The sequence below is a fragment of the Georgenia sp. X1117 genome (assembly GCF_057784635.1).
On the sequence record NZ_CM173492.1, the window covers coordinates 685,689 to 741,961 of the forward strand.

The window sequence follows — 56,273 nt, forward strand, 5'->3', positions numbered from 1 at the left end:
CGTCGGCGAAGGCGGCGGCCGGGTCGGACAGCACCCCGTAGGAGTGCACGAAGTAGAACCGCTCGTCCTCGACGCCGGCGAAGAGCCGGGAGCCCGCGCCGGGCCGCACGCCGGCCCAGCCCATGTGGGGCACCACCTCGGCGGGTAGGCGGGTGACCTCGCCGGGCCACTGGCCCAGGCCCTCGCTGTGGACGCCGTGCTCCGTGCCGGACTCGAACATCACCTGCAGGCCGACGCAGATGCCGAGCACGGGGCGGCCGCCCGCCAGGCGCCGGTCGACCAGGCGCGGCGCGTCGACGGCGCGCAGCTGGTCCATGACGGCGGCGAAGGCGCCGACGCCGGGGACCACCAGTCCGTCGGCGGCCTCGACGTGGGCGGGGTCGGCCGTGAGCTCGACGTCGGCCCCGGCGCGCTCGAGGGCCCGCACCGCGGAGCGGACGTTGCCGGAGCCGTAGTCCAGGACGACGACGGTGGGGCGGGCGCCGCTCATCCCTCGCCCCGTCCGAACATGCGCCGCCGGCGGCCGCGGCCGGTCGCGTCCGAGGCGCGGATCGCGCCGGGGATCTCGTCGGGCGCGCGGCGGCCCAGGACGATGTCCTCCACGACGTCGTCGGCGTTGGCCAGCAGCAGCCCGGGCGGGACCTCGTCACCGGGCTCCCCGGCGGTCCACTCCCGGGCGACGACGTGGCCGGCCAGCCCGGTCTCGACCCCGGTGTCCACGCCGAGGTCGGCCAGGACGAGGACGACGCCCCGCCGGGTGATGGTCGACATGGCGGTCGCCAGCTCCTCGCCGGCGGTCTCCTTGGGGGCCGGGGTCCGGGCCACGGCGTCGGCCGCGGTGACCTCCCCGGCGGGGGTGGCGGCGTCCGGTGCGGCGTCGTCGCGTGCGGTGTTGTCGTCGGGAGCGCCCGCGGTACCGGCGACGGCCGTACCCGCCGCCCCGCCCGGGGCGGCCGCGTCGTCCTGGCCGGAGTCGGAGGAGGGGGCCTCGCCGAAGAGCTCGGCGATGTCCCAGTCGGTGTGCTCGACGCGGGCCGGCAGCGGCCGGGTGACGACCACGCCCGAACGGGCGGGCACGGCGACGGCGTCGGTCATGCCGAGCTGCCGGCACGCGCCGGCGACGACGTCGGGCCGGGCGAACGGCGTGAGCACGATCGCCAGCCGGTCGGGGGCGCCGGGCAGGCTCACAGCGCGCCCTTCGTCGAGGGCACGCCGGTCACCCGGGGGTCGATCGTCACCGCCTCGCGCAGCGCGCGGGCGAACGCCTTGAACTGGGCCTCGACGACGTGGTGCGGGTCGCGGCCGGCGAGCACGCGCACGTGCAGGCAGATCGCGGCGTGGTGCGCGATCGACTCGAAGACGTGGCGGGTGAGCGAGCCGGTGAAGTGCCCGCCGATGAGGTGCAGCGCCTGCCCCTCGGACTCGCCGGTGTGCACGCAGTAGGGCCGGCCCGAGACGTCGACGACGACGTGGGCGAGCGCCTCGTCCAGCGGGACGGTCGCGTCGGCGAACCGCGTGAGTCCCTCCTTGTCACCGAGCGCCTGGCGCAGGGCCTGGCCGAGGCTGATGGCGACGTCCTCGACGGTGTGGTGGACGTCGATCTCGATGTCGCCGGTCGCGCGCACGGTGAGGTCGATGCCCGAGTGCTTGCCCAGCGCGGTGAGCATGTGGTCGTAGAACGGCACCGAGGTGGAGATCTCCGTGCGCCCTGTCCCGTCGAGGTCGACCTCGACGAGGACCTGCGACTCCGACGTGGTCCGCTCGACGCGTCCCGTCCTGCTCATGACAGCACCTCTTCCAACGCCGCCCGGAAGCGGACGTTCTCCTCGGGCGTGCCGACCGACACGCGCAACATTCCGGCCGGGCCGACCTCACGGATGAGGACGCCCCGCTGCACAAGAGAATCCCACACGGCGTGGGCGTCCTCGAAGCGGCCGAACATGACGAAGTTCGCGTCGGACTCGGCGACCTCGAGGCCGACCGAGCGCAGGTGCTCCACGAGGGCGTCGCGCTCGTCGCGCAGGAGCTTGACCTGCCCCATGAGGGAGTCGCGGTGCGCGAGCGCCGCCAGGGCCGCCGCCTGGGTGACCGCGGAGAGATGGTAGGGCAGGCGCACGACCCGCAGGTGGTCGACGAGCCCGGGCGCGGCGGCGAGGTAGCCCAGGCGCAGGCCGGCCATGCCGAAGGCCTTGGACATCGTGCGCGCCACGGCCAGATGGGGGTGGTCCGCCAGCAGGGCCAGCGCGGACGGCGTCCCCTCGCGGCGGAACTCGCCGTAGGCCTCGTCGACGACGACGACGCTCGCCGTCGGGGTGCCGTCCTCGTCCGCGGGACCGGTGGTGCGGGCGTGGTCGAGCAGCGCCGCCAGGTCGGCCGGGTCGAGCGCCGTGCCGGTGGGGTTGTTCGGGCTGGCCAGGACGAGGACCGCGGGGCGGTGCTCGCTCATCGCGGCGGTCGTGGCGGGCAGGTCGAGGGTGAAGTCCGCGCGGCGGGGCACCGTGACGAAGGCGGTCTGGGTGTCGCGCGCGTACTCGGGGTACATGGAGTAGCTGGGGGTGGCGGTCAGCATCGTGCGGCCCGCTCCCCCGTAGGTCTGCAGCACGTGCAGCAGCACCTCGTTGGAACCGTTGCCGGCCCAGACCTGCTCGGCGCCGACCTCGGTGCCGGACTCCAGCGTGAGGTAGGCGGCTAGCTCGGCGCGCAGCTCGGGGAAGTCACGGTCGGGGTAGCGGTTGAGCCCGGTCGCCGCGGCGGCCACCGCCCGGGCGATGTCCTCGGTGACCTCGGGGGCCGGGGCGAAGGGGTTCTCGTTGACGTTGAGGACCACGGGCACGTCGATGCGCGGGGCGCCGTAGGGACTCAGTCCGGCGAGGTCCGCGCGCAGCGGGAGCCGGGTGGTGCGGGGTTCGGTGCTCACCGGACGATCCTAGGAAGGACACCGTCCACGAGGGAACGGGTCTCACCGCGACCGGGCCGTCGGGTGGCCCGGGCCACGACGGCGGGCATGGGGTGGTGCGGGCCACGTCCAGAACATGACGTGGCACAAACTTTGCCTCATCGCGGTGTCCGGTCTCACGAATCAGACACCCGTGCACACCTGAGAATCCGCTGGGGACGCGGTTAGCCTGGCTGCGTGGAGCACATCTGGCACCTGGCGCGCGCGGCGGACGTCGCCGACGCCCGCGAGACCGGGATGTACCGGATCTCGACGAAGGACGCGACGCTGGAGTCGGTCGGCTTCGTGCACGCCTCCTACCCCGACCAGCTGGCCGAGGTGGCCACCGCGATCTACGCCGACGACCCGGCCGACCTCGTCGTGCTCGTCCTCGATCCGCACGTGCTGCGCTCCTCGGGCGTCGTCGTGCGCGAGGAGACCGATCCCTCCACGCCGGACGGTGCGGCCTTCCCCCACATCTACGGGCCGATCCCGATGGACGCCGTCGTGGCGGTGCGGCCGGCCTCCTTCGACGAGGGCCGCTTCGTCGTCGGCTCGCCCGCCTGACGTAGCCGGCGCAGTTCCTCGGCCTGCACGGCCGGGCGCTCCCGCCCGACCGACCCCGCTCCCCCCGGCCCGGCCCCACTGCGCGCCTGGCGGCCGTGATGCACAGGTCCGCCCGCGCCCGAGCCGTCCACAGCCGCGCCGACCCGCGGCGGCCGGTGTCCGCGGCCGGACGTAGCGTGGTCTTATGACGACGGAGCCGGCCACCACCACCCCCGCCGACCTGCGTGATCGTGCCGAGGCGGTGCTGCGGGCGCTCGTCGGTCACGAGGACGCGGCGCTGCGCGAGGACCAGTGGACGGCGATCGAGGCCCTCGTCGGCGGGTCACGGCGGGTGCTGGTCGTCCAGCGGACCGGCTGGGGGAAGTCGGCGGTGTACTTCGTGGCCACCGCGCTGCGGCGCGCGGCCGGCGGTGGGCCGACCGTCATCGTCTCGCCCCTGCTGGCGCTCATGCGCGACCAGATCGCCGCCGCCTCCCGGGCCGGGATCCGGGCGGTGACGGTCAACTCCACCAACGTCGGTGACTGGGAGGACGTGCACGCCGCGATCGCCCGCGGCGAGGTCGACGTCCTGCTGGTCAGCCCCGAGCGGCTCAACAACCCCTCCTTCCGGGACGAGGTCCTGCCCCGGCTGGCGGCCGACGCCGGCCTGGTGGTGGTCGACGAGGCGCACTGCATCTCGGACTGGGGGCACGACTTCCGGCCCGACTACCGGCGCATCCGCACGCTGCTGGCCGAGCTCCCCGCCGGGGTGCCGGTGCTGGCCACGACGGCCACCGCGAACGCGCGGGTCACCGCCGACGTCGCCGAGCAGCTCGGCGGCGCGGGCGAGGTGCTCGTGCTGCGCGGCAGCCTCGACCGCCCCGCGCTGCACCTGGGGGTCGTCACGCTGCCCGACGACGCGGCCCGGGTGGCCTGGCTCGACCAGCAGCTCCCCCGGTGGTCCGGGTCGGGGATCATCTACACCCTCACCGTCTCGGCCGCGCACGCCGTCGCCGAGCAGCTGCGCGCCGCGGGCCACGAGGTGCGGGCCTACACCGGCCGCACCGAGCCCGCCGAGCGGGTCGAGCTCGAGGAGGACCTGCGCGAGAACCGGGTCCGGGCGCTGGTGGCGACCTCGGCGCTGGGCATGGGGTTCGACAAGCCGGACCTCGCCTTCGTCGTCCACCTCGGCTCCCCGTCCTCGCCGGTGGCCTACTACCAGCAGGTCGGCCGGGCCGGCCGCGCCGTCGACCGGGCCGACGTCGTCCTGCTGCCGGGCAGGGAGGACCGGGCGATCTGGGAGTACTTCGCCTCCCTGGCCTTCCCGCCCGAGCAGACGGTGCGGGAGGTGCTCGACGTGCTGGCCGAGCAGGGCGTGCGCTCGACGCCGGCGCTGGAGACCGCGGTCGACCTGCGGCGCTCCCGGCTGGAGACCATGCTCAAGGTCCTCGACGTCGACGGGGCGGTGCGCCGGGTGCGCGGCGGCTGGGAGGCCACGGGCCGTCCCTGGACCTACGACGCCGAGCGGTACGGGCGCGTGGAGGAGGCCCGCCGCAGCGAGGCCGAGGCGATGATCGCCTACGCCGCCCTGACCGCCCCGGCCTGCCGGATGGCCGTCCTGCGCGCGCACCTCGACGACCCCGAGCTCGAGGACGGCTGGCGGTGCGGGCGCTGCGACCTCTGCGGCGGCACGGACCTCACGGCCGCCGTCGACGAGGCCGCCGCCGACCGCGCGCGGGAGGGGCTGCGCCGCCCGGGCGTCGAGGTCGAGGCCCGGCGGCAGTGGCCGACCGGGATGGCCCGGCTGGGCCTGGACCTGTCCGGGAAGATCCCCGAGGGTGAGCGGGCCGAGCCGGGGATCGCCGTCGGGCGGCTCGACGGGGTGGGCCTGTCGGACCTGCTGCGCGGGGCACTGGGCCCCCGGGCCGCCGACGGCCCGCTGGGCGAGGAGCTCGCCGGCGCGCTCGCGCAGACCCTGCGGGCCTGGTCGGTCGGCGCCCCGCCGGTCGAGGGGATCGTCGCCGTCGACTCGGCCACGCGGCCGCAGCTCGTGCGCGACCTGGCCGTGCGCGTCTCCCAGGTGCTCGGTGTGCCGGTCGTCGGCGCGATCGTGCCCGCCGAGGGCAGCGCACCCTCCCGGCACGACATCAACTCCGCCAGCCGGCTGGCCGCGGTGGCGGGCCGGCTCGTATCGGGGCTCTCCGAGGCCGCGCTGGCCGGGCTGCCCGGGCGGCGGGTCCTGCTCGTCGACGACCTCACCGACTCCGGGTGGACGCTCACCGTCGCGGCCCGCCTCCTGCGGCAGGCCGGCGCCGAGGCGGTCGTCCCCCTCGTTCTCGGGGTGCGGTAGCTCGTCCTCGGGGGTGCCGCACCGGCCATGCTCCTGGCGGAGGGCCGCCCGAGCGAGGGTGGGCCCCTCCGTGCCATCTGGCTCAGGCGGGATCGACGGGTGCCACCCGCAGCAGGTTCCCGTCGGGGTCCTGGGCGACGAAGGTGCGGCCGAAGACGTCGTCGTGGGGATCCTGGACGATGGTGACGCCCAGGGCGCGCCAGCGCCGGTGCTGCTGCTCGATCTCCTCGGGGCCGCCCGGGAGGTTGAGGCAGACCTCGCTGGTGCGCTGCGTGGCGGCGGCGACGGAATCGGCCCTCCCGGACCACAGCGCCAGACCCACGTCGGGCGCGACCTCGAACTCCACGAACCGTGGGCTGGTGAAGCGCGGGGACATCTCGAACAGCTCAGAGTAGAACGCGGTCGAGGCGGAGACGTCGGTGACGTAGACGATGAACAGGTTGGGTGCAGGCATGCGGGCTCCTCCTCGGACGGTCGGACTCGTCACCTCATCCGAGCAGACAGGGGTGACATCTGCCGTCACGTTGTCCCGGAGGAGCGAGACCACGAGGTCCACCCGGCCGATGGCGATGCTGAGGTTCCGCCAGACCCACCGGCGGACGACCGGCACGGAGCCGGCCCGCGCTCAGCGGGTGGGGAAGCGGCGCACCGTGACGGCGTCGGCGTGGGCCGGCAGGTCCTCCGCCTCGGCGAGGGCCCGCAGGTAGGGGGCCTCGGCGGCCAGGGCGTCCTTCGAGTACTCGATGAGCTGGACCGGGCGCAGGTAGGCCATCACGGACAGGCCGGCGGCGAAGCGGGCCGTCCCACCGGTGGGCAGGACGTGGTTGGAACCGGCGAGGTAGTCCCCCAGCGGGACCGGGGAGTAGGCGCCGACGAAGATCGCGCCGGCGTTGCGGACCCGCCCGGCCACCTCGGCGGCGTCGGCGGTCTGGATCTCCAGGTGCTCTGCGGCGTAGGCGTCCGCGACGGCGATCGCGGCGTCGAGGTCGTCGACGAGAACGGTCGCGGACTGCGGGCCGCCCAGCGCGGTGGCCACCCGCTCGGCGTGCCGCGTCGTGGCGGCGAGGTTCGTCAGGTGGGTGTCGACGGCGTCGGCGAGCTCAGGGTCCGTGGTGATGAGGACACTCGCGGCGGACGGGTCGTGCTCGGCCTGGCTGAGCAGGTCGGCGGCCACGTGCAGCGGGTCGGCGCTGCCGTCGGCGACGACGGCGATCTCCGTGGTCCCGGCCTCGGCGTCGATCCCGACGACGCCGCGCACGAGGCGCTTGGCCGCGGCCACGTAGACGTTGCCGGGTCCGGTGACGACGTCGACAGGCTCGGCGAGGATCTCGCGGTCGTCGGTGCCCTCCTCCCCCGCGGCGCCGTACGCCAGCAGGGCCACGGCCTGCGCGCCGCCGGCGGCGTAGACCTCGGTGACGCCGAGCAGCCCGCAGGCGGCGAGGATCGTCGGGTGCGGCAGTCCGTCGTGCTCGGGCTGCGGCGGGGAGGCGACGACGAGCTCCTCGACGCCCGCGGCCTGTGCGGCGACGACGTTCATCACCACGCTGGACGGATAGACCGCCAGCCCGCCCGGGGCGTAGAGCCCGACGCGGCGCACGGGCACCCAGCGCTGGCGGACCTGACCGCCCGGGGTGATCTCGGTGGTGACCTCGGGCGGGACCTGCGCAGCGTGGCCGGCCCGCAGGTGCTCGGCGGCCCGGGCCAGCGCGTCGCGCACCGCGGGCTCGAGCCCCGCCAGGGCGGCGTCGATCGCCTCCTGGGGCACGCGCAGGTGCCTCGGGCGCACGCCGTCGAACCGTTCGGCGGCGTCCCGCACGGCCACCGCGCCGCGCTCGCGGACGTCGGCCAGGACCGGGGCGACCGCGTCGGCGGCCGATCCGACGTCAAGCGCCGCCCGCGGCAGCGTGGCGGCCAGCTCGGCGCGGCCGAGGGTGCGTCCCCGAAGGTCGATCCGTCGCAGCATGGGGACAGCCTAGGTCGCGCTCGCCGCGGGCGGCGCGACGGCCCGGCGATGGACCTGGCACGATGCGCCCATGCCCGCCATGCCCCTCGACGTGCCCGTCCGCCTGCCCGTCCGGCTCGGCCAGCTGCTCCAGCTCGCCGGCGTCGTCGACACCGGAGCGGACGCCCGGGCCGTGTTGGCCGCCGGCGACGTCCTGGTCGACGGGCAGGCCGAGGACCGTCGCGGCCGCCAGCTCCACGGCGGGGAGCTCGTCGAGATCCGCTCCCCCGGCGGCGTCGAGCAGCTGCGGGTCGTCGCCGGGGACTGACGGCCCCGCTCACTCGACGGGCAGGTGCTCCGCGAGCGCGACCGCCGTCATCAGCCGCTCGACCGCGCGCAGCGACCGACCGGCCTCGGGCCCCGGCTGCGGTACGCCGATCTCGGCCGCCAGGCCGTCGAGGAGGCCGAGCCAGCCCGCCGCCGCCGACCGCACCTGGGCCTCCTCGGCTGCCGAGTAGGTCAGCGTGAGCGTCGTCGGTCCGCCTGGTGCCCGGGCGCCCGAGGCAACGGCGAGCTCGACGGTCAGGTCCGCGGGCCCCTCGTCGGGGCCGTGCCAGGTGGTGCGCACCCGGGAGCCGGGATCGACCTCGTGCACGAGCACCTCGCTCACGCGGCCGCCGTGGTCGACCCGCACCGGGCCGGGACGCTCGAGCCCGGCGTCGGCGGTACCGAGCCACGCGGGCAGGTGCGCCTGCGCCGTCAGGGCGGACCAGACCTCCTCGCGCGCGACGGGCCAGGTGCGCGACTGGGTGAGCACCAGCGAGTCGCCCTCGCGGCGCAGACGTCCCAGCTCCGCGGGGTCCAGCGCGCCCGGGCCGGCAGCACCGGCAGCGCGGCCGGCACCGGCCTGCCGCCCTGCGGACTCGGCCGCCGCATCGGCGGCCTGACCGGCAGCACCGGATCCGCCCGCGGGCGTGGTCACTGGGCGGTCACCTGGCCCAGGCAGCCCGGTCCGAGCAGCGCCTTGAGGTCCCCGTACAGGGCCGGCGTCGCCGAGACCCGGAACCGGTCCGAGAGCGAGAGCACGGTGTGCACGGCCGCGTTCTCCACCACGACCCGCACCTCGGTGAGTCCCGGGTGCTCGCCCAGCACCGCGCCGAGCCGCTCGACCATCGCCGGGTGGATCCGGTTCTCGGCCAGGTAGATCGTCAGCGGCCCCGCGGCGTCCTGCAGGGAGGGCACCGTCATCGAGTCGGCCACCACCTGCACCTGCTCGTCGCGCACCGAGGCCCGCCCCTTGATCGCCACGATCGTGTCCTCGGCCAGCACGTGCGAGACGCCGACGTAGGACTGCGGGAAGAACATCACCTCCACCTCGCCGGTGAGGTCCTCCACGGTGGCGATCGCCCAGGGGTTGCCCTGCTTGGTCAGCTTGCGCTGGACGTTGGTGATGAGTCCGGCGATCGTCACGCGCCGCCCGTCCACGGGGTTGTCCTCGGAGTGGGCGAGCAGGTCGGCCACGTCGGTGTCGGAGTGCTGGCCAAGCGAGCCCTCGAGGCCGGCGAGCGGGTGGTCGGAGACGTACATGCCCAGCATGTGCCGCTCGAAGGCCAGCTTCTCGCGCTTGTCCCACTCGGGCAGGTCGGGGATCTCGATGTCGAAGCTCGCCTCGTCCCCGCCGACCGCGGCGAACAGGTCGAACTGCCCCACGGCCTCGTTGCGCTTGACGTCCACGACCGCGTCGACGGCCTCCTCGTGGCGGGCGACGAGCGCGCGCCGGGAGTGCCCCAGGGTGTCGAAGGCGCCGGCCTTGATGAGCGACTCGATGGTGCGCTTGTTGCACACCACCGCCGGCACCTTGTCGAGGAAGTCCTGGAAGCTCGTGAAGGGCCCCTTCTCCTCGCGCGCGGCGATGATCCCCTTGACCACGTTCGCCCCGACGTTGCGGATGGCACCGAGCCCGACCTTGATCTCCTCCCCGACGGGGGTGAAGTCCGCCGCGGAGGTGTTGACGTCGGGCGCCTGCACGGTGATGTTCATGTGCCGGCACTCGGACAGGTACAGCCCCAGGCGGTCCTTGTTCTCCTGGGAGTTGGTCAGCAGCGCCGCCATGTACTCCACCGGGAAGTGCGCCTTGAGGTAGGCGGTCCAGTAGGACACGAGCCCGTAGGCGGCGGAGTGGGCCTTGTTGAACGCGTAGTCGGAGAACGGCAGCAGGACGTCCCACAGGGCCGTGACGGCGCCGGCGGAGAACCCGCGCTCGAGCATGCCGGCCTCGAAGGTGACGAACTGCTTGTCCAGCTCGGCCTTCTTCTTCTTGCCCATCGCGCGGCGCAGCAGGTCGGCCTGCCCGAGCGTGTACCCGGCGACCTTCTGCGCGATGGCCATCACCTGCTCCTGGTAGACGATGAGGCCGTAGGTGGTGCCGAGGATGTCCTCCAGCGGCTCGGCGAGCTCGGGGTGGATCGGCGTCGACTCCTGCATGCCGTTCTTGCGCAGCGCGTAGTTCGTGTGCGAGTTCGCGCCCATCGGGCCGGGCCGGTAGAGGGCACCGACCGCGGAGATGTCCTCGAAGTTGTCCGGCTTCATCTGCCGCAGCAGGGTGCGCATGCCGCCGCCGTCGAGCTGGAAGACGCCCAGGCTGTCCCCGCGGGCGAGTAGCTGATACGTCTTCTCGTCGTCGAGGCCGAGGTGCTCGAGATCGACCGGCTCCTTGTCGTTGCGCTCGATGTTGGTCATCGCGTCGTCGAGCACGGTGAGGTTGCGCAGGCCGAGGAAGTCCATCTTCAGCAGGCCCAGGCCCTCGCAGGTCGGGTAGTCGAACTGCGTGAGGATGAACCCGTCGCGCGGGTGGCGCATGACGGGGATGACGTCGGTCAGCGGGGCGCTGGACATGATGACCGCGCAGGCGTGCACGCCCCACTGCCGGGTCATCCCCTCCAGTCCGGTGGCCATCTCGTAGACCCGCTTGGACTCCGGGTCGGAGCCGACCAGTGCCCGGAACTCGCCGGCCTCGGCGTACCGCTTGGCCTGCGGGTCCTGGATGTCCTTGAGCGGGATGTCCTTGGCCATCACCGCGGGCGGCATCGCCTTGGTCAGCTTCTCCCCCATCGCGAAGGGGTAGCCGAGCACGCGGGCGGAGTCCTTGAGCGCCTGCTTGGACTTGATGACGCCGTAGGTGACGACCTGGGCGACCTTCTCGTCGCCGTACTTCTCGACGACGTAGTCGATGACCTCGCCGCGACGGCGCTCGTCGAAGTCGACGTCGAAGTCGGGCATCGAGACGCGGTCCGGGTTGAGGAACCGCTCGAAGATCAGCCCGTGCACGAGCGGGTCGAGGTCGGTGATGCGCAGCGCGTAGGCCACCATCGAGCCGGCGCCGGAGCCGCGCCCGGGGCCGACGCGGATGCCGTTGGACTTGGCCCAGTTGATGAAGTCGGCGACGACGAGGAAGTAGCCGGGGAAGCCCATCTGGGTGATGACGCCGACCTCGTACTCGGCCTGCTTGCGCACGTGGTCCGGCACGCCGCCCGGGTAGCGGTAGAGCAGGCCGCGCTCGACCTCCTTGACGAACCACGAGTGCTCGTCCTCGCCGGCGGGCACGTCGAAGCGGGGCATGAAGTTCGCGCCGTCGGCGGCGGTGTGGAACTGCACGTCGCACTGCTCGGCGATGAGCAGGGTGTTGCGCACGGCGTCGGGGTGGTCGGCGAACAGGTCCCACATGTCCTTCGAGGAACGCAGGTGGTAGCCGGTGCCGTCGAACTTGAACCGGTCCGGGTCGTCGAGGGTCGAGCCGGAGTTGAGGCAGAGCATGGCCTCCTGGACGGTCTTCTGCTCCGCGGTGACGTAGTGCGAGTCGTTCGTGGCCAGCAGGGGCGCGTCGATCCGCTTCGCGAGCTCGAAGAGCTGCGGCATCGTCTTCTTCTCGAACGAGTTGCCGTGGTCCATGAGCTCGACGTAGAAGTTCTCCTTGCCGAAGATCTCCTGCAGCTCGCCGGCCGCCCGCACCGCCTCATCGGTCTGACCCAGGCGCAGCCGGGTCTGCACCTCGCCGGAGGGGCAGCCGGTCGACGCGATCATCCCCGGCGCGTAGCGCTGGAGCAGCTCGCGGTCCATCCGCGGCCACTTGCCCATCTGGCCGTCCAGCGAGGCGTGCGAGGCCATCCGGAAGAGGTTGTGCATCCCCTCGGTGGTGCGGGCCAGCATGGTCAGGTGCGTGTAGGCGCCCGAGGCCGAGACGTCGTCGCTCTTCTGCCATTCCTCGCCCCAGCGCACGCGGGTCTTCTTGTCGTGGCGGGAGGTGCCCGGCGTCACGTAGGCCTCGACGCCGATGATCGGCTTGATGCCCTTGGCCTTCGCCGCCCGGTAGAGCTCGAAGGCGCCGAAGACGTAGCCGTGGTCGGTGATCGCGACCGCGCTCTGCCCTTGTCGCTCGACCTCGTCGACCAGGGCGGAGATCTTCGCCGCGCCGTCGAGCATGGAGTAGTCGGTGTGGACGTGCAGGTGCGCGAAATCCTTCGCAGCGGGGGTGGGCATGCTCCGATCGTAGGTTCGACCGCCGACGTCGGGGGAAGTGGCCCGTGTGGGGCGCACGACCCGCGGCGTGTCCGGGTGTGTCGAGCCGCGTGTGTCGCGAGCGGGTGCCGGGAACGCGGGACGAGGCGGGCGGCGCCAGGTCAGGAGCGTGCGGTCAGCGGTGCTCGGTCAGGGGCCCGGTCAGCCGTGCTCGGCCGGCAGGGTCAGGCTCATGTCCCGGTGCCAGATGCCGGCGTCGAGGTAGCGGCGCTCGTCGGTGGTCGCGTAGCCGAGCCCGCGGTAGAAGCCCAGGGCCTGCTCCTGGGCCTCGATGTCGATGCGCACCGCCCCGTCGGCGGCGTGCTCGCGTCGCGCCACCTCGTGCAGGGCCGCCATGACGGCGCGGCCGGCGCCCGTCCCGCGGGCCTCGGCCCGCACGGCGACCCGGCCGATGCGCACCACGCCGGGCCCCTCGGGCAGCAGGCGTGCCGTGGCGACGGCCCGCTCCGCGTCGGCCGGCCCCGTCAGGGCGATGACGTGCACGGTGGTCCCGGCGGTGTCGAGGTCGTCGACCTCCTCCTCGAGCGGGACGTGCTGCTCCTCGACGAAGACCTCCGTGCGGATCCGCCAGCAGGCCTCCAGCTCGGCGCGGCCGGTGACCCGGCGGACGCGCACGGCGGTCATCGGCCGGCCTCGCGCAGGGTCTCCAGCGCCGCGGCGAGGTCCTCGGGGTAGGGCGAGGTCACCTCGACCCGTTCCTGGGTCACGGGGTGGGTGAAGCCGAGCCCGACGGCGTGCAGCCACTGCCGGGTCAGGCCCACCCGCTCGGCCAGGCGCGGGTCGGCGCCGTAGGTCGTGTCGCCCACGCAGGGGTGGGCGAGCGCGGAGGTGTGCACCCGGATCTGGTGGGTGCGCCCCGTCTCGAGGTGGATCTCCAGCAGCGAGGCGCCGGGCATCGACTCCAGGGTCTCGTAGTGGGTGACAGCCTCCTTGCCGCCGGTCACCACCGCCATCCGCCAGCTGTGCCGGGGGTCGCGGCCCACGGGCGCCTCGATCGTGCCCGTGCTGGGGTCCATCTGCCCCTGGACGAGCGCGTGGTAGGTCTTGTCGACGGTGCGTTCCTTGAACGCCCGCTTGAGCACGGTGTAGGCCCGCTCGGACTTGGCCACGACCATGAGCCCCGAGGTGCCGACGTCGAGCCGGTGCACGACGCCCTGCCGCTCGGGCGCCCCCGAGGTCGACACGCGCCGGCCCGAGGCGGCCAGGGCACCGACGACCGTCGGGCCGTCCCAGCCCGGGGACGGGTGGGCGGCGACGCCGACGGGCTTGTCCACCACGACGATGTCGTCGTCCTCGAGGGCGATGGCCATGCCCTCGACGGCGGTCGGCGCCGGGGGCCCGGCCGGTCGCTCGGGCTCGGGCAGGGTGACCTCGAGCCAGGCCCCGGCGACGAGGCGGTCGGACTTGCCCACGGCCGCGCCGTCGAGCAGGACGTCGCCGGCCTCGGCGAGCTCGGCGGCACGCGTGCGCGACAGGCCCAGCAGGCGTGCCAGGGCGGCGTCGACGCGCTCACCGGCCAGCCCGTCCGGCACCGGCAGGGAGCGGACCTCAGGCACCGGCACCGTCCGCGGACTCGGCGCGGGCGGCCGCCTCCGCGGCCTCGCGCCGACGACGCAGCTCGCGCCGGGTGATCCGCTCCCCCGGTGCCGCGTCGACGGTCGGGATCTCGCCGGTGCCGGCGGAGGCGGCGGTGGGCGTCGAGGAGGCGGTGGCCGTGGGGCCGGAGGTCGTGGAGGCGGGGTCGGCGGCCGCGGGGCCGGCGGTCGTGGAGGCGGAGGTTCCGCCGGCGGACGCAGGAGCGCCCGATGGCGAGCCGTCGCCCCGGTCCTGGCGGCGGTCTCGGCCGGCCAGTACGGCGGCCGTGGCGGACATGGGCTCCTCGGCGGGGTCGCCACCCCGGGCCTGCGTCTCGCTCGTGGCCCCGTCGGTCCCGGCCGATGCGGTGCTGCCGGCGGCGGGCTCGGCCGTCGCGGCGGAGCCTGCGCCGCCCGTCGAACCGACCGTGGTGGCGTCGGCGGTCGAGGCGGTGGAGGTGCCGCCGGCGCCCGCGGGTGTGGTGGCCGGGCCGGCGGCCGGGCGTGCAGCGGTCGCTCCGGCAGTGGCTGCTCCGGCAGACGTCGCTCCGGTGCCGGTCGACCCGCCGAGCCGGCGGTCCCACCACGCCTCGGGGTCCTCGTCGTCGGCCGTGTCGGTCGCGCGTGCGGCGACGAGCCAGTCCGGGTCGTCGTCCTGCGCGGCGTCGTCGGTGCTCATCGCCTCATCGGCGGACCCGGACCCGTCGGCGCCCGCGTCCTCGTCGCCCTCATCCTCGTCCTTCTGGTCGCTCAGACGGGTGCCGTCGATCTCCCGGCCCGTCAGCGCGAGGACGCAGATGAGCAGGGCGGCCACGACGATCCCGATGTCGGCCACGTTGCCGATGAACCAGTCGTAGTACGCGATGAAGTCGACGACGTGCCCCTGGAACACGCTCGGGTCGCGGAAGAGACGGTCGAAGAGGTTGCCGACGGCGCCGCCGAGCAGCAGGCCGAGGGCCACCGCCCACGGCACGGACCGCAGGCGCCGCGCGTAGCGCAGGATGACCACGATCACCACGACCATGATGATCGTGAACAGCCAGGTGGTCCCGGTGCCGATCGAGAAGGCCGCGCCGGGGTTGAACCACAGCTGCCAGCCCAGGAGGTCCCCGAGGACCGGGACGCGGACGCCCTCCTCGAGGGTCGCCAGCGCGACCTCCTTGGTCACCTGGTCGACGACGGCGACGGCGGCCGCCAGCCCCAGGAGAAGGGCCAGCAGCCGCCGTGACGCGCCGGGCGTGGCGGACGTCATGTGAGGGTCAGATCCCGCTCTCGCGGTTGCCGGTGCCGCCCTCGACCGTGCTGAGCAGCTGGTTGAGGTAGCTCTTCAGGCGGGTGCGGTAGTCGCGCTCGAAGGTGCGCAGCTCGTCGATCTTGCGCTCCAGGAGCGAACGCTCCTGCTCGAGCTGGGAGAGCGTGCGGTTGGACTGCGCCTCGGCCTCGCTGACGATCCGCTCGGACTCGGACTGGGCCTCGCTGACGAGCCGCGACGCCTCGGCCTGACCGTCGGCCACGTACTCGTCGTGCACGCGCTGGGCCATCGCCAGCATGCCGGCGGCGCTGTCCGGGGTCGAGGTGGCGGCGGTCTGCGGGGCGGGCTCGGCGGTGGCCTGCGGCTGCGCGGGCGCCACCGCGCCGTAGGGCTGGGCCGCGGGGGCCTGCGCCTGCGTCTCGTGCACGGAGCGGCGGTTGGGCGCGGCGGGGACGACGGGGGTCTCCGCGGTGTCGTGGGCGGCCGGCTCCTCGGCCGCCTCCTCCACGGACTCGTCCTCGGCCGTGGCGGTGGCCGCAGCGGCCGGGGCCGCGTCGGCGGAGCCGTCGGACAGCTCGGCGACCCGGGCCTCGGAGGCCTCGAGGCGCGCCTTGAGCTCCTCGTTCTCCGCGTAGACGGCGCGGAGGGTGTCCACGACCTCGTCGAGGAAGTCGTCAACCTCGTCCTGGTTGTAGCCCTCGCGGAACTTGGTCGCCTCAAACTTCTTGTTGAGGACGTCGTCGGCGCTGAGCAGTGCCATCTCGTCTCACCTCGATATCGGTCGGTCGTGGCTGGACGCCACGCGCGTCCTCGCCCTAGGTTACGCAGATCCTGGGGAAAGCTCGGAGATTCTCGCCTCCGCCGCCGCGAGCCGTGTCCTCAGCTCCTCGTTCTCGGCCCGCAGGGTGCGCGTCGTGTCGTCCCCGGCGTGGGCGGCCCGCAGCGACTCCACCACGACGTCGAGGAAGTGGTCGACCTCGTCCTGGTCGTAGCCCGCACGGAACCTGGTCTCCGTGAACGTCTTGTTGAGGACGTCGTCGGCACTGAGCAGCCGCATCGTGTCTCTCCTCGAGATCGGTCGGACGTGGGGAGGACGCCGGGTGCGTCCACGGACACGCTACCCAGGCGACCCGCGCTCAGGTCAGCGCGACGTACAGCAGGGGTACCACGTACCCACGCACGAGCTGGACCCCGAGGAACAGGATGAGGAAGCCGAGGTCGAGCGAGACCTGCCCCAGCCGCAGCGGAGGCACGAACCGGCGGATGAACCGCAGCGGCGGATCCGTGACCGCGTAGACCATGTTGGCCAGCACGAGGATCGCGCCGGTCGGACGCCAGGTGCGCGAGAAGACCTGGACGAGGTCGATGACCACCCGCGCCAGGAGCACGAGCAGGTAGAGCCACAGCAGCAGGCTGACGGCCTCGAGGACGAATCGCACCTCAGGCGCGGGCGAAGTCGAAACCGGAGCGCGGCGGCTCCTCCTCGGCGTGCGTCACGGCGACGCTGCGGGGCGCGAGGATGAAGGCACCGGGCGAGACCTTCTCGAGCACACCGCCCAGGGCCATGGCGAGGCCGGCGGAGAAGTCGATGAGCCTGCGGGCGTCGGCCTCCGAGATGCCCTCCATGTTGAGGATCACCGGGGTGCCGGAGCGGTAGGCGTCGCCCACGGCGGGCGCGTCGTTGTAGCTCGTGGGGCGCATGGTGACGATGCGGGAGAGCTCGACGTCCACGGTGGGCTCCTGGCGGGGGTGGAGGCGGGTGATGTGGGTGACCTCGGCGTGGCGCTCGCGCGGCTCGGCCTGCTCCCGGGAGTCCTCCGCGTCACGGCGGTCGTCGTAGGAGCGGCGCTCGTCACGCCTGGACTCCGGTGCCGGGTCGTCGTAGGCGCCCTCGCCCTCGTACAGGTCGTCCTGCGGCTCGGCGAAGGAGAGGTACTCCATGAACTTGCGCATGGTGCCGGGCATGGGGGCTGCTCCTCGGTCGTGACGGGCGGCGGGAAGGTCGCTCCCGCCACGTCCAGAACGCTAACCGCTGGACCCAGCCACCGGGGGTAGGACGCGCCGGGCTCGGCGCGGCGGCAGCGTGACGACACCGGCGCTCCGGCCGGTGCGGGGCTCGCCGCCGTGGGTCGCGCGGCGGTAGGAGAACAGGTCCGCCGACTCGTAGGTGCACGCCGGGTCGGCGCGGACCGCGGCCACCCCCGCCGAGCGGAGCCGGTCGACGACGGCGGCGGCGACGTCGAGCCCGGGCGTCCCGGCCCGGGTGGTCGCGCGCGCGGCGGGGTGGGCGGCGAGCACTTCGTCCTGCATCGCGGCCGGCACCTCGTAGCAGCGTCCGCAGATCGAGGGCCCCAGGTGGGCGTGGAGCGAGCCGGGAGCCACGCCGGCACCGGCGAACGCGGCCAGCGCCGAGTCGACGACGCCACCCAGCAGGCCCGCCCGGCCGACGTGCACGGCGGCCGCCGCCCGGCCCTCGGCGTCGGCCAGGAGCAGCGGGACGCAGTCGGCGACCATGACGCCCACAGCGACCGCCCGGTCGGGCAGCCGGGTGGCCAGCAGGACGTCGGCCTCGCCGCGCTCACCGCCGGGCTCGGTGCCGACGTGGGCGACCTCGGTGCCGTGCACCTGGGTCATCCAGGTCACCTCGGCGCCGGCGAGCTCGTCGACGCGCTCCCGGTTGGTCGCGACGCGGGCGGGGTCGTCGCCGACGTGCGGGCCGAGGTTGAGCCCGCCACCGACGGCCGCGGCCCACGGCGCGCGCGAGGCGCCGCCGTGGGCCGTGGTGAAGATGCCGTGCGCCGCCGGGCCGAGGTCGGCGGCGCGGACAGGGACAGACACCGAGGGACTACTTGAGGAAGTCGGGGATGTCGAGGTCGTCGTCCCGAGTGTCGGAGTCCGGGAAGACGCGCGGCACCCGGTTGCCCTCCCCCGCGCCGTACTGCGGGCCGGGCTGCTGCGGTCCGGGCCGCTGGGGTCCGGTCGGCGCGGGCCGACCCTGGGCGACGGGACGCTCCTCCTGGCGGGCCTGCTCGGGCTGCTCCTGGGAGCCGACCGGGTAGAGCTGGGGACCACCCTGGTCCGGGACGGCGACCGGGGTGGGGCGCTGCTCGCTCGGGGAGGGCTCGAAGGACTGCCGGGCGGGCTGCTGCTGCTCGCGGGCGGCCTCGACCGGCGCGGCGGCCGGTCGGCTCGGGGCCATCGGGCGGCGGTTGACGGTGGACTGGGCGCCCGCCGGGCCCTCGCCCTCGTCGAACCCGGCGGCGATGACGGTCACGCGGACCTCGTCGCCCAGGGCGTCGTCGATGACCGTGCCGAAGATGACGTTGGCCTCGGGGTGCGCGGCCTCCTGCACGAGACGAGCCGCCTCGTGGATCTCGAACAGGCCGAGGTCGGAGCCACCCTGGATGGAGAACAGCACGCCGTGCGCGCCGTCGATCGAGGCCTCGAGCAGCGGCGAGGAGATCGCGGCCTCCGCGGCCTCGACCGCCCGTTCGTCGCCGCGGGCGGAGCCGATGCCCATGAGCGCCGAGCCCGCCCCCTGCATGACGGACTTGACGTCCGCGAAGTCGAGGTTGATGAGGCCCGGGGTCGTGATGAGGTCGGTGATGCCCTGGACACCGGAGAGCAGGACCTCGTCGGCGGCGTGGAAGGCGTCGAGCACGGAGACGTTCTTGTCCGAGATCGACAGCAGCCGGTCGTTGGGGATGACGATGAGGGTGTCGACCTCGTTGCGCAGGGCGTCGATGCCGGTCTCGGCCTGCACCCCGCGGCGGCGGCCCTCGAAGCCGAACGGCCGGGTGACCACACCGATGGTCAGGGCGCCCAGCGAGCGGGCGATGCGGGCCACGACGGGCGCACCGCCGGTGCCGGTGCCGCCGCCCTCGCCGGCGGTGACGAAGACCATGTCGGCCCCGCGCAGGACCTCCTCGATCTCCGCCTCGTGGTCCTCGGCGGCCTTCTTGCCCACCTCCGGGTCCGCGCCGGCGCCGAGCCCACGGGTGAACTCGCGGCCGACGTCGAGCTTGACGTCGGCGTCCGACATGAGCAGGGCCTGGGCGTCGGTGTTGATCGCGATGAACTCCACGCCCTTGAGCCCGACGTCGATCATCCGGTTGACGGCGTTGACGCCACCGCCGCCGATGCCGACGACCTTGATGACCGCCAGGTAGTTCTGCGGTGCTGCCACGTGAGTTCCCCTCGTCGTCGCTCAACCTTCAACCTCGACTTGAAGGTGAGACTTCTGTCCTTGTCTGGCGCGAGGAAGGTAGTCGTCGTGCCTCGCTTCGTGGGGAGCGACGCGCCACGGACATGACATCCGTGTCGTTCGTCGGCCGCCCGTTCCCCGTGGGCGGGACCGGTCGGGCTCAGCCGGTCGTCGGACGGGTGGGCACCGAGACGTCGTACCGGTCGGAGGGGGCCTGCTCGAGGAGCACGAGGAGGAGCTCGGACTTCAGCGCGGAGTCCTCGGCGCTGCCCCAGAGCACCTCGGCGCCGTCGGTGAGCGTGAGGGTGATGGTCCCCGGCTCGGAGGCCTGGGCCTGCTGGACCTGGGTGCGCAGCTCGGCGGGCATCTCGCCCAGGGCCGCCAGGAGGGACTCCAGCCCGCGGGAGGCGGCCTGCTCACCGTCGGGGATGACGACCTGCGGCAGGGTCCCGTCGGGTTCCTCGACGTCGGCGACCTCGGCACCGGTCTCGTCCAGGAGGACCCAGCCGTCGCCGGTCTCCGTGACGGCCACCGGCACGCGCGGGGTCACCTCGACGACGAGGCCCCGCGGCCAGGAGCGTTCGACGCGGGCGTCGGCGACGCCGGGCAGCGCGCTCACCGCCTCGTCGACCGCACCGGTGTCCACCCGGGCCAGCGGGGTGCCCACCTGCGGGTCGGCGGCGGCCCGCACCTCGGCGAGGTCGACGTGGTCCGACTCCGCCGTCGCGCCCACCTCGACCTCCTCCAGCGCGGTGAGCGGGGAGAGCAGCAGCGCCCAGGCCGCCGCGCCGACCACGGCCAGCACCCCGAGCGCGATGAGCACGCGGCGCCAGGTCAGCCGGCGCTGGGCGACGGCCTTCTCCTGGCGGCGCTCGGTCAGCGAGGCGGTCGGCCGGACCGGGCCGCGGCGCCGGCCGCGCTCGTGCACCGGCGGCGGCCCGGAGGAGGCGGGCGTGACCGCCGCGGAGGTCCCGGAGCCCGAGGGCTTCGCGGACGAGGACGTCGAGGGCGACGTCTTCGAGCCCGAGGGCTTCGCCGACGAGGGCTTCGCGGCGACGGTCGTCGAGCGTGTCGCTTCCTTCGCGGTCGCCGATCCCTTCGACGACGAGCCGGACCGCGACGTCGTGCCGGAGCCGGACCGCGTGCCGCTCCCCCGCCCGGTGCGCGACGCGGACCCGCCCGTCCGGCCGGAGCCGGCGTCGGACGGGCGGGCGCTCGGGCGGCGGGGCGGCTCGCCCCGACGCGGCGGCCGGGGCGCCCTCACGTGCGGCCCAGCAGGTCGAGGATCACCGGGCCCAGCGCGGTGACGTCCCCCGCCCCCATCGTCAGCACGAGGTCGCCGGGGCGGGCGGCCTCGGCGATCGCGGCGGCGGCAGCCATGCGGTCGGGCACGAAGCGGCCGGTGGCCGTGCGGGAGGCGATGAGCCCTCCGTCCACGCCGGGCTCGGGGTCCTCGCGGGCGGCGAAGACGTCGGTGACCACGGCCAGGTCGGCGGCGTCCAGCGCCTCGGCGAAACGGTCGGCGAAGGCCCGGGTGCGGGAGAACAGGTGGGGCTGGAACAGGACGAGGACCCGCCCGTCCCCGGCCGCCACGCGGGCGGCGGCCAGCGTCGCCGCGACCTCGGTGGGGTGGTGGGCGTAGTCGTCGACGACCCGCACCCCGCCGGCGGTGCCCCGCTCCTCGAAGCGGCGCCCGGTGCCGCGGAACTCCCCCAGCGCCCGCGCGAGGACCGGCAGGTCGACGCCGAGCTCGAGCCCGGCGGCCACGCAGGCCGCCGCGTTGCGCAGGTTGTGCTCGCCGGGGACCGCGAGCACGAGGTCGACCGCCGCGCCGTCGACGAGCACCCCGCCCCGCGCGCCGTCGGGGGCCGGGTCGTGGATCTCGAGGGCGACGTGCCCCTCGACCCCGGCCGGCGCGGCGGTGGTGCCGTAGGTGACCACGCGGGTGCCGCGCTCGGCAGCGGTGGCGGCCAGGCGTCGGGCGCCGTCGTCGTCGGCGCAGGCCACGAGCAGACCGCCGGGCCGGATGCGGGCGGCGAACTCATCGAAGGCCGCGTGGAAGGCCTCGGCGGTGCCCCAGTGATCGATGTGGTCGACCTCGATGTTGGTCACCACGGACACGCGCGGGGAGTAGTTGAGGAAGGAGCCGTCGGACTCGTCGGCCTCGGCGACGAGGGCGCGCCCCTGCCCCAGGTGGGCGCCGGTGCCGACACCGACCACGGAGCCGCCGATGGCGTAGGAGGGGTCGAGGCCGGCCCCGCGCAGGGCGACGGCGAGCATGGCCGAGGTGGTCGTCTTGCCGTGCGCTCCGGCCACCGCGACGAGGTCGAGGTCGGCGGCGACCAGGGCGAGGGCCTCGCTGCGGTGCAGCACGGTCAGGCCGGTGGCCCGGGCGTGCGCGAGCTCGGGGTTGCTCTCCCGCACGGCGGTCGAGACGACGAGGGTGGCGCCGGCGGGGACGTGGGCGGGGTCGTGGCCGACGTGGACCTCGGCGCCGGCCTCGGCCAGCGCGGCCAGGGTGGCGGAGTCCGCGGCGTCGGAGCCGCTCACCCGCGCGCCGCGGGCGAGGAGCAGGTGGGCGACGACGGACATGCCCGCGCCCCCGATCCCCACGAGGTGGAAGCGGGTGTGCTCAGCCACGGGCCACGCTCGTCACCAGCTCGGCGAGCGGGCCGGCGCCGTCACCGGGGCCGGAGTCGGCGGCCGCGGCGCCCATGGCCGCCAGCCGGTCGGGGTCGGTGAGCAGGGGCAGCACGGTCTCGCGCACGGACGTGGCGGTGAGGTCCTCGTCGGCCACGAGCACGCCACCGCCGGCCGCGACGACGTCGGCGGCGTTGAGCCGCTGCTCGCCGTTGCCGTGCGGGAGCGGCACGTACACGGCCGGCAGGCCCAGGGCGGACATCTCGGCCACGGTCCCGGCGCCGGAGCGGCACACGACGAGGTCGGCGCAGGCCAGGGCCTGCTCCATCCCGGACAGGTAGTCCAGGACGTGGTAGTCCGCCCGGCCGGCGACGGCGGCGCGCACCGGCGCGTCCTTGTCCCGGCCGGTCAGGTGCAGCACCTGGGTGTGCCCGGCCAGGTCGCCCGCCGCGGCGGGCAGGACCTCGTTGAGACGCCGGGCACCCAGCGAGCCGCCGGTGACGAGCAGGATCGGGCGCTCGGGGTCCAGGCCGAGGGCGTGGGCGCCCACGGTGCGGGCGGCGGCCCGCTGTCCGGCGTCGGCGCGCTCCGCGACCAGGGTGGCGACGGCGGCGCGCAGCGGCAGGCCGGTGACCTCGGTGCGCCCGCGGCGGGCGGCCAGCGGGGTGGAGGCGAAGGTGAGGGCGACCGCCGCGGCGGTGCGGGCGCCGACCTTGTTGGCCAGGCCGGGCCGGGCGTTCTGCTCGTGGACCACCACGGGCACGCCCGCGGACCGCGCGGCGAGGTAGGCGGGGGTGGCCACGTAGCCGCCGAAGCCGACGACGACCTCGGCGCTCGTGGCCTCGATCGCCTCGCGTGCGGCGCGCACCGCGGAGCGGAGGTTGCCCGGCAGGCGCAGGAGGTCCACCGAGGGGCGGCGCGGCAGCGGGACGCGCGGGACCGGGTGCAGGTCGAGCCCGGCCTCCGGCACGAGCCGGGCCTCGAGGCCGTCGGTGGTGCCCAGGGCCGAGGCGTGGGCCGCGCCGTCGGCGGTGAGCGCGGCGGCGGTGGCGAGCATGGGGTTGACGTGGCCGGCCGTCCCGCCGCCGGCCAGCAGCACGCGCAGCGGCTCAGCCACGCCGCGCCCCGCGCCCCGGGGCCGTCACCGCCCCCGTGCGGCGCGCGCTGCGCCCGCGCACCCGCAGGGCCTCGCGGGCACCGGGCTCGGTGCGGGCGAAGGACAGCAGGACGCCGATGCCCAGCAGGGTGGCGATGAGCGCGGACCCGCCGGCGGAGACCAGCGGCAGCGGCACGCCGAGGACGGGCAGCAGGCCGATGACGACGAGCATGTTGACGATGGCCTGGCCGAAGATCCACGCCCCCAGGCCGGCGGCGGCGATCTGCACGAACGGGTCCCGGTGACGCCGGACCACCCGGTAGATGCCGGCGGCGAGGACCGCGAACAGGGCGAGCACGACGAGCGTGCCGATGAGCCCGAGCTCCTCGCCGATGATGGCGAAGATGAAGTCGTTGTGCGCCTCGGGCAGGTACTCCCACTTCTCGCGGGAGGCCCCCAGGCCCACCCCGGAGATGCCGCCCGAGCCCAGGGCCCACAGCCCGTGCAGAGGCTGCAGGCCGGCACCGAGCGGGTCGGCGTCGGTGAGCCCGAAGAACTGGCCCACGCGGGCGCGTCGGGAGGCCGAGGACATGACGAGGAAGGCGGCCAGGCCCACGCCGACCACGCCCACGAGCGCGAACCAGCGCAGGCGCAGGCCCGCGACGTAGTAGGCGCCGGCGACGAGGACGACCATGATCGCGGCGGTGCCCATGTCGTGGCCGGCCAGCACGAGGGCGATGGCCGCGCCGGCGCCGATGACGCCGGGGATCGCGGCGTGCAGCAGAGAGTCCATCACCCGCACCTTGCGGGCCAGCACCGCGCCGAGCCAGATCGCCAGGGCGAGCTTGAGGAACTCCGCGGGCTGGATGACCTGGCCGGTGCCGGGGACGACGATCCAGTTGAGGTTGCCGCCCTGGCCGCGGGCGAAGCCGGTGAAGATCAGGCTCTGCAGCGCCAGCCCGGCCACGAGCAGCACCCAGGCGATCTTCCGGTAGAAGCCGGGCGGGACGAGGGAGGCCACCAGCGCCCCGGCGACGCCGACGACGAGGAAGAGCAGCTGGCCGACCCACTCCTGGTAGGGCGAGCCGGTGTCGGAGATGGCGGTGACGGTGGAGGCGGACAGGCGCATGACGGCACCGAAGGCCACGAGCAGCGCCGAGGAGGCGGCGATGAGGTAGAAGCTGAGCGCGGGGTTCTCCTCGCGCCGCTCGGCGGGGCGGGCGCTGGTGACGCTGCGCCTCGAGGCGGTCGCGGTCATCGGTCCTCCCCCGCTCCCGGCAGGGCGCGCGCCGCCTCGGCGAAGGCCTCGCCACGGTGGAGGTAGGAACGGAACTGGTCCATGGATGCGCTCGCCGGGGCGAGCAGCACGGTCTGTCCTGGGCGGGCGACCTCGGCGGCCAGCCCGACGGCGCGTTCCATCACCGACTCATCGTCGTCCGGGAGGACCTCGACCAGCGGGACCTCGGGTGCGTGTCGCGCGAGGGCGTCGAGGATCGGCTCGCGGTCCCGACCGATGACGACGACGTGGGCGAGCCGGTGGGCGTTCTCGGCGACGAGCTCGTCGAAGCGGGCCCCCTTGGCCAGGCCACCGGCGATCCACACCACCGAGCGCTCGGGGTGGGCGGCCAGGGCGGCGCCGGCGGCGTGGGCGTTGGTCGCCTTGGAGTCGTCGACCCAGCGCACCCCGGCCCGGGTGGCGACCAGGGTCGACCGGTGGTCGCCGGCGCGGTAGCCGCGCAGGGCGTCGCGCACGTGGACGGGCTCGGCGCCGGCGGCCCGCGCCAGGGTGGCGGCGGCGAGCGCGTCGAGGACGAGGTGGTCGGGGACGTCGTCGGCGGTGGCGCCGATGCCGACGAGGTGGGCGAGGTCGGCGACCTCACCGAGCTCGACAGCGCTGCTGTGCCGGCCGGCGTGCACGCGTTCGGCGAGGACCCCCTCGACGACGCCGACCTGGAAGACCGCGGGCACCCCGAGGGTGAGCCCGACGGCGCGCGCCCCCTCGGCGACGTCGGCCTCCTCGACCATCGTGCGGGTGGCGGGGTCGGCCTCGTTGTAGACGCACAGCCCGGTCACCGAGCGGTAGACCCGGGCCTTGTCGTCGCGGTAGGCCGCCAGGGAGCCGTGCCAGTCGAGGTGGTCGGGGGCGAGGTTGAGGCAGACCGCGGCCAGCGGGGCCAGCGAGCGGGTCGAGTGGAGCTGGAAGCTGGACAGCTCGGCGGGCAGGACGTCGGGGACGGCCTGGGAGGTGACGACCTCGACCGGCGGGGTGCCGATGTTGCCGACGGCGGGGGCCACCTTGCCGGCGGCGGTGAGGATCGCCTCGGTCATCGTCACGGTGGTGGTCTTGCCGTTGGTGCCGGTCACCGCCAGCCAGGGTGCGTAGGTGCCGTCGGGGCGCGGGCGCTGGAGCCACCAGGCGAGCTCGATCTCGCTCCACACCGGGATCCCGGACGCGGCGGCCCTCACGAGCAGGGGCGAGGTCGCGGGGATGCCGGGGGCGACGACGAGCAGGTCGGGCGCGGCGGTCAGGGTGACCTCGGCGAGCGCCTCGGGGTCGGGGCCCGCGGCGAGCTCGGCGGCGGGGACCTCCTCGCGCGCCCGCTCGAGTGCGGCTGGGTCGGCGTCGGTGGCCACCAGGGAGGCGACCCGCCCGTCGAGGGCGCGCAGCACCGCGCGGCCGGAGGTGCCCAGCCCGACGACGGCGACCCGCGCCCCGGCGAGGTCCTCGGCCCGGCGTCGGGCCAGGGCGGTGCGCTGAGGGGCGCGTGCCGCGTCCCGCGCGAGGAGGGACTGCTCGCCCGCCGTCATGAGGCGGCGACCCACTCGCCGTAGAAGATGGCCAGGCCCGCGGCCGCGCACAGCAGCGCGACGAGCCAGAACCGCACGACGATCGTCACCTCGCCCCAGCCGGAGAGCTCGAAGTGGTGGTGCAGCGGCGCCATCTTGAACACGCGCTTCCCGGTGGCCTTGAAGACGCCGATCTGGATGACGTCGGAGATGACGACGGCGACGAACAGGCCGCCGATGACGACCCCGAGGAACTCGGTGCGGGTGAGGATGGTCAGCCCGGCCAGGGCGCCGCCCAGGGCCAGGGACCCGGTGTCCCCCATGAAGATCTTCGCCGGGTTGGTGTTCCACCACAGGAAGCCCAGGCAGGCGCCGACGATGCACGCGGCGATGATCGTCAGGTCGCGCGGGTCGCGGACCTCGTAGCAGCCGGCCCCCGGCTCGGCGAGGACCTGGCACGACTGGTTGGACTGCCAGAAGGCGATGCCCGCGTAGGCGCTGAAGACGATCGCCGAGGTGCCCGTGGCCAGGCCGTCGAGGCCGTCGGTGAGGTTGACGGCGTTGGTCCAGGCGGTGATGAGGAAGTTGGCCCAGATGATGAACAGGACCAGCCCGATGCCGGCACCCGCGAACGCGAGGTCGATGGGCAGGTCGCGGACCCAGGACAGGGCGGTCGAGGCGGGGGTCCGGTTGTTCTCCGAGGGGAACTGCAGCGCCATGACGGCGAAGCTGATGCCGATGAACGCCTGGCCGATGATCTTCGCCCGCGCGTCGAGGCCGAGCGAGCGGGCGCGGGAGATCTTGATGTAGTCGTCGAGGAAGCCGAGCACACCCATGCCGACCATGAGGTAGATGAGCAGCAGGCCCGAGACGTGCGGCAGGCGGCCGGCGCTGATGTTGGCGACGAGGTAGCCGAGCACGGTGGCCGCGATGATGACGACGCCGCCCATCGTGGGCGTGCCGCGCTTGGTCTGGTGGCTCGTCGGGCCGTCCTGGCGGATGAACTGGCCGTACTCCTTGCGCACGAGGAGACGGATGAACAGGGGTGTGCCCAGCAGCGTGACCACGAGGGCCACGCCGGCTCCCACGAGGACGGCGGTCATGGGTGCATCTTCCCGTCACCGGCGGCGGCGGAGGTGGAGGACGGGCCGGGGCCCGATGTGAGAAGATCCGCGACCTCCCAGACCCCCGAGCCTCGCGAGCCCTTGAGGAGCAGGGCGTCACCCGGCCGCAGCCGCTCGCGCACGTGGGCGGCGATCTCCTCGGGCGACCCGCTTGTCAGGTCCTCCACCCTGATCCCCAGGTCGCGGGCGGCCTCCGTCAGCGGGGCGGCCTCGCCGCCGACGACGACGACCTCGGTCACGCCGCGCTCGCGCAGCTCGGGGGCGAGGGCGGCGTGCTCGGCCGCGGAGTCCTCGCCGAGCTCGAGCATGTGGCCCAGGACGGCGAGCCGCCGGCGGCCCGGGGCGATCGTCACCAGCGTGTCGAGGCCGGCGCGCATCGAGTCGGGGTTGGCGTTGTAGGAGTCGTCGAGGACGAGCACGTCGCCCTCGAGCATGGTCACCGCGGTGCGGTGGGCGCTGCGGGGACCGGCCAGGGCCAGGCGCGCGGCGACGGCGTCGAGGTCCTCGCCGAGCGCGAGCGCGGCGCCCGCGGCGGCCAGGGCGTTGGCCACGTGGTGGGGGCCCACCAGGGCGAGCCGGATGTCGGCGCTGCCCGCGGGGGTGCGCAGGACGAAGGAGGCGTGCCCGGCCTCGTCGACGGTGACGTCGGTGGCGGCCAGGTCGGCGCGCGGCGAGCCGGAGGCGGAGAAGCGCAGGACCTCGCCGGGGGCGAGGGCGGCCATGGCCTCGACCCGGTGGTCGTCGGCGTTGAGCACCGCGGTGCCCGTGGGGACGAGCCCGGCGACGAGCTCGGCCTTGGTGCGGGCGACGTTGTCGATGCCGCCGAAGTGGCCGAGGTGGGCGCGACCGACGGCGAGCACCACCGACACGTCGGGCGGGGCCACCGAGGTGAGGTACTCGAGGTTGCCGACGCGGTCGGCGCCCATCTCGAGGACGAGGCTGGCCGTGGTGGGGTCCGCGCGGAGCACGGTCAGCGGCAGGCCGACCTCGTTGTTGAGCGAGCCCGGGGGCGCGACCAGGGGCCCGCGGGGCGTGAGCAGGTCGACCAGGAGGTCCTTGGTCGTCGTCTTGCCGACCGAGCCGGTCACGGCGACGACGTCGGGGCGTCCCGCGGTGCGCAGGCTCGCCAGGGTGTGGCGGGCGAGGTCGCCGAGGGCGGCCACCGTGTCGGGGACCGCGACGAGCCGCGCCGGGTCGACGCCGTCGGCGAGCGGCCGCGCGGGGTCGGTGACGAGGGCGCCGGTCGCGCCGGCGGCCAGGGCGCCGGCCACGTGGGCGTGGCCGTCGGTGCGCTCGCCGGCGATGGCGACGAAGAGGTCCCCCTCCCCCACGAGCCGGGAGTCCTGGCGGACCTCGCCGGTCACGGGCGCGTCGGAGACGGCCGAGGTCGACCCGGTGGCGGCGGCGACCTCGGTGAGGCTCAGAGTGATCACGCGTCATCCTCCCGCACGGCGGCGCCGCGTCGGGCCAGGGCGGCGCGGGCCTCCTCGCGGTCGTCGAGGTGGCGCTGCTCCTCGCCGACCTCCTGGACGGTCTCGTGGCCGCGCCCGGCCAGCAGCACCGTGTCGCGCGGGTCGGCGCTCAGCACCGCGTGCGCGATGGCCTCCCGGCGGTCGCCGACCTCGACGACGCCGGCGCCGGCCACCCGGCGCGCACCGGCGAGGATCTCGGCGCGGATCGTGGCGGGGTCCTCGGAGTGCGGGTCGTCGTCGGTGACGACGAGCTCGTCGGCCAGGCGGGCGCCGACCTCGCCCATGAGCGGGCGCTTGACGGCGTCGCGGTCGCCGGCCGAGCCGGTGACGCACCACAGCCGTCCGCGGGTGGTGGGCCGCAGCTCGGTGAGCACGGAGGCCAGGGCCTCGGTGTTGTGCGCGAAGTCGACGACGACGCGGGGCTCGGTGGCGAGGACCTCCATCCGGCCGGGCACGGCCGGGCTGACCCCGCCGGCGGCGTCGAGGGCGGCCGTCAGCTCGGCGGCGCCGGTGCCGGCGCGCTGCACCATGGCCACGGCCAGGGCGGCGTTGGCCACGTTGAAGGCGCCGGGCATGGTGGTCGACGTCCGCAGGGTGCCGCCGGGACCGCTCAGCGCGATCTCGCCGGGGCCGCCCGGCGCGACCCGCACGTCGGCGTCCCGGGTCGCGGCCAGGGTCCAGAGCTCGCCGGGCCGCTCCCGGCCGGCCTCGGCGGCCAGGCGCTCGCCCCACGCGTCGTCCACGGTGACCACCGCCGAGCGCGAGCGCCCCGGGGTGAACAGTGTGACCTTGGCGGCGAAGTACTCCTCGACGGTGCCGTGCAGGTCGAGGTGGTCCGGCGTGAGGTGGGTGAAGCCGGCGACGTCGTAGGTGAGGCCGTCCACACGTCCCAGGGTCAGGGCGTGCGAGGAGACCTCCATGACGAGGTCGGTGACGCCGGCCTCGACCATGGCGGCCAGCATGGCGTGCAGCTCGTCGGCCTGCGGCGTGGTCAGCGCGGCGGGGACCTCCTGGCCGGCGACCCGGATGGCCACGGTCCCGATGAGCCCGGTGGTCCGACCCAGGGCGCGCAGCACGTGGTCGACCATGAACGCCGTCGTGGTCTTGCCGTTGGTCCCGGTCACGGCGAAGGTGCGCAGGTGCTGCGCCGGGTGCCCCCAGGCCAGGGCGGAGACGGGCCCGGCGACGGCGGCGACGTCGTCGACGACGAGGACCGGGAGGGCGTCCTGCCCGCCCGCGGCGACGACCTCGGCACCGGCCGGGTCGGTGAGCACGGCGGCCGCCCCGCGGGCAGCCGCGTCGGCGGCGAAACGTGCGGCGTGGTGCCGGGCGCCGGGCCGGGCGAGGAAGAGCTCGCCGCCGGTGACCAGGCGGTTGTCCGCCACGGCGCCGTGGACCACCGTGCCGGGCCCGGGCCGCGCACCGACGAGCCGGGCCCCGACGGCGTCCGCCACGCGGGCAAGGTCGACGCCGGCCACGGAGGAGGGCCGCAGCGGCGTCGTCACTGCGGGCCCCACTGCACGCCGGGCTCGAGCTCCAGGTAGGGGGCGGGCTCGGTCGAGGGCGGGACGCCCAGGTGCGACATGGTGAACTCGGCGACGTCGGAGAACACGGGCGCGGCCACGCGCGAACCGTACGACGCGCCGTCGGCGTTGTACATGACGACGCCGATGGCGACCTCGGGGTCCTCGGCGGGGACGACACCGATGAAGGTGCCCACACGGCCCGAGAGCGGGCCGTTCTCGTCGGGCACCTGGGCGGTGCCGGTCTTGCCGGCGACCCGGTAGCCCTCGACGGCGGCGAGCTGGGCGGTGCCCTCCTCGGAGACGGCGCCCTCCATCATGGCCAGCATGTCGGCGGCGGTCTCCTCGGAGACGACCCGCTGCCCCTCGAGCAGGGTGGTCGGCGTCATCGAGCCGTCCTCCTCCTCGACGGCGTCGACGATGTGCGGATCGACCCGCACGCCGCCGTTGGCGATCGTGGCCGCGGTGGAGGTGGACTGCAGGACGGTCAGCGCCATGCCCTGACCGAACATCGTCGTGTACCGGGAGCGCTCGCCCCACTGCTCGTGCGGGTAGAGGATGCCGGAGGACTCGCCGGGCAGCTCGATGCCGGTGCGCTGGCCCAGGCCGAACGCGGTGAAGTAGTCGTAGCGGACGTCGTCGGGGACGGTGTCGCCGATCTGCACCAGCCCGGTGTTGTACGAGCGGGCCAGCACGCCGGCGGTGGTCAGCGTGATGGGTGCGTGGGAGTCGTTGTCCCGGAAGACCTGGCCGTTGGGGACCTCGTAGTGGTCGGGGGTCAGCCACTCCGAGTCCACGTCGACCCCGCCGTAGTCGAGGGCGGCGGCGAAGGTGGGGATCTTGCCGGTCGAGCCGGGCTCGTAGGGCGTGGTCACCGCGCGCGAGCCCCGGTCCTCGGGCGCCCACTCCTGGTAGTTGCCCGGGTCGACGGTGTTGTTGTCGCACAGGGCGAGGATGCGGCCGGTGCCGACCTCCTCGATCGTCACCGCGCCCCACTGGGCACCGTGCTGCTCGACGGCGGCGTCGATGATCCGCTGGCACTCGTACTGGAGGTTGCGGTCGATGGTGGTCTGGACGTCGCGGCCCTCGACCGCCTCGACGTCCTCGCGGGTGGCGCCGGGGATGACCTGGCCGTCGCGGCCGATCTCCACGGTGGTCGAGCCGTCGGTGCCGGTGAGCAGCTCGTCGTAGGACTGCTCGAGACCGGCCAGCCCCTCGCCGTCGCGGCCGACGAAGCCGACGACGTTGCCGCCGGTGGTGCCGTTGGGGTAGAGCCGGTCGACGGTGGCCTCGGGCTCGATGCCGATGATCCCCAGCTCCCGGATCTGGCGCCAGTCGGCGGGGCTGACGTCGTGGGCGATGTAGGCGAAGGTGGAGTCGCCGACCATGGCCGCGCCGAGCTCGGCCGGGTCCTGCCCGAGGATCGGGGCCAGTCGCTCGGCGGCGGCGGAGATGCCGGTGCCGACGACCTCGCCGTCCTCGTCTCGTGCCTCGTAGCCGGTGATGAGCTGCTGGTTGACGCCGATGCTGTAGGTCTCCACCGAGGTGGCCAGCACCTCGCCCGAGGAGTCGAGGATGTCCCCGCGCTGGGCCTGGATGGCGTAGCTCCGCGTGCGGTTCTCCCGCGCGTCCTCCGCCAGCTGGGGGCCCTCGAGGGCCTGGACCCAGATGAGGCGGCCGGCCACGACGAGCAGGACGGCCAGGAGCATGACGAGCAGCACGCGCGTGCGGCGCACCCAGTCCCTGGGGTCGGCGGTCACCAGCGGCGAACGGGCCATCAGTTCGTTCCCTCCTCGGCGGGCCCGCCGGTGATCTCCCCGGTGGCGAGCTCGATGAAGTACGTGGTCGTCGGACGGACCATGCCCAGCTCCTCGGCACGTGCGTCGAGCTCCGAGGGGGCGCCGGCGGCATCAAGCTCGACCTGGAGGGAGTCGACGGACTCCTGGACCAGGGCCAGCTCCATCTGCCGGTCGTGCAGGGCGTAGGCGGTCTCGGCCATGCGGATGTTGAGCACGAGCACGGTGGCCAGCGCCGCCAGCAGGATGGCGGCGAGGACCGCGACGAAGGGTGCGCGGGAGCGCGCCGGCACCGGGCTCGGGACGACGGTCAGGCGGGTGCGGGTGCGCCGGGTCGTCGTCGGGGTGCCGGCAGGGGCGCGCCTGGGCAGGCGGGCCCCGGAGGTCACGGGCTGGGCGCTCATCGGGTGCTCCTGTGCTGCGTGGTCGTGCCGCGGGCGGGTCGTGCGGGTCGGCCGCTGCGACCGGGGCCGCGGGAGGGGGTCGACCTCTCGGGCCGGCGCAGGTGGTCGGGGGTGGGGCGCAGCCGTTCGGCGGCGCGCAGGCGGACGGCGCGGGCGCGCGTGTTGTGCGCGAGCTCGGCGTCGTCGGCCTCCTCCGCGCCGCGGGTGAGCAGGCGCAGGTAGGGCTGGTGGGTCTCGGGGACGACGGGCATGTCCGGGGGCGCGGAGGTCGTCGCGCCCCGGGCGAGCTCGGCCTTGACGAGGCGGTCCTCGAGGGACTGGTAGGACTCGACGACGATCCGGCCGCCGACGGCGAGCGCCGCCACCGCGCGGGGCAGGGCGCGGGCGAGGATGTCGAGCTCGCCGTTGACCGCGATCCGCATGGCCTGGAAGGTGCGCTTGGCGGGGTTGCCACCGGTGCGGCGACCGGCGGCCGGCATGGCCACGTCGATGACGTCGACGAGGTCTGCGGTGGTGCGCAGGGGCGAGCGTCCGCGGCGGGCGACGATCTCGGCGGCGATGCGGCCGGCGAACCGCTCCTCCCCGTACTCGCGCAGGATGCGGCGCAGCTCGCGCTCCTCGAGCGTGGCGAGCAGCTCGGCCGCGGTGGGCCCGGAGTCGGCGTCCATCCGCATGTCCAGCGGGGCGTCGTGGGCGTAGGAGAAGCCGCGGTCGGTCTCGTCGAGCTGGAGGGAGGAGACGCCGAGGTCCATGAGGACGCCGGCCACCGCTCCCCCGGCGTGCTCGGCGACGACCTCGTCGATCTGGTCGTAGGTGGCGTGCACGGCGGTGAGCCGCGCGGAGTAGGGGGCGAGGCGCTCGGTGGCCAGCGCGATCGCCTCGGCGTCCCGGTCGATGCCGAGCACGCGCAGGTCGGGGAACCGCGCCAGCGCCCCCTCGGTGTGGCCGCCGAGCCCGAGGGTGGCGTCGACGAGCACCGCGCCCGGGGCCTCGAGCGCCGGGGCGAGCAGGTCGAGGCAGCGCTCGAGGAGGACGGGGACGTGACGCTCGGCCGTCGCCGCGGTGGCCGGCTCGGCGGCAGGCTCAACGGCCGTCTGAGCGGCGTCGTGAGTGCCGGCGGGGCCCTGGGGGCGCTCCGGTCGGGGCGTGGTGGTCATCGGGTCCTCCTCTCGTGGTGCTGGTCGGGTCGGGGTAGGCGGCACGGGTCCGGGGTGCGATCCGTCTCGTACCGCCAGGACTCCCACCTCCGCATCCGGCGACGGGGAAGGACGCCGGGGCGGGGGCACCGACGCCGGGGAAGTGCGTCGGTGCGGTGGGAGACCTCGCGGGGCGAGATCCGGGGGGTCGTGGTGCGGGTGTCGGTCGGGGCTGATGCGGGCCGGTGGGTGGGGCGGTCGGCGGGCAGGGCGGTCGGTCGGTCGGTCGGGTCAGAACAGGCCCGGGACCACCTCCTCGGCGGTCTCGGCGAAGGACTCCTCCTGCGCCGCGAGGTACTCCGCCCACGCGGTCGCGTCCCAGATCTCGATCCGCGTGCCCGCGCCGATGACGGCGAGCTCGCGGTCCAGCCCCGCATAGCGGCGCAGGTTGGACGGGACCGTCAGGCGGCCCTGCTTGTCGGGGACCTCGTCCGTGGCGCCGGAGAGGAAGACGCGCAGGTAGTCACGGGCCTGCTTGCTGGTCACGGGGGCCTGGCGCAGGCGGTCGTGCATGGCCTCGAACTCGCCCCTCGGGAAGGCGTAGAGGCAACGGTCCTGACCACGGGTGAGGACGAGGCCGTCGGCCAGGTCCGAGCGGAACTTCGCGGGGAGGATCAACCGCCCCTTGTCGTCCAGACGCGGCTCGTAGGTACCGAGAAACATCGCGGCACCTCCCAAGTCGTCGCCCTGCCGCTCCCGTGATCCCCACGTTACTCCACTTCCCTCCACCGCGATAGCAGAAGCCACCCACATCGCCTGCGTGTCGTGCGGCAGGCCAGGTCAGGGGCGGTGGAGCGCGGTGGAGGACGCGGGTGCGCCCGAGCGTGGCGCGGCTCGACACGGAGGCCGGACGGATGGTGGGCGCCGGCGTCGGGGGCCGGGAGAACGGGATAGGAACGGCGAGATCCTGCCGTTCGTCCGCGTCGGGCGGGCCGCCGCTCGGGCGCCGGCAGCGCCAGCGGGCCCCCAGGGGGAGGGAAGTGGGGGGATCGGGTGGCGCGATGTGGGGGAACCGGGTGGGGCGACGTGGAGCGCCCCGGTGGCGCGACGTCGAGCGACCCTGTGGAGCGCGGTGGAGGGACCCGAGTGGGGCGACGTGGGGAGACCCGGTGGAGCGCGGTGGAGGGACCCGAGTGGGGCGACGTGGAGCGACCCTGTGGAGCGACGTGGCGGAAGCATGACGACGGCCCCCGGTCCGCATCGCTGCGGGCCGGGGGCCGTCGGTCAGGTCGTGCGTGGCGCGGGGGTCACCGCGCGGGCGCCGGGGTCAGACGCCGCGGCCCTCGCCGCGCTGCTCCCACTTCTCCTGCTGGCGCTCCATGAAGCTCTTCGTGCTCGCGCTGCGCCCGCCCGTGGGGCCGGGCCGGCGGGGGGCCGTGCCGCCGCGGCCACCACGGCCGCCGGGGCCGGCACCCGGGGACGTGCCCTTGGTCTTCGTGTTCCTGCCCGGGGTCATGCCCAGCAGGACACCGCCGACCATGGCGGCGAAGCCGAGGACGCCGAGCCAGATCCACCCGGTGGCCACCCCACCCACGAGGGCACCGATGCCGGCGACCGCGACGAGGGCCCCCAGGGCGACCTTGCGCAGGTCCGGCCCCGAGGGGTCACCGAGGGTCTCGGCGAGGTGCGGGTCGTCAGCGTGGAGCTGCGCTTCCATCTGGGCGAGCATGCGCTGCTCATAGTCGGAGAGTGGCATCATGCCCCCTTCCTCACCGGTCGGACGTCTGCTCGCGTCCGGACGGAGCGCGAATGCTCTCAGGATAGGTCCTGCCGGGCTCCCGCGTCACGCCCGGAGGGATCGTTGTGACCGGGCTGCGCTCCCCGATGCCCCTGGCGACGCCCCAGCAGGGCCGCCGGCGAGAGCGCGCCGCGCCCGAACCGCTGCCGCACGGCGTCGAGCGTCTCCTCCGCGCGGGCGGTCCCCGGGTCGTCGTCGAGCGCGAGCTGCAGACCCTGCCCGGCCTCCTCGAGCCCCTCGAGCCGGACCCCGAGCAGCCGCAGCCCCGGGCGCGGCACGTCGACGGCCGCGAGCAGGCCGCGGGCAGCCGCGGCGACGTCCCGGGCGAGGTTCGTGCCGGCGCCGAGCCGCCGCGAACGGGTGATGGTGGTGAAGTCCGGGAAGCGCACCTTGATGCTCACGGTGGTGGTGGTCAGCCCCGCCGCCCGCAACCGGGCGGCCGCCGCGTGCGACTGGGCGAGCAGCACCCGGTCGAGCTCGTCGCGGTCGGCCACCGGGTCGAAGAAGGTGTGCTCGGAACCCACGGACTTCTCCGCGGCCCGTTCGGAGCGGACCTCGCGTGCGTCGGCGCCCATCGCCAGGGCGTGCAGGCGGGCACCCGCCGCGCGGCCGAGCGCGCGCTCGAGGTCGACCACCCGGGCGGCCGCGACGTCGCCGACCGTCTCCCACCCGTGGCGGCGCAGGACCTCGGCGGACTTCTCCCCCACGCCCCACAGCGCGCCGACCGGCAGCGGGTGGAGGAAGTCGAGCGTGGCGGCCGAAGGCACGAGCAGGAGCCCGTCGGGCTTGGCCGCGCCGGAGGCGATCTTGGCCACGTGCTTGGTCGATGCGATGCCGACCGACGCCGCGAGCCCGGTCTCCTCGCGCACCCGGGCGCGCACGTGCGCGCCGATCGTCAGCGGGGGGCCGAGGCGCCGCACCGCCCCGCGCACGTCGAGGAAGGCCTCGTCCACGCTCAGCTGCTCGACGCGGTCGGTCACCGATCCCAGCACCGCCATCACGGTCCGCGAGATCTCCCGGTAGCGCTCGTGCCGGCCGGGCAGGAACACGCCCTGCGGGCACAGGGCGCGGGCCTGGGCCACCGGCATCGCCGAGCGCACCCCGAAGGCACGCGCCTCGTAGGTCGCCGCGGAGACGACCCCGCGCTGGGGGCCGCCGACGATGACCGGTCGCCCGGCGAGCTCGGGGGCGTCGAGCACCTCGACCGCGGCGAAGAAGGCGTCCATGTCCACGTGCAGCACGTGACAGCCGGAGTCGTCCGCCCCGAAGGGGGTCGGTCCCCGGCGCTGGCTCCCGCTCGCGCGGACCGGCTTGCGGCTCACCCCTCGACGGTAGCGCCGACGGGTGACACCGGGGCTAGCGTGCAGGGGTGACGCCGCGTCCCCGGTCCGTGCACCCCCGTTGGCCCGAGCACCCGGTGCCGACCACCTTCTCGGTGGCGGAGGTGGTGCCCGAGCCCGGCGCACCCCATCGGGTGATGCTCCTCCTGGGCGGCTCGGAGTCCTCGTTCCTCGACCTGGAGGACCCCGCGCACCTCGAGTTCGAGTACATGCAGCACGTGCGCGCCGTCGTCGACGTCGCCCTGCCGCGCGGCGACGAGACGCGCCCGGGCCGGTTCGTCCATCTCGGCGGCGCCGCCTGCGCGCTCCCCCGCGCCCTGCTGGCCGACCGGCCGCGGTCCCGGCACCTCGCCGTCGAGCTCGACACCGTCCTGGCGGACCTGGTCCGCCGGTGGTTCGACCTGCCCCGGTCCCCGTCCCTGCGCATCCGCAACGCCGAGGCGCGCTCCTCGGTCGAGCACCTGTACCCCGGGTCCGCGGACGTGCTCGTGCGTGACGTCTTCGTCGACGCCGAGGTGCCCGAGCACCTGCGCACCGAGCAGTTCGTCCAGTCGGCCGACGCCGCGCTGGCACCCCGCGGGGTCTACGTCCTCAACCTCACCGACTCCCCCGGCCTGCGCCGGGTGCGCGAGGAGCTGGCCGCCCTGGCCGCGGTCTTCGACCACCTGCTGGCCGTCGTCGACCCGGCGGTGTGGAAGGGACGCCGCTACGGCAACGTCGTCCTGGTCGCGGCCCACCACCCGCTCGACGCCGCAGCAGTCGACCGCGGGCTGCGTCGCCTGCCCTTCCCGGCCGTCGTCGTCGGGCCGGGCGAGCTGGCCCGACTCGGCCGGACCGCGACGGCGCCGCAGGACCCGCCGGCGATCGCCTGAGTCGCGCGGGGCCGCCGAGCCCGTCCGCTCGCGGACCGTGCGGGCACACGACGGGGCCCGCACCCCATGAAGAGGTGCGGGCCCCGCGAAGAATGTTGGGTCGAGCGCTCGGATCAGAGCGGGACGACGTTCTCCGCCTGCGGGCCCTTCGGGCCCTGGGTGATCTCGAACTCGACGCGCTGGGCGTCCTCGAGCGACTTGTAGCCGTCCGCCTGGATGGCCGAGAAGTGAACGAAGACGTCAGGCGCGTTGCCACCGTCCTGCTCGATGAAGCCGTAGCCCTTCTCGGAGTTGAACCACTTGACGGTTCCCTGTGCCATGTACCTGTTGTCCTTCCGGGACGTCGGGGCCCGACCCTGTGCCGGTCCCCACTTGCCGCACTGAATTCGTCCCACGTCCTTGCCGGAGCCATGCTCACGACGGACGATCCGACGCGATGCACGACAGGGAAACGCAGATGCAACGCGTCAAGCATGCCACGTCCGGGCGCCGCGTGGGGCAGTTTCCGCACACCCGGCTGCCGCCGCCCTCAGCGGCCGGGATCGGTGCAGGTGGCGGTCCCCGTCCCGGGGCGGGGCCGTCTCGGTCCCGGGCGTGGCCGTCTTAGTCCCGGGCGGGGCCGTCTCGGTCCCGGGACGGGGCGGTCTCGGTACCCGGGCCGAGCCGGCGGGCCGCGACCAGCAGTCCCACGACGCCCACGAGCAGGACGAGGCCCTGCGCGGCCATCGCCACCCGGTAGTCCTGCGGGGACGGGTCCGCGCCACCGAGGACGTCGAGCACGATCCCCACCAGGAGCACCGCGAGGAGGGTCGCCGTGAACCCGCCCGCGTTGGTCAGGCCGGTCGCGGTGCCCAGCCGCTCGCGGGACACGTGGGAGCGAGTGATGTCGAAGCCGACGTTGGAGACCGAGGAGCCCACGTAGGCCGGCACGATCATGACGAAGAAGGCCCACAGGGGCACCGGCGGCGGCAGGACGAGCACGAGCGTCCACCCCAGGGCGGGCAGCGCGATGCCGACGGCGACGATCCACAGGCGCCGGTGCGGCAGCCGGCCCGAGAGCGAGCCCACCACCGGCCCCGCGACGACCATGGCGACGACGCCCACGACGAGCACCGCGGAGGCCCCGCCCGCGCTGATCCCGTTCCCGGCCCTCATGTAGGGCACGCCCCACATGAGGGCGAAGGCCACCACCGGGAACATGGTGGCCCAGTGGGCGAAGAGCCCCGCCCACACCCCGCGCGTGCGCACCACCGCGCGCAGCTGAGCGCCGAGGCTCTCGCGGCGGGCGAGGGCGTGCGGGTCGGGATCGGGGCCCCGCTCGTCGGGCTCCGCGGCGGCGGGACGGTCGCGGACGACGACGGCCACCGCGAGGCCGACCAGCAGCAGCGAGGCGGCCAGGGACAGGTAGGCCACCTCCCAGCCGTGCAGCGTGAGCAGCGCGACGAACGGGACGGCGGACAGCACCTGGCCGAGCTGGCCGAGCACGCTCGTCAGCTGGTTGAACAGCGGCACCCGGCCCAGCGCGAACCACTCCGGGACCAGGCGCAGGACGGAGATGAACGAGGTGGCGTCCCCCAGTCCGACGGCGAAGCGTGCGACCAGCGAGATCCCGACCGAGGTCGACAGCGCCATGACGAGCTGGGCCAGTGCCATGAGCACCGCGCCCGCGACGAGCACGCGCCGCGGCCCCCACCGGTCGATGGCCAGGCCGACGGGGATCTGGGCGGCGGCGTAGGTGCCGACCTGGACCACGACGAACGTGGAGAGCACGGCGGGCCCGGCGTCGAAGCGCTCGAGGGCCGCCAGGGTGCTCACCCCGAAGGAGGAGCGGCCGGCGACGGCGAGGATGTAGGACAGCGTGGCGACGCCCCACACCGCCAGGGCGATGCGGGGCGAGGCCGGAGGTGTCAGGCGGGGCACCGGGCACTCCCCTGCGGGGTGCGGTGCCCGCCGACCGCGGGCGTGCGGGGGCCGCCGACGGGGCGGCTCACGCCTCCTCGGGCCGGTCGTCGGCGTGGTCGTCGGCGGGCGTGTCGGCGCGGTCGTCGGCGGGCGGGTCGAGGTGGTCCTCGGTGCGGTCCTCGGTCCCGGTCTCGCCGCGGTCGTCACGCTCACCCCTCTCGGGGCCGCCGGCCGGCCGGTCGGGACCGGCCTCCTCGACGCCGCCGCGCCAGCCGTCGACGGCGGGCGCGCTGGCCAGGTAGGCCTCCAGCTCGGCACCGATCTCGTCGGCGGTGGGCAGCGCGGGCGGGGGCTGGTCCGAGCCCGCCCGGGCGATGTCGCTGCGGTCGTAGCGCTCCTCGAGGGCGCGCACCACCGCGGCGACCTCCGGGCTGGCGCCGACCTGGCTGTCGATCTCGGCCAGCACCTTCGTGGTGAGGGACTCCAGGTCGCCGACCGGCAGGGAGACGCCGGAGGCGGTGGTCAGCATGCGCAGCAGCGCGGCGGAGGCCACCGGGTACTCCGAGCCGGAGAGGTAGTGGGGCACGTGCACGGCGAGCCCAAGGACGTTCATCCCCTGCTGGGACAGGCGCAGGTCGAGCAGCGCCTCGGCGGAGCCGGGCGCCTGGAACTCGCCGAGGAACAGGTTCGGTCCGGGCTCGATCCGCCCGCCGGCGTCGCGGTCGGTGCCATGGGTGGTGATCGCCACCGGCCGGGTGTGCGGGACGCCCGCGGGGACGCCCTGCATGCCGACCACCAGCTCGACGCCGTGCTCGCGCACGATCTCGGACACCGCGCGGGCGAAGCCCTCCCACGCGAGGTCGGGCTCGTGGCCGTGCAGCACGAGCAGCGCGCGGCCCTCGTGGTCGCGGACCGCGTCCACGGCCAGGACGGGCTCCTCGTAGTCCACCCACCGGCCGTCGGCGAACGTCATCGCCGGGCGGCGGGAGCGCAGGTCGAGGAGCTGGTCGGTGTCGAAGGTGGCCACCCGCTCGACGGGCATGCTGGCGAGCAGCTGGCGCACCGCGAGCTCGCCGGCGCTGCCGGCGTCCATCCCGCCGTGCAGGGCGTGCACGAGCACCGGCACCTCGCCGACGTGCTCGGCCGCGGGTCCGGTGGAGTAGAGGGTCTCGTCGCTCATCGCGCCACCTTCCTTCACTGGTCGTCTGCCCGGCTCAACGTCGCACCATCCTGCGACATTCCCGCCCACCTGGAGGGACGTGCCACAGCGCGCCGCGCACGGACGGGGGTGCACAGGCGCGCGCGGGTGCACCACAATGGACGGTCGCGCGTGCCGACTCCCAGGGCCGCCCGACGACGGAGGTGGTCCGATGGCGTTGCACGATCGGCACGACGACATCGAGGTCGACGACGGCCCGGTCGGCGGCGACGAGCTGCCACGGGAGCAGGCCCGGGTCGACGTGGTCTACGCCCGCCTGGACGAGCTGCGCGCCCTGTACCGCCGCCGCCTCGAGGACGTGCGGCGCACGGGGTCGGTCGGCACGCACCAGATGCGCTCCGAGCGGGACGCCTTCGCCGCGCACTACACCGAGACGCTGGCCCGCATGGACCAGGTCGAGGAACGGCTGGTGTTCGGCCGGCTCGACCTGCGCACCGGGCCGCCACGCTACGTCGGCCGGATCGGGATCCAGGACGAGTCCCGCAGCCAGCTGCTCCTGGACTGGCGCGCGCCCTCGGCCCGCCCCTTCTACCAGGCCACCGCCGTCAATCCTGACGGTGCGGTGCGCCGTCGTCACCTCCTCACCCGGCGGCGCCGGGTGGCGGGCGTGGAGGACGAGCTGCTCGACGCCGAGCACCTGCCCGAGGAGCTGCGCCTCGAGCTGCGCGGCGAGGGGGCGCTGTTCGCCGCGATGAACGCCGCCCGCACGGGCCGGATGAGCGACATCGTCGCCACCATCCAGGCCGAGCAGGACGCCGTCATCCGCTCCCCCCTCGACGGCGTGCTGGTCGTCCAGGGCGGCCCCGGCACCGGCAAGACCGCGGTCGCACTGCACCGCATCGCCTACCTGCTCTACGCCCACCGCGAGCGCCTCGCCCGCTCGGGGGTGCTGCTGGTGGGGCCCTCGCCCGTGTTCCTGCGCTACGTCGAGCAGGTGCTGCCCTCCCTCGGCGAGACCGACGTCGTGGCCACGACGGTCGCCAACCTGCTCCCGGGGGTCCGTGCGGACGGCACCGAGGATGCACAGGCGGCTCGGATCAAGGGCCGACCCCTGATGATCGAGGTCATGGCCCGGCTGGTGCGCTCGGTGCAGCGGGTGCCCGAGGCACCTCAGGTACTCGAGGTCGAGAGCGCCTCGATCCGTCTGGAGCCCGCCGACGTGCGGGCGGCGATCGGTCGTGCCCGCCGCTCGCACCGCACGCACAACGCGGGCCGGGAGACCTTCGTGCGCACGCTCCTGCCGGTGCTCACCGACAGGTACGCGGCCGCCCGCGGGATCTCCGACCCCGAGGAGCGCTCCGCCCTCATGGAGGACGTGCGCAGCGCGCGCGACGTGCGGGTCGCGCTCAACCTGTGCTGGATGCCGCGCACCCCCGTCGAGCTCCTCGACCGTCTGCTCTCCCGGCCCAACCTGCTCGACGAGCTGGCTCCCGAGCTCACCGACGCGGAGCGGGCCGCCCTCGTGCGCCCCCGCGGCGCGCGTCCCACGGAGGCGGACGTGCCGCTGCTCGACGAGCTCGCCGAGCTGCTCGGCCACCACGAGGAGGCCGAGGACCGGGCCGCGCGGGCCCGGGCCACGGCCGAGCGCGCCCAGGAGGTCGAGCACGCGCGGGCCGCGATCGAGGCCCAGGACCTCGGCGGCGGGATGTTGACCGCCGAGATGCTGGCCGACCGGTTCGCGCGCACGGGGCCGTCGATGACCACCGCCGAGCGCGCCGCGGCCGACCGGACCTGGACCTATGGCCACGTCGTCGTCGACGAGGCCCAGGAGCTGAGCCCGATGGCCTGGCGGATGCTCGCCCGCCGGGTGCCGGTGCGGTCGATGACCGTGGTCGGCGACCTCGACCAGCGCCGCGGCCCCCACCGGCCACGCAGCTGGGCGAGCCTGCTGGGGCCCGCCGCCGGGAACGCGCTGCGCGAGTCGGTCCTCACCGTCTCCTACCGCACGCCCGCCACCGTCCTGGACGCCGCGACCGAGACGCTGCGCCTGGCCGGATCCCCCGGGACCCACCCGGTCACCGCGGCCCGCGACCTGCCCGGCGCCCTCGTGCACCGGCGCATCGGCGCCGGCGAGGTGGTGCGCACGGGCCTGGACGAGGCGGCGGAGGCGCTCGACGAGCTCGAGGAGCACGAGACGGGAGCGGGGCGGGTGGCCGTCATCGCCGGCGAGCAGCTGGTCGAGCGGCTGCGCAGCGCCGCCCTCACCCACCCGCGGGCCGCCGGCGCGCTGCACGGCACGGACGTGCTCGACGCCCGGCTCGTCCTCACGGACGCCGCGGGCGCCAAGGGGCTGGAGTTCGACGTCGTCGTGCTCCTGGAGCCGGCCGACCTCACGGGTGACGGCACGGGCGACCTCTACGTCGCCATGACCCGGCCCACGCGCCGCCTCGTGGTCGTCCACCACCGGCCGCTACCGCCCGGGATGACCACCGCCCGGGACTGAGCCCACCCGGACCGGTCCGCCGCGGCAGAGGTGACCGCGCTCACGCGCCCGCGTGGACGAGTTTGCCGCGGCCGTCGACGAGCGCGACCATGTGCCGGTGACCCGTGCTCTCCTGCTGGAAAACCCCCACGCCAACGCCGACCCCGTGCTCAGCGCCGCCGGCCTCGACGTCGTGCGTCATCCGCACGCGATGTCGGAGGAGGAGCTGGACGAGGCGCTGGACGGCGTCGAGATCCTCGGCATCCGCTCCCAGACCCAGGTCACCGCCAAGGTCCTGGCCCGCCACCCGCAGCTGCTCGCGGTGGGCGCGTTCAGCATCGGGACCAACCAGATCGACGTGCGGGCCGCGACCCGCCACGGCGTGGCCGTGTTCAACGCGCCGTACTCGAACACCCGCTCGGTGGTTGAGCTGGCGGTCGCCGAGATCATCGCGCTCACCCGCCGCCTCACCGAGCGGGACAAGTCCCTGCACGACGGCGTGTGGCAGAAGTCGGCGGCCGGCTCCCACGAGGTTCGCGGTCGCACGCTGGGCATCGTCGGCTACGGCAACATCGGCTCCCAGCTCTCGGTCATCGCCGAGGCCCTGGGCATGCGCGTGATCTTCTTCGACACCTCGGAGAAGCTGGCCCTGGGCAACGCCCGCTCCACCGCCTCCCTCGAGGAGCTCCTTGGCGAGGCCGACGTCGTCACGCTGCACGTGGACGGCCGCGAGGGCAACGCCGGGATGTTCGGCGCGGCGCAGTTCGCGGCCATGAAGCCCGGCGCGGCCTTCCTCAACCTCTCCCGCGGCTTCCTCGTGGACTACGCCGCGCTGCGCGAGCGCGTGCTGGACGGCTCGATCACGGGTGCGGCCGTCGACGTGTTCCCCGACGAGCCGCGGAGCAACGGCGCGGAGTTCACCTCCGAGCTGCGCGGGCTGCCCAACGTCATCCTCACCCCGCACGTGGGCGGCTCCACCGAGGAGGCCCAGGAGAACATCGGCCACTTCGTCTCCGGCAAGCTCGCCGGGTACTACCGCCTCGGCGTCACCGACCTGTCGGTCAACCTGCCCCGCCTCGTGCTCGAGACGACGGGCGCGACGCGCCACCGCCTGGCCTACGTCCACCGCAACACCCCCGGCGTGCTGGCGCTGGTCAACCAGACCTTCGCCGAGGCGGGCGCCAACATCGAGGGCCAGATCCTGGGCACCTCGGGCGAGACCGGCTACGTCATCACTGACATCTCCTCGGAGATCCCGGTCGCCGCGCTGTCCGCCCTGCACTCGATGGAGGACACGATCCGGCTGCGTGTGCTCTCGCGCCCGGGGAGCTGACCATCCTCGACCCGACCACCGGGCCGTCGGTGATGTCGGCTTCCCCTCCGACATCACCGACGGCGGTCGGTGCCGGCCGTCGACGGGCCGAGCTCGACCGGCCCGAGGGGCACGGGGGCGGCCGCGGTCGTCGCCGGCTGGCACGAATCTAGCGGAGCGCGAGCCCGCCCGCGCGCACGGGGGAAACGGACAGGATGGACATCCGTGCGCGGCCGTCGGACGTCCGTCCGCCCGGCGCGCGACCGGCCGGCTCTCCTGCCGTTCCGACCGGCTCCCCGGCGGGCCGGCCGAGCCCTCGCCGCGCGACGCGGCTGCCGCTCAGTGGCGACCGCTCGACCCCTCCGCCTCGGACTCGTCCCGCACGTCGGCGTCCGCCTGCCCGTCCGTGGGGTCCTGCTCCTCCGCGGCGCTCTCGCGGTCGGCCCGCAGCGCGGCGATCGCCGCCTCGAAGTCCTCGAGGGAGTCGTAGGCGGAGTAGACGGAGGCGAAGCGCAGGTAGGCGACCTCGTCCAGGGCCCGCAGCGGGGCCAGGATCGCGGTGCCGACGTCGTGGGCCTCGATCTGCGAGGCGCCCGAGGAACGCACGGTCTCCTCGACCTGCTGGGCGAGCCGGGCCAGGTCGTCGTCGGAGACAGGGCGTCCCTGACTGGCCTTGCGCAGGCCGCCGACGACCTTGTCCCGGCTGAACGGCTCGACCACCCCGGAGCGCTTGACGACCTGGAGCGAGGACGTCTCCAGGGTGCTGAACCGCCGCTGGCACTGGGGGCACTGCCGCCGTCGGCGGATGGAGGTGCCGTCGTCCGACGTCCGTGAGTCGACGACGCGCGAGTCCGGGTGGCGGCAGAAGGGACAGTGCATCGGGCCATCATTCCAGGCCCGGGGGGATCAGCGCGGCAGCTGCAGGACCTGACCGGCGCTCACCGCGGACCCGCCGAGCGAGTTGAGCTCGGCGATCTGGGCGACGACGTCGCGCACGTCCTCGCCCGGTGCGGCCGCGGCGGCCGCGACCGACCACAGCGACTCCCCCGGCGCCACGACGACGGTCGTGCCGGAGGCCTCCGGGCCCGCGCCCATCAGCGAGCCGGCGATCGCGCCGATGCCGCCGACGACGGCCAGCGCCAGGGCCAGCACGACCAGCCGGAGCGCGAGCCGCCCGCGGGCGGTCAGGCGCAGCGGCGCCGGGCGCGCCGCCGTCGAGGAGGAGTCCCCCCGCACGCCCGGGGCGGCGACCGACGGGCGTGCGGAGGGACGGTCGGGGGCGGCAGCCGGTGCTGCCGCGGGGCGCCGGACCGGGGCGGCGGCCGGGCCGGGGACGAACGAGCGGACGTCGCCGGCGGCGGGCAGCGGGGGCTGCGGCACGAAGCCGGGCCCCACCAGCTGCAGCCGGGGACGGGTGCGGCGCGGGAGGACGGGGGCCGTCTCCAGGGGAAGTGCGCTCATCTCAACTCTCCTCGAACATCCGTTCGTCGAACACCTGTTCGTCAGCGTAGGGCATACCGGGCCGGAAGTCGACACTCCGGTCGAACACATGTTTGGAATGCGTCCCGAACCGCCCTACCCTGGCGATGTCAGCAGTTCATCGCAGACCACTGACATCGCAGCCGAGACCGATGCCCGACGAGCACCTGGAGGACCGCCATGGGCGAGCAGACCGCCCCCGTACCGCCCGCGCTGACCGTGCGTCAGCGACAGGTGCTCGACTGCCTCCGCTCGGTCCTGGCCGAGCGCGGCTACCCGCCGTCCCTGCGCGAGATCGGCGAGGCGGTCGGCCTGGGCTCACCCTCGTCGGTCAAGCACCAGCTCGACTCCCTCGAGCGCAAGGGGTACGTCCGCCGCGACCCCAAGCGTCCCCGGGCCGTCGAGATCGTCGAGATCGTCGAGATCGGCACCGAGGTCGACGAGCCCGAGACCCCCGGCGCGCCCGAGGAGGAGCGCACCCCCGGTCCCGGGGCACCCGTGCTCACGCTGCACGACGGCGAGGACCTGGGCGGCTCCGCCCCCACCTACGTCCCGCTGGTGGGGCGCATCGCCGCCGGCGGTCCGATCCTGGCCGAGCAGGAGATCACCGCCTCGCTGCCGCTGCCGCGCGAGCTGGTGGGCTCGGGCGAGCTGTTCATGCTCGACGTCGTCGGCGACTCGATGGTCGACGCGGCGATCTGCGACGGCGACCGCGTCGTCGTGCGCGTCCAGAACTCGGCCGAGAACGGGGAGATCGTGGCCGCGATGCTCGACGGCGAGGCGACGGTCAAGGTGTTCTCCCGCCGTGACGGGCACGTGTGGCTGCTGCCGCGCAACACCGCCTACGCCCCCATCCCGGCCGACGAGTCGCGGGTCCTGGGCAAGGTCGTGGCGGTGCTGCGCACCCTGTGAGCCGCCCGGCGGCAGGCCGGCCTCAGAACCCGAAGCGGGCGGCCACCGAGCGGATGGAGTCGGCCGAGGCCACCAGCGCGTCCTGCTCCTCCTGGGACGCCGGCAGCATGAGCGTGCGCTCCACCCCGGAGCGGCCGATGATGGTCGGCATCGACAGGGTCACCGGCCCGGTGCCGTACAGGTCCGGCAGGCGGGTGCTCACCGAGAGCACCCGGCCCTCGTCGCGCAGGACGGCCTCGACGATGCGGGCCGTGCTCAGGCCGATGGCGTAGTTCGTCGCCCCCTTGCCGCGGATGATGGTGTCCGCGGCGTGCACCACCTCGTGCCGGATCTGCTCGCGGTCGGCGGCGTCCAGCTCGCCGGTGCCGGTCAGCTCCGCCCAGTCCAGGACCGGGGTCCCGCCGATGGTGGCGGTGGACCACATGGGCACCTCGGAGTCGCCGTGCTCGCCGGCGATGTAGCCGTGCACCGACTGCACCGCCACGCCCGCGCGGCGGGCCACCAGGTAGCGCAGCCGGGAAGTGTCCAGCACGGTCCCCGAGCCGAAGAACTGGGTCGGCGGCAGGCCCGAGATCGCCAGGCCCGCCTGGGTGACGACGTCGACCGGGTTGGCGACCATGAGGTAGACCGCGTGCGGGGCCACCTCGAGGAGCTGGGGCACCAGCGTGCGCATGATGTCGACCGTCGCGCCGGCGAGGTCGAGGCGGGACTGGCCGGGCTTCTGCTTGGCACCGGCGGTGATGACGACGATGTCGGCGTCCGCGCACACGGCGATGTCGCTGCCCCCGCCCACCGAGCTCATCGGGGTGAAGGAGATGCCGTGGGCGAGGTCGAGGACCTCGGCGTTGACCTTGTCGGCGTTGAGGTCGTAGAGCACGACCTCGCGGGCCGAGCCGCGGATCATCATCGAGTAGGCGATCGCCGAGCCGACGGCGCCCGCCCCCACCACGGCGACCCGGCTGGCCCTCCTCGGCAGGTGGGCCTCGCCCCGCGGGCCGGGGGCGGTCACCAGCGGGTCGGCGGCGTGCAGGTCGTGCTCGTGGCGCCCCTCACCGGGCTGGGTGGTCTCGGGCACGAAGGGCTGGGGCTCGGTCACGGGTCCTCCTCGGCGGGGCGCTCACGCGTACGTGCCCAGGTTACGGGTGCCCGGCCAACCTGCGGAGGGCGTCCCGGACCACGGCCGGGTCCCGGGTGGGCCACATCGGGGGCAGGGAGGCGCGCAGGTACCCGCCGTAGCGGGCGGTGACCAGGCGCGGGTCGAGGACGGCGACCACGCCGCGGTCGTCCGTCGAGCGGATGAGCCGGCCCACGCCCTGGGCGAGCAGCAGCGCGGCGTGGGTGGCCGAGACCGCCATGAACCCGCTCGTGCCGCGGGCCTGGGCGACCTCCGAGCGCGCCTGGGCCACGGGGTCGTCGGGCCGCGGGAAGGGGATGCGGTCGATGACGACCAGGCGGTTCGCGCGTCCCGGCACGTCCACGCCCTGCCACAGCGACAGCGTGCCGAACAGGGAGGCGGCCTCGTCCCGGGCGAACTCGGCCACCAGCGCCGGCAGCGAGTCGTCGCCCTGGCACAGGACGCGCAGGCCGGTGCGCTCGCGGACGGTCTCGGCGGCCTCCTCCGCGGCGCGCCGGGAGGAGAACAGGCCCAGCGCGGCGCCGCCGGCGACCTCGACGAGCTCGACGAGCTCGGTGCGAGCGGCCTCGGCCGTGCCGTCGCGCCCGGGCGCCGGCAGGTGGCCGGGGGTGTAGAGGATGGCCTGGCCGGCGTAGTCGAACGGGGAACCGACGTCGGCGCCCGTCCAGCCGGCACCGAGGCCGAGCCCGAGCTGGGCGGCCACGGGCGCGAGCTCCCCGCCCAGGGTGAGGGTGGCCGAGGTGGCCACGACCGCCCGGTCGGACCACAGGTGGGTGGCCGCCCGGTCGGCGACCTCGACCGGGGCCAGCTGCAGCCGGGGCGGGTCGAGGTCCTCCCGGCCGCGGTCGCACCACATGACGTCGGCCCGCGCGGCCACCCCGCCCGAGCCGAGCCGGTCGCAGACCTCGGCCAGCACGACGGCGGCCGACCGGGCGGCCACGCGCCCGCCGGCCGCGTCGGCGGAGCCGCCCTCGCCGGCCAGGGACCGGGCGGCCTCCGTGGCCGCCGAGGACACCAGGGAGATGACGCCGGCGAGGAGCTCGCCGGGTCCCTCGGCCAGCCGCCCGGCGGGCAGGACCTCCAGGGCTCCGCGCAGGTCGCCGGCCGCACGGGTCAGCGCCTCCGCGGCCCCGCCCTCCGCGCGCACCACCCGGGCGGTGCGCTCGACGACGCCGACGCTCAGCTCGACGGTGCCCTGGCTGCGCAGCCGGCCGGCGAGCTCGTGGGCCTCGTCGACGACGAGCACGTCGTGCTCGGGCAGCACGCCGGGCGAGCCGGTCGCGGCGATCCCGAGCATGGCGTGGTTGGTCACGACGACGTCGGCGTCGGCGGCCCGCTCGCGGGCCAGCACGGCGAAGCACTCGGTGCGCTGGGGGCAGGCCCGGCCCAGGCACTCCAGGCGGGTGACGGAGACCTGCCGCCAGGCGCGGTCGGAGACCCCGGGCAGGAGGTCGTCCCGGTCGCCGGTGTCCGTGGCGGCGGCGAACTCGCGGGCGCGCACGACCTGCTCACCCAAGGGCCCGCGGGCGCCCTGACCGGTGGCGGCCGAGGTCGCTGGCGCGGCCAGGAGTGTGGGCTCGTCCTCCTCGGGGTAGCCGCCGTCGACCTTGTGCCGGCAGATGTAGTTGTGCCAGCCCTTGAGCAGGGCCACGTCCGGTCGGCGGCCGACCACCTCCTCGACGGCGTCCGCGACGACGGGGGCGTCCTTGGTCAGCACCTGGCGCTGGAGGGCGAGCGTGGCGGTGGAGATGACGGCCCGCTCCCCCGAGCCGACGGCGTGGGCCATGACGGGGGCGAGGTAGCCGAAGGACTTCCCAGTCCCGGTGCCCGCCTGGACGAGGAGCCGTTCGGCCTCCTCGACGGCGCCGGCCACCCGCTCGGCCATCTCCCGCTGGCCCGCGCGCGGCGAGCCACCGGTGGCGGCCACGACGCCGTCGAGGACCTCGAGGGCCCGGCGCTGCGCGGCGCCGTCGGCCGCCCGGGACGTCGCGGCGCCGCCTGCCCGGGAGGCGCCGTCGGACGTGCCGCCGCCCTCGGGCGCGTCCCGGCGGGGGGCACGGCCGGGCCGGGCGCCCGCGCGGGGCGGCGCGGGTGTCGGGTCGGGGCTCACGCGCGCAGCGCCGCCCTGAGCTCGGCGGCCAGCGCCGGGTCCACCAGGGCGTGCAGCTCGGTGCCGTCGGCTCCCCAGCGCTCGGAGAGCACCTCGCCGTCGGCGTGCGCCCGGGCGACGAGGTCCCCGCGGGCGAAGGGCACGACGAGCTCGACCTCCTCGCCGATGGGCGCCGCCTCGGCCAGCTCGCGCGAGATCGCGGCGCGCAGCTCGTCGACCCCCGCACCGGTGTAGGCCGAGACGATGGCGGCCCCGGGGTAGCGGGTGCGCAGGGCGAGCAGCTCGGCCTCGCCGGCCAGGTCGGCCTTGTTGAGCACGACGAGCTCGCGCACGTCGCTGCCCCCCTCGATGTCGGCCAGCACGGCACGGACGGCCTCGACCTGCCCGACCGGGTCCGGGTGCGAGGCGTCGACGACGTGCAGCAGCAGGTCGGCCTCGGTGACCTCCTCGAGCGTGGAGCGGAAGGCCTCGACGAGCTGGGTGGGCAGGCGGCGCACGAAACCGACCGTGTCGGTGAGCGTGTACTCGCGGCCCTCGGGGGTGCTCGCGCGCCGCACCGTGGTGTCCAGCGTGGCGAAGAGCTGGTTCTGCACGAGGACGCCGGCGTCGGTGAGCCGGTTGAGCAGCGAGGACTTGCCGGCGTTGGTGTACCCGGCGATCGCCACCGAGGGCGTGCGGTGGCGGCGCCTGCCCGAGCGCTTGGTGGCCCGGGCCGGTGCCATGCCCGCCAGCTGCCGGCGCAGCCGCGCCATCCGGGTGCGGATCCGGCGCCGGTCGAGCTCGATCTTCGTCTCACCGGGTCCGCGCGAGCCGATGCCCTCACCGCCGGCGACGCGGCCGCCGGCCTGCCGGGACATCGACTCGCCCCAGCCGCGCAGCCGCGGCAGGAGGTACTCGAGCTGGGCGAGCTCGACCTGCGCCTTGCCCTCCCGGGACTTCGCGTGCTGGGCGAAGATGTCGAGGATGAGGGCGGTCCGGTCGACCACCTTGACCCTGACGACGTCCTCGAGGGCGCGCCGCTGCGAGGGGGCCAGCTCGGAGTCGACGACGACGGTGTCCGCACCGACGGCGGCCACCACCTCGCGCAGCTCGGCGGCCTTGCCCGAGCCGAGGAAGGTGGCTGGGTCGGGGTGGGGTCGGCGCTGGAGCAGCCCGTCGAGGACGACCGACCCGGCGGTCTCGGCGAGCGCCGCGAGCTCGCGCAGGGAGACCTCGGCCTCGGCCATGGTGCCGCTCGTGGCCAGCCCGACCAGGACCACCCGCTCGAGGCGCAGCCGCCGGTACTCGACCTCGGTGACGTCGTCGAGCTCGGTGGACAGCCCGGCCACGCGGCCGAGCGCCTCACGCTCGGTGCGGTCGAGCTGGTCGCCGTCGTGGGTGGTGCCCTCGTCGGCACCCTCCTGCAGGGCGGTGCCGGCGCGGGCGAGGATCCGGGCGACGACGTCGTCGCCCGCGTCGGGGGGTGTGGCGGCGGGGGTGCGGGGTGCTCGCATGTGGTCCTTCGTCTCGGGATCGTCCATGGTCCCACGCGGGCCGTCCGGCCCCAAGCAGTTTCGCGCAGGGCTGTGCACGCCGTGGGTAGCGTGCGTGCTGTGGACGGCGCGCACTACTTCTCCCCCGACCCGGCGGCCCCCGAGAACCGGCGCAGCCGCACGGTCGACCTGCGCGGCGTCGAGCGGGACGTCGTCACGGCCGGCTCCGTGTTCTCCGCGGGCGGTCTCGACAAGGCCACCGCGATCCTGCTGGACGAGGTGCCTGATCCGCCAGCACGCGGCACGCTCCTCGACCTCGGGTGCGGCTGGGGCCCGATCGCCCTCGCCCTGGCGGCCGCCGCGCCGGAGGCGGAGGTCCTTGCCGTCGACGTCAACCCCCGCGCCCTGGAGCTCACGGCCGAGAACGCGGGCGCAGCCGGCCTGCGGGTCACCGCGCTGACTCCCGACGACGCGCTCGCGCACCTCGGCCCGGACGGCCGGGTGGACGCCATCTGGTCCAACCCGCCCGTCCGCGTCGGCAAGCAGGCCCTGCACGACCTGCTCGACCTGTGGCTCCCGCGCCTCGCCCCCGGCGCACCGGCCCACCTGGTGATGGGCAAGAACCTGGGGGCGGACTCGCTGCACCGCTGGCTCGCCGAGGAGCGCGGGTGGTCGGTCGAGCGGGTGGCGACGTCGAAGGGCTTCCGGGTCCTCGCCGTCACCGGCCGGTAGTCGCCTCACCGGACGGGCCGGCCCTCCGGTCCCAGGTATCGCTACGGCTCCGGCTCAGCGCAGGGTGAGGTCCCCGAGCAGGACGGCGGGCCCGGTGAGGGTGACCTCGCCGTCGGGGGCGATGTCGACGCGCACGGCGCCGCCGGGGACCTGGACGCGCCACGCGTCCGGGGCGCCGGGGCCGGCCCACGCGCGCACCGCCACGGCGGCCGCGCAGCAACCGGTCCCGCACGAGCGGGTCTCCCCCACGCCGCGCTCGAGGACGCGCATCGTCAGGGTGCCGAGCCGCTGCCCACGCCCGTCGATCTCCTCCGGCCCGGGCACGACGAGCTCGAGGTTCGTCCCATCGGCGGGCACCGGCGCGTACTCCACGGTCCCGAGCCGCAGCTCGGCCGACTCGAGCTCAGCGAGGGACGGCAGCGCCACGACGGTGTGCGGGTTGGGCATCGTCACGCGCAGGCCCCCGCGGGTCCCCTCCAGCCCGGGCACGACGACGGCGACGTCGGTACCCTCGGCGAGCGCCCGCTCCCCGCCCGGCAGACCGTACGGGCCCATGCGCACGGCGTACTCGACGTCGACCACGGCCACCGACCGTGCCCCGCCGCGGGTGCCGATGCGCACCTGCTCGCCGTCCGCCGGGTCGACGTGGCCGCGGTCGCGCAGGTAGGCGAGGAAGACCCGCACCCCGTTGCCGCACATCTCCGCCGTCGAGCCGTCGGCGTTGCGGTAGTCCATGAACCACTCGGCGGCCGGGTCCTGCGCCGCGACCCGGGCGGCGTCGGCGTCCGCCGCGGCCAGGGCGCGGGTGCGCACGGCCCGGATGACGCCGTCCCCGCCGATCCCGCCGCGGCGGTCGGCCAGGGCGCGGACCTGCCCGGGGGTGAGGTCGAGGGCGCCGTCGGGGTCGTCGAGCAGGACGAAGTCGTTCTCCGTGCCGTGCCCCACCGTCACGGTGGTCCCGGCCAGCCGGACCAGCGTGGCGCGTCGCTCCTCGGGGGTCATGCCACCAGCCTAGGTCGGCTCAGGGCATGCCCGCCGCGCGCCAGCCCTGCCCGACGACGGTGGCCGCGTCGACCACGAGGTCCCGGGTCGGGGGCAGCCAGGTGATCCGGTCGTCGCGGCGGAACCAGGTCTCCTGACGCCGCGCCAGGCGCCGGGTCGCGCGCGCGATCTCCTCCGGCAGGTCGGCGAGCGGGAGGTCGCCGGCGAGATGGCGGCGGGCCTCGACGTAGCCGACGGCGCGGGCGGCGGTGCGGCCCATGCCCCTCTCCTCGAGCTCGGCGACCTCCTCGACGAGCCCGCCGGCGACCATCGCGTCGGCGCGTTCGGCGATGCGGGCGTGCAGCAGCGGGCGGGGCACGTCGACGGCGATCTGCACGGTGGGTCGCCGGTACCGCGGTGTGCGGGCCCGCGCCGAGAAGGGGCGGCCGGTGATCTCGATGACCTCCAGGGCGCGCACGGTCCGCCGGACGTTGGCCGGGTCCATGGCGGCCGCCGCCTCGGGGTCGGCATCGGTGAGCTCGGCGAACAGCGCGGCGGCGCCGACCCGCTCGGCCCGCTCCTCGATGGCGGTCCGGACCTCGGGGTCGGTGGGCGGCAGGTCGACGTCGTCGAGCAGCGCGCGCAGGTAGAGACCGGAGCCGCCGACGACGATCGGGCGCCGACCGCGGTCGAGGATGGCCCGCACGTCCGACTCGGCGCTGCGCTGGTAGGCCGCCACGGAGGCGATCTCGCCCGGGTCGAGGACGTCGATCTGGTGGTGGGTCAGGCCGCGTCGCTCGTGCTCGGCGAGCTTGGCGGTGCCGATGTCCATCCCGCGGTAGAGCTGGGCGGCGTCGGCGGAGACGATCTCGTAGAGCTCGGGGGCGGCGAGGGCCAGCTCGGCGGCGAACTGCTCGGCCAGGTCCAGCGCGAGGGCGGACTTGCCCGACGCGGTCGGGCCGACCACCGCGACGACGAACCCCTCGCGCGCGCCCGTGTCGGCACCCCTGGCCCCGTCGCCCTGCTCGGTCATGGCGCGGGCCGCATCCTCGGCATGCCCAGGGTGACGGGCTGTCCCAGCGCGGTGGCGCCGCCGTGGTCGTGGCCGCCGCCCTCGCGGGCCGCCCAGGCGTCGCCGGCCCGCGTGCGGCGCACGGCGAAGGTTCCCCCCGTCAGCGCCGAGTCGGCGACGAGGTGGTGGGGCGCCCCGTGGGTGACGGTGGCGGTGACCATGTCGCCCGGCCGGGGCCGATCGGCCTCGGCGAGGACGGCCGGGAGGGCGACGTGGACGAGGCGGTTGTCGGCGGCCCGGCCTGTCACTCGGCCGGTCGCGGCGTCCTTCGCGCCCTCGCCCTGGGCGACGAGGACCTCGACCTCGTGTCCCTCCTGGGCCTCGTTGAGCTCGGTGGAGATGCGGCGCTGGAGCGCCACCAGCCGGTCGTAGCGCTCGGTGACGACCTCGGCGGGCACCTGGTCGGCGTAGTCGGCGGCCGGCGTGCCCGGGCGCGGGGAGTACTGGAAGGTGAAGGCCGAGGCGAAGCGGGAGGCCTCGACGACGTCGAGGGTGGCCTGGAAGTCCTCCTCGGTCTCGCCGGGGAAACCGACGATGAGGTCGGTGGTGATGGCGGCGTCGGGCATGGCGGCGCGGACCCGGTCGAGGATGCCGAGGAACTTCGTCGAGCGGTAGGAGCGGCGCATGCGACGCAGCACGGCGTCGGACCCGGACTGCAGGGGCATGTGCAGCGAGGGCATGACGGCCGGGGTCTCGGCCATCGCGGCGATGACGTCGTCGGTGAAGGCGGCCGGGTGCGGGGAGGTGAAGCGCACGCGCTCGAGCCCCTCGACCCGCCCGGCGGCGCGCAGCAGGTCGGCGAAGGCGCCGCGCTCGCCGAAGGAGACGCCGTAGGAGTTGACGTTCTGGCCGAGCAGGGTGACCTCGACGGCGCCCTGGGCCACGACGGCGGCGACCTCGGCGAGGATCTCGCCGGGCCGGCGGTCGCGCTCCTTGCCGCGCAGCGAGGGCACGATGCAGAAGGTGCACGTGTTGTTGCAGCCCACGGAGATCGAGACCCAGGCCGCATACGCGGACTCGCGCCGGGTGGGCAGGGTCGAGGGGAAGACCTTGAGCGACTCCTCGATCTCGACGGCCGCCCGGCCGTTGTGCTCGGCGCGTTCGAGGAGGGCCGGCAGCACGTCGAGGTTGTGGGTGCCGAGCACGACGTCGACCCACGGGGCCTTCTCGACGATCTCCTCGCGCATCTGCTGGGCCAGGCAGCCGCCGACGGCGATCTGCATGCCCGGCCGGCCGCGCTTGACCTCGGCGAGCTGGCCGAGGTTGCCGAACAGGCGGGTGGCGGCGTTCTCCCGCACCGAGCAGGTGTTGAGGACGACGACGTCGGCCCCCTCGTCCCCGGCGCGGGTCGCCCGCGCCGCGGCCTCGGGCACGTCCACCACCGGGCGGTACCCGGCGTCGTCGAGCAGGCCCGCGAGCCGCTCGGAGTCGTGGACGTTCATCTGGCAGCCCAGGGTGCGCACGTGGTACGTGCGCGTCGTGGCGGGGGCGGTGGTCGTCATCGCGGTCAGTCTAATGAGCGGCCCGCCCGGGCCGGGCCCGTAGGGTGCCCGCGTGGTGCAGATCCCTGCCGGCCTGACGGCGAGCCTGGCGGGGCGGGCGGCGGACCCGGTCGGCGGCGTGGAGGGCGACGCGTGGCTGGCCGCGCTGCCCGCCACGATCGACGCCTTCCTCCTCGGCTGGAGCGCGTTGAGGACCGGGCCCGGCGGTGGGGGCCGGCGCTGGCGGCGGGCAGCGCGCTGGTGCCGCACCGGCTCACCGGGCAAGCCTACGCCGAGCTGGACGCGCTGCTGGGCTCGGCCCCGCCGCCGCGCCTGGTGAACGAGGACCTGCACGACGCCAACGTGCTCGCCCCGGTGGTGGCCGGCCGGGGCGACTGGCTGGCCATCGACCCCAAGCCGGTGGCGGCCGAGCCGGCCTTCGGCGTCGCGCCCGTGGTGTGGAACCGGTGGGCGGTCACCGAGCGCGCGTGGGACCCGCGGGCGCACGTGCGCCTGCGCGCCGACGTGGTCGCCGGGGCGGCCGGGCTCGACGCCGAACGCGTCCGCGCCTGGGTGTTCGTCCGGCTCGTGCTCAACGCCCTGTCGGCGGCGGTCCGCTCCCGGGCCGCCGACGACTTCCGGGGCCGGATGATCCTGCTCGCCAAGGCCTTCGCCGAA

52 protein-coding genes (2 of these 52 cut by a window edge) are annotated in these 56,273 nt (G+C 75.1%); 10 read left to right on the forward strand and 42 right to left on the reverse strand.

The window, feature by feature from the left end:
• The 4 genes in view from hisH to AC3D3D_RS03090 are tightly spaced (each overlapping or abutting the next) and all read right to left on the reverse strand, a layout consistent with a single transcriptional unit that may run on beyond the window.
• Positions 1 to 490, reverse strand: the 5' portion of a protein-coding gene (gene hisH / locus AC3D3D_RS03075; RefSeq protein ID WP_463660996.1) for an imidazole glycerol phosphate synthase subunit HisH. 167 nt of this gene lie to the left of the window's left edge; only the first 490 of its 657 coding nucleotides appear in the window; the start codon lies at positions 488 to 490; the stop codon falls past the left edge of the window.
• A complete protein-coding gene (locus tag AC3D3D_RS03080) occupies positions 487 to 1,188 on the reverse strand; it encodes a hypothetical protein (RefSeq protein WP_463660995.1) in 702 nt (233 codons plus the stop codon). The genes hisH and AC3D3D_RS03080 overlap by 4 nt, the downstream gene beginning before the upstream one ends.
• Entirely contained in the window at positions 1,185 to 1,784 is a 600-nt protein-coding gene (gene hisB / locus AC3D3D_RS03085) for an imidazoleglycerol-phosphate dehydratase HisB (RefSeq protein ID WP_463660994.1), read from the reverse strand. Before hisB ends, AC3D3D_RS03080 begins: the two co-directional genes overlap by 4 nt.
• Positions 1,781 to 2,917, reverse strand: coding sequence for a histidinol-phosphate transaminase (locus AC3D3D_RS03090; RefSeq protein WP_463660993.1), 1,137 nt, complete (start codon positions 2,915 to 2,917; stop codon positions 1,781 to 1,783). Before AC3D3D_RS03090 ends, hisB begins: the two co-directional genes overlap by 4 nt.
• A 216-nt stretch (positions 2,918 to 3,133) precedes the next feature.
• Here AC3D3D_RS03090 and AC3D3D_RS03095 point away from each other — a divergent pair, with 216 nt between their 5' ends.
• Together AC3D3D_RS03095 and AC3D3D_RS03100 are read left to right on the forward strand one after the other, a co-directional pair.
• A complete protein-coding gene (locus tag AC3D3D_RS03095; protein ID WP_463660992.1) occupies positions 3,134 to 3,502 on the forward strand; it encodes a DUF952 domain-containing protein in 369 nt (122 codons plus the stop codon).
• A gap of 184 nt (positions 3,503 to 3,686) precedes the next feature.
• Positions 3,687 to 5,831: a RecQ family ATP-dependent DNA helicase gene (locus AC3D3D_RS03100; protein ID WP_463660991.1), complete on the forward strand. Its 2,145-nt coding sequence runs from the start codon at positions 3,687 to 3,689 to the stop codon at positions 5,829 to 5,831.
• Positions 5,832 to 5,913: 82 nt separating this feature from the next.
• On the opposite strand, the gene AC3D3D_RS03105 is transcribed toward AC3D3D_RS03100, so the two are convergent.
• Together AC3D3D_RS03105 and hisD are read right to left on the reverse strand one after the other, a co-directional pair.
• A complete protein-coding gene (locus tag AC3D3D_RS03105; protein ID WP_463660990.1) occupies positions 5,914 to 6,285 on the reverse strand; it encodes a VOC family protein in 372 nt (123 codons plus the stop codon).
• 171 nt (positions 6,286 to 6,456) lie between these two features.
• A complete protein-coding gene (hisD, locus tag AC3D3D_RS03110; RefSeq protein ID WP_463660989.1) occupies positions 6,457 to 7,794 on the reverse strand; it encodes a histidinol dehydrogenase in 1,338 nt (445 codons plus the stop codon).
• A 70-nt stretch (positions 7,795 to 7,864) separates the two neighbouring features.
• Here hisD and AC3D3D_RS03115 point away from each other — a divergent pair, with 70 nt between their 5' ends.
• Complete coding sequence (locus tag AC3D3D_RS03115) at positions 7,865 to 8,101, forward strand: RNA-binding S4 domain-containing protein (RefSeq protein WP_463660988.1); 237 nt, start codon at positions 7,865 to 7,867, stop codon at positions 8,099 to 8,101.
• A 9-nt stretch (positions 8,102 to 8,110) separates the two neighbouring features.
• Here the strand turns inward: AC3D3D_RS03115 and AC3D3D_RS03120 are convergent, their stop codons facing one another.
• The 12 genes from AC3D3D_RS03120 to AC3D3D_RS03175 all read right to left on the reverse strand — a co-directional run bounded on the left by AC3D3D_RS03120 (position 8,111) and on the right by AC3D3D_RS03175 (position 20,306).
• Positions 8,111 to 8,755: an SRPBCC domain-containing protein gene (locus AC3D3D_RS03120; RefSeq protein WP_463660987.1), complete on the reverse strand. Its 645-nt coding sequence runs from the start codon at positions 8,753 to 8,755 to the stop codon at positions 8,111 to 8,113.
• Positions 8,752 to 12,309 (reverse strand): DNA polymerase III subunit alpha, encoded by a 3,558-nt coding sequence (gene dnaE, locus AC3D3D_RS03125; protein WP_463660986.1) that lies wholly within the window; start codon positions 12,307 to 12,309, stop codon positions 8,752 to 8,754. The genes AC3D3D_RS03120 and dnaE overlap by 4 nt, the downstream gene beginning before the upstream one ends.
• 180 nt (positions 12,310 to 12,489) lie before the next feature.
• Positions 12,490 to 12,972, reverse strand: coding sequence for a GNAT family N-acetyltransferase (locus AC3D3D_RS03130; RefSeq protein WP_463660985.1), 483 nt, complete (start codon positions 12,970 to 12,972; stop codon positions 12,490 to 12,492).
• Positions 12,969 to 13,904 carry an RluA family pseudouridine synthase gene (locus AC3D3D_RS03135; protein ID WP_463660984.1) on the reverse strand — a complete coding sequence of 312 codons (936 nt, stop codon included), beginning with the start codon at positions 13,902 to 13,904 and terminating at the stop codon, positions 12,969 to 12,971. Before AC3D3D_RS03135 ends, AC3D3D_RS03130 begins: the two co-directional genes overlap by 4 nt.
• Positions 13,897 to 15,174 carry a signal peptidase II gene (locus tag AC3D3D_RS03140; RefSeq protein ID WP_463660983.1) on the reverse strand — a complete coding sequence of 426 codons (1,278 nt, stop codon included), beginning with the start codon at positions 15,172 to 15,174 and terminating at the stop codon, positions 13,897 to 13,899. The genes AC3D3D_RS03135 and AC3D3D_RS03140 overlap by 8 nt, the downstream gene beginning before the upstream one ends.
• 7 nt (positions 15,175 to 15,181) lie before the next feature.
• Positions 15,182 to 15,934 (reverse strand): DivIVA domain-containing protein, encoded by a 753-nt coding sequence (locus AC3D3D_RS03145; protein ID WP_463660982.1) that lies wholly within the window; start codon positions 15,932 to 15,934, stop codon positions 15,182 to 15,184.
• Between the two features lie 60 nt (positions 15,935 to 15,994).
• Positions 15,995 to 16,231, reverse strand: a complete 237-nt coding sequence (locus tag AC3D3D_RS03150) for a DivIVA domain-containing protein (protein WP_463660981.1) — start codon at positions 16,229 to 16,231, stop codon at positions 15,995 to 15,997.
• A gap of 79 nt (positions 16,232 to 16,310) precedes the next feature.
• Positions 16,311 to 16,613, reverse strand: a complete 303-nt coding sequence (locus tag AC3D3D_RS03155) for a YggT family protein (protein WP_463660980.1) — start codon at positions 16,611 to 16,613, stop codon at positions 16,311 to 16,313.
• A gap of 1 nt (position 16,614) precedes the next feature.
• Entirely contained in the window at positions 16,615 to 17,139 is a 525-nt protein-coding gene (locus tag AC3D3D_RS03160; RefSeq protein ID WP_463660979.1) for a cell division protein SepF, read from the reverse strand.
• 60 nt (positions 17,140 to 17,199) lie between these two features.
• Positions 17,200 to 18,012 carry a peptidoglycan editing factor PgeF gene (gene pgeF, locus AC3D3D_RS03165; protein WP_463660978.1) on the reverse strand — a complete coding sequence of 271 codons (813 nt, stop codon included), beginning with the start codon at positions 18,010 to 18,012 and terminating at the stop codon, positions 17,200 to 17,202.
• 7 nt (positions 18,013 to 18,019) lie between these two features.
• A complete protein-coding gene (gene ftsZ / locus AC3D3D_RS03170) occupies positions 18,020 to 19,360 on the reverse strand; it encodes a cell division protein FtsZ (RefSeq protein WP_463660977.1) in 1,341 nt (446 codons plus the stop codon).
• A 178-nt stretch (positions 19,361 to 19,538) separates the two neighbouring features.
• Entirely contained in the window at positions 19,539 to 20,306 is a 768-nt protein-coding gene (locus tag AC3D3D_RS03175) for a cell division protein FtsQ/DivIB (protein ID WP_463660976.1), read from the reverse strand.
• Between the two features lie 25 nt (positions 20,307 to 20,331).
• Here AC3D3D_RS03175 and AC3D3D_RS03180 point away from each other — a divergent pair, with 25 nt between their 5' ends.
• A complete protein-coding gene (locus tag AC3D3D_RS03180; protein ID WP_463660975.1) occupies positions 20,332 to 20,685 on the forward strand; it encodes a hypothetical protein in 354 nt (117 codons plus the stop codon).
• On the opposite strand, the gene murC is transcribed toward AC3D3D_RS03180, so the two are convergent.
• From murC to dinB, 13 genes are all read right to left on the reverse strand, one after another.
• Positions 20,639 to 22,018: a UDP-N-acetylmuramate--L-alanine ligase gene (gene murC / locus AC3D3D_RS03185; protein WP_463660974.1), complete on the reverse strand. Its 1,380-nt coding sequence runs from the start codon at positions 22,016 to 22,018 to the stop codon at positions 20,639 to 20,641. The two genes, AC3D3D_RS03180 and murC, sit on opposite strands and share 47 nt — an antisense overlap.
• Positions 22,011 to 23,075 (reverse strand): UDP-N-acetylglucosamine--N-acetylmuramyl-(pentapeptide) pyrophosphoryl-undecaprenol N-acetylglucosamine transferase, encoded by a 1,065-nt coding sequence (locus tag AC3D3D_RS03190; protein WP_463661068.1) that lies wholly within the window; start codon positions 23,073 to 23,075, stop codon positions 22,011 to 22,013. Before AC3D3D_RS03190 ends, murC begins: the two co-directional genes overlap by 8 nt.
• Before the next feature lie 52 nt (positions 23,076 to 23,127).
• A complete protein-coding gene (locus AC3D3D_RS03195) occupies positions 23,128 to 24,372 on the reverse strand; it encodes a peptidoglycan glycosyltransferase FtsW (RefSeq protein ID WP_463660973.1) in 1,245 nt (414 codons plus the stop codon).
• Positions 24,369 to 25,937 carry a UDP-N-acetylmuramoyl-L-alanine--D-glutamate ligase gene (murD, locus tag AC3D3D_RS03200; RefSeq protein ID WP_463660972.1) on the reverse strand — a complete coding sequence of 523 codons (1,569 nt, stop codon included), beginning with the start codon at positions 25,935 to 25,937 and terminating at the stop codon, positions 24,369 to 24,371. Before murD ends, AC3D3D_RS03195 begins: the two co-directional genes overlap by 4 nt.
• Positions 25,919 to 27,004 (reverse strand): phospho-N-acetylmuramoyl-pentapeptide-transferase, encoded by a 1,086-nt coding sequence (gene mraY, locus AC3D3D_RS03205; RefSeq protein ID WP_463660971.1) that lies wholly within the window; start codon positions 27,002 to 27,004, stop codon positions 25,919 to 25,921. The genes murD and mraY overlap by 19 nt, the downstream gene beginning before the upstream one ends.
• Positions 27,001 to 28,458, reverse strand: a complete 1,458-nt coding sequence (locus AC3D3D_RS03210) for a UDP-N-acetylmuramoyl-tripeptide--D-alanyl-D-alanine ligase (RefSeq protein ID WP_463660970.1) — start codon at positions 28,456 to 28,458, stop codon at positions 27,001 to 27,003. The genes mraY and AC3D3D_RS03210 overlap by 4 nt, the downstream gene beginning before the upstream one ends.
• Positions 28,455 to 30,002 (reverse strand): UDP-N-acetylmuramoyl-L-alanyl-D-glutamate--2,6-diaminopimelate ligase, encoded by a 1,548-nt coding sequence (locus AC3D3D_RS03215; protein ID WP_463660969.1) that lies wholly within the window; start codon positions 30,000 to 30,002, stop codon positions 28,455 to 28,457. The genes AC3D3D_RS03210 and AC3D3D_RS03215 overlap by 4 nt, the downstream gene beginning before the upstream one ends.
• Positions 29,999 to 31,798, reverse strand: coding sequence for a peptidoglycan D,D-transpeptidase FtsI family protein (locus AC3D3D_RS03220; RefSeq protein WP_463660968.1), 1,800 nt, complete (start codon positions 31,796 to 31,798; stop codon positions 29,999 to 30,001). Before AC3D3D_RS03220 ends, AC3D3D_RS03215 begins: the two co-directional genes overlap by 4 nt.
• Positions 31,798 to 32,220, reverse strand: a complete 423-nt coding sequence (gene ftsL / locus AC3D3D_RS03225) for a cell division protein FtsL (protein WP_463660967.1) — start codon at positions 32,218 to 32,220, stop codon at positions 31,798 to 31,800. The genes AC3D3D_RS03220 and ftsL overlap by 1 nt, the downstream gene beginning before the upstream one ends.
• On the reverse strand, positions 32,217 to 33,377 hold the full coding sequence (gene rsmH / locus AC3D3D_RS03230) for a 16S rRNA (cytosine(1402)-N(4))-methyltransferase RsmH (RefSeq protein ID WP_463660966.1): 1,161 nt from the start codon (positions 33,375 to 33,377) through the stop codon (positions 32,217 to 32,219). The genes ftsL and rsmH overlap by 4 nt, the downstream gene beginning before the upstream one ends.
• A 270-nt stretch (positions 33,378 to 33,647) precedes the next feature.
• Positions 33,648 to 34,079, reverse strand: coding sequence for a division/cell wall cluster transcriptional repressor MraZ (gene mraZ, locus AC3D3D_RS03235; RefSeq protein WP_463660965.1), 432 nt, complete (start codon positions 34,077 to 34,079; stop codon positions 33,648 to 33,650).
• A gap of 604 nt (positions 34,080 to 34,683) precedes the next feature.
• Complete coding sequence (locus tag AC3D3D_RS03240; RefSeq protein WP_463660964.1) at positions 34,684 to 35,115, reverse strand: DUF3040 domain-containing protein; 432 nt, start codon at positions 35,113 to 35,115, stop codon at positions 34,684 to 34,686.
• Positions 35,116 to 35,171: 56 nt separating this feature from the next.
• Complete coding sequence (gene dinB / locus AC3D3D_RS03245) at positions 35,172 to 36,476, reverse strand: DNA polymerase IV (RefSeq protein ID WP_463660963.1); 1,305 nt, start codon at positions 36,474 to 36,476, stop codon at positions 35,172 to 35,174.
• A 47-nt stretch (positions 36,477 to 36,523) separates the two neighbouring features.
• Here dinB and AC3D3D_RS03250 point away from each other — a divergent pair, with 47 nt between their 5' ends.
• Positions 36,524 to 37,366 (forward strand): spermidine synthase, encoded by an 843-nt coding sequence (locus tag AC3D3D_RS03250; protein ID WP_463660962.1) that lies wholly within the window; start codon positions 36,524 to 36,526, stop codon positions 37,364 to 37,366.
• A 113-nt stretch (positions 37,367 to 37,479) separates the two neighbouring features.
• On the opposite strand, the gene AC3D3D_RS03255 is transcribed toward AC3D3D_RS03250, so the two are convergent.
• The 3 genes from AC3D3D_RS03255 to AC3D3D_RS03265 form a co-directional block, all read right to left on the reverse strand.
• Positions 37,480 to 37,686: a cold-shock protein gene (locus AC3D3D_RS03255; protein WP_425708708.1), complete on the reverse strand. Its 207-nt coding sequence runs from the start codon at positions 37,684 to 37,686 to the stop codon at positions 37,480 to 37,482.
• Positions 37,687 to 37,969: 283 nt separating this feature from the next.
• The gene (locus AC3D3D_RS03260; RefSeq protein ID WP_463660961.1) at positions 37,970 to 39,286 is read right to left on the reverse strand and encodes an MFS transporter; all 1,317 of its coding nucleotides are present in this window, start codon (positions 39,284 to 39,286) and stop codon (positions 37,970 to 37,972) included.
• A 67-nt stretch (positions 39,287 to 39,353) separates the two neighbouring features.
• Complete coding sequence (locus tag AC3D3D_RS03265; RefSeq protein WP_463660960.1) at positions 39,354 to 40,448, reverse strand: proteasome assembly chaperone family protein; 1,095 nt, start codon at positions 40,446 to 40,448, stop codon at positions 39,354 to 39,356.
• A 190-nt stretch (positions 40,449 to 40,638) separates the two neighbouring features.
• Here AC3D3D_RS03265 and AC3D3D_RS03270 point away from each other — a divergent pair, with 190 nt between their 5' ends.
• Complete coding sequence (locus tag AC3D3D_RS03270) at positions 40,639 to 42,930, forward strand: HelD family protein (RefSeq protein WP_463660959.1); 2,292 nt, start codon at positions 40,639 to 40,641, stop codon at positions 42,928 to 42,930.
• A gap of 97 nt (positions 42,931 to 43,027) precedes the next feature.
• Positions 43,028 to 44,242 carry a phosphoglycerate dehydrogenase gene (gene serA / locus AC3D3D_RS03275; RefSeq protein ID WP_463660958.1) on the forward strand — a complete coding sequence of 405 codons (1,215 nt, stop codon included), beginning with the start codon at positions 43,028 to 43,030 and terminating at the stop codon, positions 44,240 to 44,242.
• Positions 44,243 to 44,560: 318 nt separating this feature from the next.
• Here serA and nrdR read toward each other — a convergent pair whose 3' ends face one another.
• Complete coding sequence (gene nrdR, locus AC3D3D_RS03280; RefSeq protein WP_463660957.1) at positions 44,561 to 45,100, reverse strand: transcriptional regulator NrdR; 540 nt, start codon at positions 45,098 to 45,100, stop codon at positions 44,561 to 44,563.
• 27 nt (positions 45,101 to 45,127) lie between these two features.
• Complete coding sequence (locus tag AC3D3D_RS03285; protein WP_463660956.1) at positions 45,128 to 45,682, reverse strand: LysM peptidoglycan-binding domain-containing protein; 555 nt, start codon at positions 45,680 to 45,682, stop codon at positions 45,128 to 45,130.
• 198 nt (positions 45,683 to 45,880) lie between these two features.
• Here AC3D3D_RS03285 and lexA point away from each other — a divergent pair, with 198 nt between their 5' ends.
• Positions 45,881 to 46,612: a transcriptional repressor LexA gene (lexA, locus tag AC3D3D_RS03290; RefSeq protein ID WP_463660955.1), complete on the forward strand. Its 732-nt coding sequence runs from the start codon at positions 45,881 to 45,883 to the stop codon at positions 46,610 to 46,612.
• Between the two features lie 22 nt (positions 46,613 to 46,634).
• Here the strand turns inward: lexA and AC3D3D_RS03295 are convergent, their stop codons facing one another.
• The 3 genes from AC3D3D_RS03295 to hflX form a co-directional block, all read right to left on the reverse strand.
• Complete coding sequence (locus tag AC3D3D_RS03295; protein ID WP_463661067.1) at positions 46,635 to 47,588, reverse strand: L-lactate dehydrogenase; 954 nt, start codon at positions 47,586 to 47,588, stop codon at positions 46,635 to 46,637.
• Positions 47,589 to 47,748: 160 nt separating this feature from the next.
• On the reverse strand, positions 47,749 to 49,857 hold the full coding sequence (locus AC3D3D_RS03300) for an ATP-dependent DNA helicase (RefSeq protein WP_488512376.1): 2,109 nt from the start codon (positions 49,855 to 49,857) through the stop codon (positions 47,749 to 47,751).
• Positions 49,854 to 51,350 carry a GTPase HflX gene (hflX, locus tag AC3D3D_RS03305; RefSeq protein ID WP_463660954.1) on the reverse strand — a complete coding sequence of 499 codons (1,497 nt, stop codon included), beginning with the start codon at positions 51,348 to 51,350 and terminating at the stop codon, positions 49,854 to 49,856. Before hflX ends, AC3D3D_RS03300 begins: the two co-directional genes overlap by 4 nt.
• A gap of 99 nt (positions 51,351 to 51,449) precedes the next feature.
• Here hflX and AC3D3D_RS03310 point away from each other — a divergent pair, with 99 nt between their 5' ends.
• Positions 51,450 to 52,061: a class I SAM-dependent methyltransferase gene (locus AC3D3D_RS03310; RefSeq protein WP_463660953.1), complete on the forward strand. Its 612-nt coding sequence runs from the start codon at positions 51,450 to 51,452 to the stop codon at positions 52,059 to 52,061.
• 54 nt (positions 52,062 to 52,115) lie between these two features.
• Here AC3D3D_RS03310 and dapF read toward each other — a convergent pair whose 3' ends face one another.
• The 3 genes from dapF to miaB are packed head-to-tail and all read right to left on the reverse strand — an operon-like array spanning position 52,116 to position 55,616.
• On the reverse strand, positions 52,116 to 53,063 hold the full coding sequence (gene dapF / locus AC3D3D_RS03315) for a diaminopimelate epimerase (RefSeq protein ID WP_463660952.1): 948 nt from the start codon (positions 53,061 to 53,063) through the stop codon (positions 52,116 to 52,118).
• 19 nt (positions 53,064 to 53,082) lie between these two features.
• Complete coding sequence (gene miaA, locus AC3D3D_RS03320) at positions 53,083 to 54,075, reverse strand: tRNA (adenosine(37)-N6)-dimethylallyltransferase MiaA (RefSeq protein ID WP_463660951.1); 993 nt, start codon at positions 54,073 to 54,075, stop codon at positions 53,083 to 53,085.
• The gene (gene miaB / locus AC3D3D_RS03325; RefSeq protein ID WP_463660950.1) at positions 54,072 to 55,616 is read right to left on the reverse strand and encodes a tRNA (N6-isopentenyl adenosine(37)-C2)-methylthiotransferase MiaB; all 1,545 of its coding nucleotides are present in this window, start codon (positions 55,614 to 55,616) and stop codon (positions 54,072 to 54,074) included. The genes miaA and miaB overlap by 4 nt, the downstream gene beginning before the upstream one ends.
• Before the next feature lie 132 nt (positions 55,617 to 55,748).
• Between miaB and AC3D3D_RS03330 the strand changes: the two genes are divergently transcribed.
• Positions 55,749 to 56,273: the 5' portion of an aminoglycoside phosphotransferase family protein gene (locus AC3D3D_RS03330; protein ID WP_488512377.1), read on the forward strand. It continues 12 nt past the right edge of the window; only the first 525 of its 537 coding nucleotides appear in the window; its start codon is at positions 55,749 to 55,751; the stop codon falls past the right edge of the window.

Coding starts and splice junctions, on each gene's coding strand:
- AC3D3D_RS03195 (WP_463660973.1), bottom strand. CDS start 24,372: ATGACCGCGACCGCCTCGAGGCGCAGCGTCACCAGCGCCCGCCCCGCC.
- AC3D3D_RS03240 (WP_463660964.1), bottom strand. CDS start 35,115: ATGATGCCACTCTCCGACTATGAGCAGCGCATGCTCGCCCAGATGGAA.
- miaB (WP_463660950.1), bottom strand. CDS start 55,616: ATGACGACCACCGCCCCCGCCACGACGCGCACGTACCACGTGCGCACC.
- AC3D3D_RS03145 (WP_463660982.1), bottom strand. CDS start 15,934: ATGGCACTGCTCAGCGCCGACGACGTCCTCAACAAGAAGTTTGAGGCG.
- AC3D3D_RS03100 (WP_463660991.1), top strand. CDS start 3,687: ATGACGACGGAGCCGGCCACCACCACCCCCGCCGACCTGCGTGATCGT.
- mraY (WP_463660971.1), bottom strand. CDS start 27,004: ATGACCGCCGTCCTCGTGGGAGCCGGCGTGGCCCTCGTGGTCACGCTG.
- AC3D3D_RS03105 (WP_463660990.1), bottom strand. CDS start 6,285: ATGCCTGCACCCAACCTGTTCATCGTCTACGTCACCGACGTCTCCGCC.
- AC3D3D_RS03130 (WP_463660985.1), bottom strand. CDS start 12,972: ATGACCGCCGTGCGCGTCCGCCGGGTCACCGGCCGCGCCGAGCTGGAG.
- AC3D3D_RS03220 (WP_463660968.1), bottom strand. CDS start 31,798: ATGGCCCGTTCGCCGCTGGTGACCGCCGACCCCAGGGACTGGGTGCGC.
- AC3D3D_RS03140 (WP_463660983.1), bottom strand. CDS start 15,174: ATGACGTCCGCCACGCCCGGCGCGTCACGGCGGCTGCTGGCCCTTCTC.
- AC3D3D_RS03150 (WP_463660981.1), bottom strand. CDS start 16,231: ATGCGGCTGCTCAGTGCCGACGACGTCCTCAACAAGACGTTCACGGAG.
- mraZ (WP_463660965.1), bottom strand. CDS start 34,079: ATGTTTCTCGGTACCTACGAGCCGCGTCTGGACGACAAGGGGCGGTTG.
- AC3D3D_RS03265 (WP_463660960.1), bottom strand. CDS start 40,448: ATGAGCGACGAGACCCTCTACTCCACCGGACCCGCGGCCGAGCACGTC.
- nrdR (WP_463660957.1), bottom strand. CDS start 45,100: ATGCACTGTCCCTTCTGCCGCCACCCGGACTCGCGCGTCGTCGACTCA.
- dapF (WP_463660952.1), bottom strand. CDS start 53,063: ATGACCCCCGAGGAGCGACGCGCCACGCTGGTCCGGCTGGCCGGGACC.
- hisB (WP_463660994.1), bottom strand. CDS start 1,784: ATGAGCAGGACGGGACGCGTCGAGCGGACCACGTCGGAGTCGCAGGTC.
- miaA (WP_463660951.1), bottom strand. CDS start 54,075: ATGACCGAGCAGGGCGACGGGGCCAGGGGTGCCGACACGGGCGCGCGC.
- lexA (WP_463660955.1), top strand. CDS start 45,881: ATGGGCGAGCAGACCGCCCCCGTACCGCCCGCGCTGACCGTGCGTCAG.
- hisD (WP_463660989.1), bottom strand. CDS start 7,794: ATGCTGCGACGGATCGACCTTCGGGGACGCACCCTCGGCCGCGCCGAG.
- AC3D3D_RS03285 (WP_463660956.1), bottom strand. CDS start 45,682: ATGAGCGCACTTCCCCTGGAGACGGCCCCCGTCCTCCCGCGCCGCACC.
- AC3D3D_RS03270 (WP_463660959.1), top strand. CDS start 40,639: ATGGCGTTGCACGATCGGCACGACGACATCGAGGTCGACGACGGCCCG.
- hflX (WP_463660954.1), bottom strand. CDS start 51,350: ATGCGAGCACCCCGCACCCCCGCCGCCACACCCCCCGACGCGGGCGAC.
- AC3D3D_RS03160 (WP_463660979.1), bottom strand. CDS start 17,139: ATGCCCGGCACCATGCGCAAGTTCATGGAGTACCTCTCCTTCGCCGAG.
- dnaE (WP_463660986.1), bottom strand. CDS start 12,309: ATGCCCACCCCCGCTGCGAAGGATTTCGCGCACCTGCACGTCCACACC.
- rsmH (WP_463660966.1), bottom strand. CDS start 33,377: ATGACCACCACGCCCCGACCGGAGCGCCCCCAGGGCCCCGCCGGCACT.
- AC3D3D_RS03190 (WP_463661068.1), bottom strand. CDS start 23,075: ATGCTCGCCACCGCCGCCGCGCTCACCGCCGACGGCGCGGCCCACGCC.
- AC3D3D_RS03115 (WP_463660988.1), top strand. CDS start 7,865: ATGCCCGCCATGCCCCTCGACGTGCCCGTCCGCCTGCCCGTCCGGCTC.
- ftsL (WP_463660967.1), bottom strand. CDS start 32,220: ATGAGCGCCCAGCCCGTGACCTCCGGGGCCCGCCTGCCCAGGCGCGCC.
- AC3D3D_RS03255 (WP_425708708.1), bottom strand. CDS start 37,686: ATGGCACAGGGAACCGTCAAGTGGTTCAACTCCGAGAAGGGCTACGGC.